Below are 55103 nucleotides of genomic sequence, written 5' to 3' on the forward strand. Positions count from 1 at the left end.
CCGTTTTGCCCTGGGTTTCTGCGACTTTTCCCTCTTGTTCGGATTGTGGGGTTTTTCCGTCCCCGGCCGGGTCACGCCCCCAAAAACGCGGGGGGGGCCCGGGCGGGGGGGCGCCCCGCGCGGCCCCCGACGGTGTGGACGACCCTCAGCGGGTCGACGTCACTTGTTGACGCAGTAGTTGCCGAAGGCCGGGTTCAGCAGCCCGATCACCGAGATCGTGTTGCCGCAGGCGTTCACGGGGACGTGCACGGGCACCTGGATCACGTTGCCGGACGCGACGCCCGGGGAGTGCACGGCGGCACCCTGGGCACCGGAGTCGGCGACGGCCAGGCCCGCGCCCGCGAGAACCAGCCCACCGGTGGCAGCCGCGACGGCGACGACCTTCTTGATCATTATTCCTCCTAGTCGACAAAAGCGATCAAAGCGATCCCAATCAGCGGATCGCATCACCAGTAACGAGGAGGAATTAATGAGGCTACGCGCTTATCGTCGCATTCACTCTTCCCAGTCGGGTCCGCACAGGCGCACGATTAATCGAAACTCGTTTCACCGGGACAATTCAGGACGCGTCGATGAAACGGTCGAGCACGCGCACCCCGAACTGGAGCCCGTCCACCGGCACCCGCTCGTCGACGCCGTGGAACATGCCGGCGAAGTCCAGCTCCGGCGGCAGCTTCAGCGGGGCGAAGCCGAAGCCGCGGATGCCGAGGTCGTCGAAGGACTTGGCGTCCGTCCCGCCGGAGAGCATGTAGGGGATGGCCTTGGCGGTGGGGTCCTCGGCGAGCAGCGCCGACTGCATCGACTCCACCAGCGCCCCGTCGAACGACGTCTCCACGGCCTTGTCGGCGTGCACGTCCTCCCGCCGCACCTTCGGCCCGAGGATCCGGTCGAGGTCGGCGAGGAACTCCTCCTCGTGCCCCGGCAGGAAGCGCCCGTCGACGTGGGCGGTGGCCTCGCCCGGGATGACGTTGACCTTGTAGCCGGCGCCGAGCTGGGTCGGGTTGGCGGTGTTGCTGAGGGTGGCGCCGATCAGCTTGGCGATGCCGCCGAGCCGGGCGAGGGTCGACTCCATGTCCTCCGGGTCCAGTTCGAGGCCGAGCGCGTCCCCGAGCTCGTCGAGGAAGGCCCGGGTGGTCTTGGTGACCCGTACCGGGAACTTGTGGCGGCCCAGCCGCGCGACCGCCTCCGACAGCTCGGTGATCGCGTTGTCCCGGTGGATCATCGAACCGTGCCCGGCGGTGCCGGCGACGGTGAGCTTCATCCAGTGCATGCCCTTCTCGGCCGTCTGGATCAGGTAGAGCCGCCGCTGCTCGCTCACCGTGAAGGAGAACCCGCCCACCTCGCTGATCGCCTCGGTGACGCCCTCGAACAGCTCGGGGTGGTGGTCGACGAGGTAGCGGGCGCCGTACGTGCCGCCCGCCTCCTCGTCGGCGAGGAACGCGAGCACGATGTCGCGCGGGGGCCTGCGCCCGGTGCGCAGCCGGTCGCGGACGACCGCCAGGGTCATCGCGTCCATGTCCTTCATGTCGACGGCGCCCCGCCCCCACACGCACCCGTCGGCGACCTCGCCGGAGAACGGGTCGTGGGTCCAGTCGGCCGCGTTGGCCGGTACGACGTCGAGGTGGCCGTGGATCAGCAGCGCGGGCCGGGACGGGTCCTCGCCCTCGATGCGGGCCACGGTGGAGGCCCGGCCGGGGTGCGACTCGAAGATCTTCGGCTCCAGCCCCACCTCGGCGAGCTTCTCGGCGACGTACTCGGCCGCCGCGCGCTCACCCGGTCCCGAGTGGTCGCCGTAGTTGCTGGTGTCGAACCGGATCAGCTCGCGGCAGAGGTCCACGACCTCGTCCTCGCCGGTGACGCCCCTGGCCGTGTCGTCCGTCGCGCTCACGCTGGTTCCTCCCGCTGTCGCTGCTGTGGGTCACCCTCATCCTCCCCCCGCCCGCCGTCCGCGCCCAAGAGCGGCCCCGGCCCGTCACACCCCGTTCACGTCCGCCGCGGCGCCCGGCGGCCCACCTGTGATCGGGCACCCCGGAAAGCCTGGTAATGTTTACGACGTCACCGCGGGGGAAACCCCGCACGACAGACACCTTGTCCGGGTGGCGGAATGGCAGACGCGCTAGCTTGAGGTGCTAGTGCCCTTTATCGGGCGTGGGGGTTCAAGTCCCCCCTCGGACACACGGAGAGTGAGGGCCGCGACCGTCAGGTCGCGGCCCTCACTCGTGTCCGCGACCGGCTCCCGCCGTCCCGCCGTCCCGCCGTCCCGCACAATGGTGACCATGACCAGCCGTTCCTGCCCGTGCGGGCTGTCCGGGCCGTACGCGCAGTGCTGCGGCCGCTTCCACTCCGGCGCCGCCGCCGCGCCGACCGCCGAGGCGTTGATGCGCTCGCGGTACAGCGCCTTCGTGAAGGGGGACGCCGGCTACCTGCTGCGGACCTGGCATCCGCGGACCCGGCCCGAGCGGCTCGACCTCGATCCGCGGATGCGGTGGACCGGGCTGGAGATCCTCGACACGGTGGACGGGTCCGCCTTCCACCCCACGGGCGTCGTGGAGTTCCGGGCCTCCTACCGGGGCGGCGCCCTGCGCGAGCGGAGCCGGTTCGAGCGGGTCGACGGGGGCTGGGTGTACGTCGACGGGGAGTTCCCGGCGGAGTAGCGGCAGGCCTTCGCCCGCGCGGGCGGCGGCGTGGGTGCGGTGGGGCGGGGCTACGGCGTCACGGCGGTGTGCGGTGTGCGGCGGGGAGGGATGCGGGCTATGTCTACGGCGCCAGGATGTCCAGTTCCTGGAGCGCGCCCGCCGTGATCTCCCGGGTCAGTTTCTCCGCGCGGTCCGCGTCGCCCTCGCGGACCGCCTCCGCGAGCTGGACGTGCAGGGTGACGGCGGCCGGATCGGGGTCCTCGAACATCACCTCGTGGTGGGTGCGGCCGGCCAGGACCTCGGCGACGACATCGCCGAGGCGGGCGAACATCTCGTTGCCGGAGGCCACGAGGATCACCCGGTGGAAGGCCACGTCGTGGAAGAGGTACGCCTCCAGCCGGTGGCCGCGCGAGTTGGCGACCATGCCCAGGGCGCACTCGGTCAGTTCGGCGCACTGCCCCGCCGTGGCGTTGCGCGCCGCAAGAGCGGCGGCCACCGGCTCGATCGCCGAGCGCAGGACGGTGAGCGAGCGCAGCTGGTGGGGGCGGTCGGCGCCCGCCAGACGCCAGCGGATGACCTGCGGGTCGTAGACGTTCCACTCGGCCTTCGGACGCACCGTCACACCCACCCGGCGGCGGGACTCGACGAGGTGCATGGACTCCAGGACGCGGACCGCCTCGCGCATCACCGAGCGGGAGACGTCGAAGCGCTGGGCCAGCTCGTCGGTACGCAGGACGCTGCCCGGAGGGTACTCGCCCGCAGTGATCGCGGGGCCGAGGGTGTCCAGTACTTGGCCGTGCAGACCCCGGCCCGGAGTGGTCATGCACTCAGCGTACGGGGTACGTCACGGGGCCCAAAAGTCAGACTTATTTGTCACAGACTCTTGAATTAGTCGTACCTAATGGGTTTCAGTGTCGTCGACATCAGGTGTCGAGGAAGACAGCGAGGCAGAGATGCGAACCCCCCACGTCGTCGCGGTGATGGGCGTCGCCGGTACGGGCAAGACCACGATCGGTCCGCTGCTCGCCGCCCGGCTGGGCGTCCCGTACGCCGAGGGCGACGACTTCCACCCGCAGGCCAACATCGCGAAGATGTCGGCCGGCACCCCGCTCGACGACGACGACAGGTGGCCCTGGCTCGACGCCATCGGCACCTGGGCGCACGGGCGGGCCGGGCTCGGCGGGGTGGTCAGCTGCTCGGCACTGAAGCGGTCCTACCGGGACCGGCTGCGGACCGCCGCGCCCGACCTGGTCTTCGTCCACCTGGCGGGCGACCGCGCACTCATCGAGGACCGGATGGCGCAGCGGCAGGGGCATTTCATGCCGACCGCGCTGCTCGACTCCCAGTTCGCCACGCTCCAGCCGCTCCAGGAGGACGAGGCCGGGGTCGTCGTGGACGTGTCGGGCAGTCCCGAGGAGATCAGCCGGCGGGCCGTGGAGGCCCTGGCGTCGCTCCCCGAGCCGGCCGCGTAGGCCCGCCGCGCGAGCCCCTTCCTCTCCCTCTCCCCCATCCCCCGTATCAGTAAGGGACCCACGTGACCCCCGTGACCAGACTCAGCGTCGAGATGCTGGCAGCGGACACCGTCGAGCCGATCACCTCGGCCGGCCACGCCCAGCTGGGCATCGCCGTGCTGGCCGGCATCGCCGTCATCGTCCTGCTCATCACCAAGTTCAAGCTCCACGCCTTCCTGGCCCTCACCATCGGCTCGCTCGCGCTGGGCGCGTTCGCCGGGGCGCCGCTCGACAAGGCCATCACCAGCTTCACCGCCGGCCTGGGTTCCACGGTCGCCGGGGTGGGCGTGCTGATCGCGCTGGGCGCGATCCTCGGCAAGCTGCTCGCCGACTCCGGCGGCGCCGACCAGATCGTGGACACGATCCTCGCCAGGGCGAGCGGCCGTTCGATGCCGTGGGCGATGGTGCTGATCGCCTCCGTGATCGGTCTGCCGCTCTTCTTCGAGGTCGGGGTCGTGCTGCTGATCCCGGTCGTGCTCATGGTCGCCAAGCGCGGCAACTTCTCGCTCATGCGGATCGGCATCCCGGCGCTCGCCGGTCTGTCCGTGATGCACGGCCTGGTCCCGCCGCACCCGGGCCCGCTCGTGGCGATCGACGCCGTCCAGGCCAACCTCGGTGTCACACTCGCGCTGGGCGTCCTGATCGCCATCCCGACCGTGATCATCGCCGGTCCGGTGTTCTCCCGGTTCGCCGCCCGCTGGGTGGACGTGCCCGCGCCGGACCGCATGATCCCGCAGCGCCCCTCGGAGGAGCTGGAGCGCCGTCCGGGCTTCGGTGCCACGCTGGGGACCATCATGCTGCCGGTCGTGCTGATGCTGGCCAAGGCGCTGGTCGACATCGTCGTGGACGACCCCGAGCACTCCGTGCAGCGCGTCTTCGACGTCGTCGGCTCCCCGCTGATCGCCCTGCTGGCCGCCGTCATAGTCGGCATGTTCACGCTGGGCCGGCCGGCCGGGTTCTCCAAGGAGCGGCTCTCCCAGCTCGTCGAGAAGGGCCTCGCGCCGATCGCGGGCATCCTGCTGATCGTCGGCGCGGGCGGCGGCTTCAAGCAGACGCTGATCGACTCCGGCGTGGGGCAGATGGTCCTGGAGATCTCCGAGGACTGGTCGATCCCGGCGCTGCTGCTGGCCTGGCTGATCGCGGTGGTGATCCGGCTGGCGACCGGCTCGGCGACGGTGGCGACGGTCTCGGCGGCCGGTCTGGTCGCTCCCCTCGCGGCCGACATGTCGACCACCCACACGGCCCTGCTGGTCCTGGCCATCGGTGCCGGCTCCCTCTTCTTCAGCCATGTCAACGACGCCGGTTTCTGGCTGGTGAAGGAGTACTTCGGGCTGAGCGTCGGCCAGACGGTCAAGACCTGGTCCGTGATGGAGACGATCATCTCGGTCGTGGCCGGCGGCCTGGTCCTGCTCCTGTCACTGATCATCTAGAGGGCGGCGATCATCTAGGGGGTTCCGGCAGCCGCGGGGACCGCTCATGCAAGGGCTCCGCGGCTGCCGGGTGCCGGCCGCTCCGATCGCGTTCCACCGGGCCCGCCCCTCGGGCGCCGCCCGGCCGGGCGGCGCCCCGGCGACCGCCGCCCCCGCCTGCTGCTCCGGCTCCGTCCACCCGCGCCGCTCAGGTCAGGTGCCGGTGCGCCCGCCGCCCGAGTCCCTCATCCGCGCCACAGCGGATGCTCCCGCCCGGCCCACTCCCGGCTCACCGCCCCGGTCCGCATGCCCCGCCGGGCCTCCGGGTCGCCCAGGGCCATGCCGATGTGGCCGGCGAGGACGATGCCGATGGTCAGGGCCAGCCAGTCGTGGACGAAGGTCGCGCTGGTACGCCACATGATCGGGGTGAGGTGGGTGAACCACATGAGCAGTCCCGTACCCAGCATCACCAGCGTGGCGCCCGCGATCCAGGCGGCGTAGATCTTCTGCCCGGCGTTGAACTTGCCGGCCGGCCGGGACTCCCGCCGCCGGTCGCGGCGCAGGGCGGCGCGCAGCCAGCGGCGGTCGTGCGGGCCGAAGCGGTTGAGCCGGCCGAGGTCGGCGCGGAAGGCCCGGGAGGCCAGACCGGCCAGGACGGGTACGGGCAGGGCGAGGCCGGCCCACTCGTGGACGCGGACCACCAGCTCACGGCGGCCGACGAGCCGCGCGAACTCGGGGACGTAGAGGAAGGACGCCGTCACCACGCAGACGCCCATCAGCACGGCCGTCGTCCGGTGCACCCACCGTTCGGCCGGGGTGAAGCGACGGACTTCCGTGGCGGCCGACGCGGTCGGCGCGGTCGGCGCGGTCTCAGCTCGTGGGTTCATCGTCGCGTCCGTTCGAACGGCCCACCCAGGCGTCGACGTCGTAGCCGCGCTCCTCCCAGTAGCCGGGGCGCACCGTCTCGGTGACGGTGATGCCGGAGAGCCACTTGGCGGACTTGTAGAAGTACATGGGCGCCACGTAGAGGCGGACGGGGCCGCCGTGGTCGTGGCCCAGGTCCTCGTCCTGCATGCGCAGGGCGACCAGGACGTCGGCGCGGCGGGCCTGGGCGAGGGTGAGGCTCTCGGTGTAGGCGCCGTCGAAGCAGGTGAAGCGGACCGCGCCGGCCGTCGCGCGCACTCCGGCCGCGTCGAGCAGCACGGACAGCCGTACGCCTTCGAAGGGGGTTTCGGGCACCCGCCAGCCGGTGACGCACTGGACGTCCTTGACCAGACGGGTCTGGGGCAGGCCCTTGAGGTCGGCCAGGGTGTAGGCGGCGGGGCGGTCGACGAGGCCGTCGACGGCGAGGCGGTAGGTCCCGGCGTTCTTGCGGGGGACGGACGACGTCACCGAGTAGTAGCGGAAGCCGCCGCCGTTGGGGAGGAGACCGGTGAGGCCGGTGGGGTCCTTGTCGGCGGCGCCGCCGAGGAAGTCCTCCATGCCGCGCTGGAGGGTGGGAGCGGCGACGACGCCGAGGGCGCCCAGGCCGAGGGTGCCGAGGAAGACGCGGCGGCCGACGGGGGCGCCGCGTTCCTCGGGCTGTTCGGGATGCACGGGTCCATTCGAGCACTCGGGGGCCCGGCCTGGCCAGTGGCCTGGGGGGACGGTCAGGGTTCCGGGGTCGGTTCTCACCTGCTCCTCAGGTGACGGCCTTCCCGGTCCCGGGGCGATTGCCTGGTCCCGGGGCGATTGCCTGGTCCCGGGGCGATTGCCTGGTCCCGGGGCGATGCGGTCCCGTGGCGTCGGAATCGGAAGCGTCCCGGTCCTCGGGAGGGACCGGCCTCCCCGTCCTCGGAACCGAAGCGTCCCGGTCCCCGGGGCAGAGACGCGTCCCGGTCCCGGGCAGAGACGCGTCCCGGTCCCGGGCAGAGAAGCGTCCCGGCGCGCGGTCAGCCGCCGCCGAGCGCGCCGGCCCGGGCCGCGCGGAAGGCGGCGTACGGGTCGCGGTCCGGGTAGGACCAGGGTGCCGGGGTGGCGTGGTCGCCGATGCGGTGGAACAGGGCGGCCGCCTCGGCGGACCGCCCCTCGCAGACCTTGGCGTGGGCGAGGTAGTTCAGGTCGACCAGGCGGCGGGGGTGGCCTTCGTGCTCCCACTCCAGCCACCAGTCGAAGGCGGCCTTCATCACGTCCCCGGCCCGTGGGTCGCGCCAGTGCGCGGCGGTGGCCGGGTCGGCGGGGGCGAAGCCGCGGACGGCCAGGGCACGGTAGCGCTCGGCGTGCGCGACGATCGGGAGGATCGCCAGCGGGGAGTCCGCGGGGGCCTGCTCGGCGGCCCAGGCGGCGAACTCGTAGACCTCGTGCAGCGGGTCCGGACCGGCGGCCGCACGGCGCTCGGCGAGCAGGGCGACCATCAGGTGGTGGGCGTGGTGGTGGTCGCGGTGGCGGGTGCGGATCTCCTCGAAGATCCGCACGGCGTCGGCGGAGCCCTCGCGCTCCAGCATCAGCAGCCCGAGCCACGGGGTGGGGTCGGCGGGCGCGAGCGCGGCGGCGGCACGGCAGGCCGTACGGGCGCCCGCCGGGTCCTCCTCGCCCCGCAGGGCCCGGCGGACCCGGGCCAGGGCGCGCAGGACGGCCGCGTCGGCCGAGCCGGGTTCGGCGAGCAGCCACGCACCGGCCCAGGCGGCCGCGTACGGTTCGAGGGCGAGGACGGCGACGCGGTGGCCGCGGCGGTCCCAGTCGTCGCCGGTGCGGGCGAGCAGCGAGCGGGCGGCCTGCCAGCGGCCCTGCGCCAGGGCGGAGCGGGCCGCGGCGAGGTCGGTGTCGTCGAGCGCCGCGCCTGGATCCGCATCGGGATCCGCGCCAGGAGCCGCGTCGGGAGCCGCGTCGGACGGGCGGGCCGCGCGCTCGCGGTCCGGGTCTCGGTCCAAGTCCAGGTCCAGGTCCAGGTGGTCCAGGTGGTCCAGGTCCAGGTCTCGGTCTCGGGCTCTGTCCAAGTCCAGGTCCAGGTCCGGCTCTCGGCTTCGGTCTCGGTCGAGGGGGAGCGGGGGTGGGGGCACCGCGGGACTTCCTCATCCTCCTCGGTGACGGGCCTGGCAGCGGCCCGCGAGCGGCCGGTCGTCCACAGGAAATCCTCAGCTCGCGCCCATCGTCAAGGGCCGCGGTCACATGACAGGTGTCAACTTCTTCCGGATTCGGGGTACTTGGCCGCGGCCCTGCCTGGTGGGGGCGGGTACGCCCGGGCGCGGTGTGGCGTACGCCATGGCGCCGCCCGTTCCCGTCGCGGAGCATGGCCGTACGGTCGCCCCGCGCCGCCGGGCCCCGCGCCGGTTCCGTCGGGTGCCGCGACCGCGTCAGCCGCCCGGTCCCGGGGCCATCCCGGAAGCCGCTTCCGGGCACCCCCGGGCCTGGAGGGCGCCGGGGGCCTGCAGTCGGCCACAACGCACTCCCGTGGCCCGACCCGGTGATCGAGGTACGCAGCGTGTCGGTTCTGGTTCTGGTTCTCGCCGTGAGCGCCGCCTGCTGCCTGGGCTTCGGTTTCGTCCTCCAGCAGAGCGCGGCACAGCAGGCGCCCCTCGGCGACTTCCTGTCGCCCCGGCTGCTGCTCGACCTGATGCGGGTGCCGCGCTGGCTGGGCGGCATCGGGCTGATGGTGGCCGGCATGGTCCTGGGCGCGATCGCGCTGGGCAAGGGCGAGATCTCCCTCGTGGAGCCCCTGCTGGCGACGAACCTCCTCTTCGCGCTCGCCCTCTCCCGCCACCGGACCAGGCAGCCCGTGGGCCGCCAGGGCTGGGCGGGCCTGGTCCTCCTCGCGGGCGGAGTGAGCGCGTTCCTGCTGGCGGGCGAACCGCGGGGCGGCACCGCCGCCACCGACCCGCTGCGGCACTGGCTGATCATCGGCGCGACGGTCGGGCCGGCTTTGCTCCTCACGGTGTACGCCAAGCGCACCCGGCTGTCCTCGGCCCCGGTGCTGCTCTCCCTCGCGGCCGGGCTCCTGTACGGCGTGCAGGACGCCCTGACCCGGGTCAGCGGGGACCGCTTCGCCGAGGCGGGCCTCGTCGGGATGCTGAGCGGCTGGCAGCCGTACGCCGTGCCGGCCCTCGGGGTGACCGGGCTCGTCCTGGTGCAGAGCGCGTTCGAGACGGCACCGCTGCGCATGTCGCTGCCCGCGCTGACCGCGGCCCAGCCGCTCGCCGGGATCCTCTGCGGGGTCGGCTTCCTCGGGGACCGGCTGCGCACCGACACCGGCGCGCTGGCGTGGGAGGCGGCGGGACTCGCGGCGGTCGTCGCGGGCATCGTGCTGCTCGGGCTGCACCCGGCGCTGCCGCAGGGCACCACCGCCCGCGAGCGGGTGCGCGGCCTCCAGCCGAGCTGAGGCCGGGACGGGGTCCGGCCGGACGACGGGCGCCGTCCGGCGCCTGCTTGGATGGGCGCATGAGCACTGCTGACGAGATCCTCGACATCGTCGACGAGCACGACCGGGTCGTCGGACAGTCCCCCCGGGGTGACGCCTACGCGGCCGGTCTGCGCCACCGTTGCGTCTTCGTCCAGGCGCGGGACGCCGACGGCCGGCTCTTCGTCCACCGCCGCACCCCGACCAAACTGGTCTTCCCCTCCCTGTACGACATGTTCGTCGGCGGGGTGGTCGGCGCGGGCGAGGCGTACGACGACGCGGCCCTGCGGGAGGCCGAGGAGGAACTCGGCGTGAGCGGGCTGCCCCGCCCGGAGTTCCTCTTCAAGTTCCTGTACGACGACGGCGCCGGGCGGACCTGGTGGTCGGCGGTGTACGAGGTGCGCTGCGAGCTGCCCGTACGGCCCCAGGCGGAGGAGGTCGCCTGGTACGGCTTCCTGTCCGAGGAGGAGGTCGAGCGGCGGCTGTCCGAGTGGGAGTGGGTGCCGGACGGGGCGGCGGCGTACGAGCGGCTCAGGGCCCACCGGGCGACGGGCTGAGCGGAGCGGCGCCCGGCGGCCGCTGGTGCCGGACATGCCGCCTGTGCCGCGGGGGGGGCGCCTGTGCCCTGCGGGTCCTTTGTCCCACCAGCACGCTGGCAACGCCTGTTCGACAGGCCCCGGGTAGGGTCCTGAGAGTGATCGACTTCGCGCGGAACGTCCGGTTGTGGTTCGTGCCCGAGAGGGTGCGGCAGGAGGGGGGTACCCCCGACTACCGCTTCTCGCTGGCCAACGAGCGCACCTTCCTGGCGTGGCTGCGGACCGCGCTCGCGCTGGTCGGCGGCGGGTTCGCGGTGGACCAGTTCCTGCCCGACCTGCGGTGGGGCTGGCGGGTCGGGTTCGCGCTGGCGCTGCTGGCGGCGGGCGTGCTGTGCTCGTTGCGCGCGGTGAACCACTGGGTGCGGTGCGAACGGGCGATGCGGCGGGGCGAGGACCTGCCGACGTCCCGGTTCCCCGCGCTGCTCAGTCTCGCCGTCGCGGTGGTGGCCGTCGCGATGGTCGCCGTGGTGCTGCTCGGATGGGACGGGTGAACGGCGGTCGCGACCCCGGGCTCCAGCCCGAGCGGACGCGGCTCGCCTGGCGGCGGACGACGCTGTCGAGCACCGTGGCCGCCGTCCTGGCCGTGAAGACGGCGCTGCACGGCGGGCCGTCGGCCGGCGGGATCGTGGTCTGCGCGCTGTGCTGCGGGCTCTGGCTGGCCTTCCTGCTGCTCGCCCACCGCCGGATCCGCGTCCTCGCGGCGGCGCCCGCGCCACCGGCCCTGGCCCCGGCGCACGCCACGGCGGCCGTCCTGTGCGCGGTGGCGATGGCGGTGTGCGCGGCGGCCCTGGTCGTCGTCTAGGCCGTACCCGCCTCGCGCCCACCCGGCGACCGCGACCGCCGCTGCGGCTACGGCTACGGCTACGGCTACCAGCCCGTCGCCTCCGTCCCCGTCTCCTCCTCCCACTCCACCGTCACCACGATCTTGCCCTGGGTGCGCCCCTCCTGGTTGGCGCGGTGGGCGTCCGCCGCGCGGTCGAGGGGGTAGGTCCGCGAGACGTGGACGGACACCGCGCCCTGTTCCGCCAGTTCGGCCAGTCGGGCGAGGTCCTCGGCGTCGGGGCGGACGAAGCAGTAGCGGCCGCCGTAGTCGACGACGTCCTGGTCGGCGATCGAGACCAGGCGGCCCTCGGGGGCCAGCAGGTTGGCGGAGGTCTTCAGGGTGTCGCCGCCGATGGTGTCGAAGGCCGCGTCGACGCCCTCCGGGGCGAGGCCCCGCACGCGTTCGGCCAGGCCCTCGCCGTAGGTCACGGGTTCGCCGCCGAGGGAGCGGACGAAGTCGTGGTGGGGCTCGCTCGCCGTACCGATGACCCGGGCGCCCAGGTGGTGGGCGAGCTGGACGGCGATCGAGCCGACGCCGCCCGCGGCCGCGTGGATCAGGACGGTCTCGCCGCGCTTCACCTGGAGGGCGCGGGTCAGCACCTGGTAGGCGGTGAGGCCCGCCAGGGGCAGCCCGGCGGCCTCCTCCCAGGTGAGGTTGCGCGGTTTGCGGGCGAGGGCGCGCACCGGGGCGGCGACGTACTCGGCGAAGGTGCCGCGGGAGAGGAAGTCCTCGCGGACGTAGCCGATGACCTCGTCGCCGACCGAGAACTCCGGGACGGACGCGCCGGGCCGGACCACGACGCCCGCGACGTCCCAGCCGGGGATCACGGGGAACGCGGCGTCGAGGATCCCGTCGAGCAGGCCCTCGCGGCACTTCCAGTCGACCGGGTTGACGGCGGCCGCCCGCACCTTGACGAGGACCGAGTCGGGGCCGACCTTCGGGTCGCGCACCTCCCCGTACTCGAGGACCTCGGGACCGCCGTACCGGCTGTAGCTGATGCCCTTCATGCCTTCGACCCTCCGGGGTACTCGAGCGCCACGCAAGCCCGGATGTCCCGATATGTGCCGTTCGCGTGGCAGCCTGGCCGTCGTCCACCCCGTACCCCCGGAGGCGAGCACCATGACCACCCTCCACAAGGAGCACACGGCCCACACCCATCTCCACGGCCCGGACTGCGGGCACCCCGAGGTCCCGCACGGCGACCACGTCGACTACGCCCACGACGGGCACCTGCACCGCGAGCACGGCGGCCACTGGGACGAGTGCGAGCCCGGCGGGCACATGCCCCACGAGGGGCACGAGCACCGGCACGGCGAGGGCTGCGGGCACGCGCGCGTGCTCCACGGCGACCACGTCGACTACCTGCACGACGGCCACCGGCACGCCGAGCACGAGGGGCACTGGGACGACCACTGAGCCGTCCGCCGCGCGCGGTGCGGCGGCGGGCGGCGGAGCCGCGGCGGCTGCCCGGACGGCGTGCGGGAAACCGCCGCCCTCGGGTGGCGCCGATCACGTTGGGCACCGCCTCTGGACGGCATACCGACCGGTCGGCATCATGGGGCAGGTCTCGTTGACCCGTCCGTAGGAGCGACGCATGAGCCCCGACCACCCGCCCGGACTCGACCTCGACCGGCTGCGCACCCTGCTCGACCGCGAGCGGCCCGGTCTGGTCCACGGCCCGCTCGGCGGCCGGCTGATCGAGGGCGGACGGTCGAACCTCACCTACGCGGTCTCCGACGGCGAGGCGAAGTGGGTCGTACGGCGGCCCCCGCTCGGCCACGTCCTGGCCACCGCGCACGACATGCGGCGCGAGCACCGGGTGATCAGCGCCCTGCACCCGACCAGCGTGCCGGTGCCGGCGCCGGTGCTGCTGTGCGAGGACGAGGAGGTGCTCGGCGCGCCGTTCTACGTGATGGAGTTCGTGGAGGGCACGCCCTACCGGACCGCCGAGCAGCTCGCCCCGCTGGGCACGGAGCGCACCCGGGGCGCCGTCCTGTCGCTGGTGGACACGCTCGTGGAGCTGCACGCGGTGGACCCCGCCGAGGTGGGCCTCGGCGACTTCGGCCGCCCCGAGGGCTTCCTCGACCGCCAGCTGCGGCGCTGGGGCAAGCAGCTGGACGCCTCCCGCAACCGGGACCTGGCGGGCATCGACGAGCTGCACGCGGCGCTCGGCCGGGACCTGCCCTCCTCCCCCGCCCCGGCCGTCGTGCACGGCGACTACCGGCTCGACAACGTCCTGATCGGCGAGGACGACACGATCAGGGCGATCCTCGACTGGGAGATGTCGACGCTCGGCGACCCGCTCACCGACCTGGGTCTGCTGGTGATGTACTGCATGCCGCTCGGGACGCCCGACTCGCCCGTCTCCACCACCGCCGAGGCCCCGGGGCACCCGGATCCGGCCGAACTGATCGAACGGTACGCGGCCCGCTCGGGGCGCGACGTCTCGGCCGTCTCCTGGTACACGGCGTTCGCGTGGTTCAAGCTCGCCGTGATCCTGGAGGGCATCCACTACCGCTACACCCTGGGCCAGACGGTCGGCCGCGGCTTCGACCGCATCGGTGACCTCGTGCCCGTCTTCATCGACCACGGACTGACCACCCTCCAGGAAGGCTGACGCCCATGGACTTCGCGTTCGACGCGCGCACCGAGGAACTCCGCGCCAAGCTGCTCGCCTTCATGGACGATTACGTGTACCCGGCCGAGGCGGTCGTCGAGGAGCAGCGGGCCGCGCTCGCCTCGCCGTGGGAGACCCCGGCGGTGGTGGAGGAGCTGAAGGCCGAGGCGCGCCGGCAGGGGCTGTGGAACCTCTTCCTGCCCGACTCCGAGTACGGCGCCGGGCTGACCAACCTCCAGTACGCGCCGCTGGCGGAGATCACCGGCCGCAGCCCGCAGCTCGCGCCCACCGCGCTGAACTGCTCGGCACCCGACACCGGCAACATGGAGGTGCTGGCGCAGTTCGGCGACGAGCGGCAGCGCAAGCAGTGGCTGGAGCCGCTGCTGGCCGGGGAGATCCGCTCGGCGTTCGCGATGACGGAGCCGGAGGTGGCCTCCTCCGACGCCACGAACATCACCACGCGCATCGAGCGGGACGGCGACGAGTACGTCGTCACCGGCCGCAAGTGGTACATCTCCGGGGCGATGGACCCGGACTGCGCGATCTTCATCGTGATGGGCAAGACGGACCCGGACGGGGCGGACATCCGCCGCCAGCAGTCCATGGTGCTCGTGCCGCGCGACACCCCGGGGGTGACCGTGCGGCGCGCGATGAGGGTCTTCGGCTACGAGGACCACTACCACGGCGGCCACGCCGAGGTGGTCTTCGACCACGCGCGCGTGCCGGTGACGAACCTGATCGGCGAGGAGGGCGGCGGCTTCGCCATCGCCCAGGCCCGGCTCGGACCGGGCCGCATCCACCACTGCATGCGCCTGATCGGCATGGCGGAGCGGGCCATCGAGCTGATGTGCCGGCGGGCGGTGTCCCGCACGGCGTTCGGCAAGGCGCTGGCGCAGCAGGGCGTGGTGCACAACTGGATCGCCGACGCGCGGGTGACGGTCGAGCAGTTGCGGCTGCTGGTGCTGAAGACGGCCTGGATGATGGACACGGTCGGCAACCGGGGCGCCCACACGGAGATCCAGGCGATCAAGATCGCCACTCCCCGGGCCGTGGTCGGCATCATCGACCGGGCGATCCAGTTGCACGGCGCGGGCGGGGTGAGCCAGGACTTCCCGCTGGCCGAGCTGTACGCCGGGGCCCGGACCCTGATGCTCGCCGACGGGCCGGACGAGGTGCACCAGCGGTCGCTGGCGCGGCGGGAGCTGAAGAAGTACGCGTGACCGGCCGCAGGGGCGGCCGAGGGTTCCTCGCCCCCGCCGCCCCTGCCCGTCCCGTACCCGGGGGCTCCGCCCCCAGAGCCCCGTTTCGGCCCTGGACGGGCCTCGTCCTCGAACGCCGGACGGGCTGTACGGGCACGCCCTCCGGAGGGCGGGGCGGCTACGGGCGCAGGGCGCGCAGCAGCAGGTCGGCCAGGTGGTCGGCGACCTCCTTGGGGCTCATCGGCCCGTCGGGGCGGTACCAGGTCGACAGGTGGTGGACCGAGCCGAAGTGGTAGTCCACGACCAGGTCGGCGGGGGTCGCCGTGGAGAACACCCCGGCCTCCTGGCCCTCCTCGACCAGGGCGCGGAAGCGCTCGTGGTAGCGGCGGCGCTCGGCCCGGACCTGCTTGTTCTTCTCGGGGCTCAGGTGGTGCATCGAGCGGAAGAAGATCGACGCGTCGTCGAGGTTCTCGATCGTCGTGACGACGACGTCGGCCGCCGCGTCCCTCAGACGCTTCTCGATCGGCTCGTCGGCGCCGGCGAAGGCGTCCAGCCGCTCCTGCTGGACGCGCAGCACGCGCGCGTACACCTCGTGCAGGAGGTCGTCCTTGGAGCCGAAGTAGTGGTAGAGCGCCCCCTTGGTGACGCCGGCCGCCTCGACGATCTCCTGCACGGAGGTGCGGTCGTAGCCCCGCTCGGCGAAGAGCCGGGTGGCGGCGGCCAGCAGCCGCTGCGGCACGGGTGTCCCGTCACCGTCCGTCGTCCTGGGCACTGCCGCCACCTGCCTTTCTCGATGCCTTCTCGGCGTCCGCCTCAACGGCTGTCGTGCGCGCGGGAACGCAGTTCCCGACGGAGGATCTTGCCACTCGCCGTCTTGGGCAGGTCGGGCAGGATCTCCACCTGTCGCGGGTACTTGTAGGCGGCAAGTCTCTCCTTGCAGTACACCGCGAGTTCATCCGGGTCCGTGTCGGCGCCCGGGCGCAGGCTGATGTACGCCTTGACGGTCTCCCCCCGGTAGCCGTCGGGCACCCCGACGACGGCCGCCTCGCGCACCGCCGGGTGGGTGTACAGCACGTCCTCGACCTCGCGCGGCCAGACCTTGAAGCCGGACGCGTTGATCATGTCCTTCTTGCGGTCGACGACGTAGAGCCAGCCCTGTTCGTCCATGAAGCCGATGTCGCCGGTGCGCAGTTCGCCGCCGGGGAAGGTGTCGGCGGTGGCGTCGGGGCGCCGCCAGTAGCCGGGCACGACCTGCGGCCCGCTCACGACGATCTCGCCCTGCTCCCCGAAGGGCACCTCCTCGCCCCGGTCGTCGACGATCCGTACGACCGTGTCGGGGCCGGGCACGCCGACCGCGAGCGTCCCCGACACCGGGTCGACCGGCGCCTCCCGGTGGGGCGGGACGGAGGCGCAGGGGGCGGTGCACTCGGTCAGGCCGTAGCCGTTGCGGATGTACGGGCCGAAGCCCGCCCGGAACTTCTCCACCAGGGCCGGCGGCAGCGGGGCGCCGCCGGAGGAGATGTTCACGAAGGAGGAGAAGTGGTCGCGGGTGACGTCCGGGTGGGCGGCCAGCGCCATGAACGCCGTGGCCGGGCCGACGGTGTAGTGCGGGCGGTGCTCGGCGAACGCCTCCAGGACGACGCCCGCCTCGAACCGGTAGGTCAGCACGAGCGTGCCGACGCTGTTCACGCAGGCGGCGAGCTGGCAGACCATGCCGGTGATGTGGAAGAGGGGCGCGAGCGCGTAGTAGACGGGCGCCTCGGGCAGGCGCAGGCCGGTGCGCTGCCGTTCGGCGTTGTGCATGATGTTGGCGTGGGTGTTGACGGCGCCCTTCGGGGTGCCGCTGGTGCCGGAGGTGTAGCTGATCAGCGCGGCGTCGGAGGCGTCCGGGGCGCGGTCCTCGGGTGCCCGGTGGCCGGCGCGGGCGACGGCGGTGAGGTCGTCGGCGTCCGGCGCCTGCGGGAGCCGTTCGAAGGTGAGCACCCGTGTGTCGCCACGGGTCTGGAAGTCCAGCTCGCAGGCCGTGAGCACGATCCGCACCGGCGAGTCGGCGGCCGTGTCGCGCAGGTACGACTCCCAGGCGCGGTCCGAGCAGACCAGCGCGGCGACCTCGCCGTCCCGCAGGACGTGGGCCACCTCCCCCGCCTTGTACATCGGGTTGACCGGGACGACGGTCGCGCCCGCCTTCCAGGCGCCGAGGACGGCGAGGACGAAGTGCGGGGAGTTCTGGAGCAGGACGGCGACCCGGTCGCCGCGCTCCAGGCCGCGGGCGGCCAGGTGGCCGGCGATCGAGTCGCTCAGCTCGTCGGCCTCGCGGTAGCCGATCCGTCCGCCGAAGTAGGCGAGGAAGGTGCGCTCCGGGGCCTCGGCGGCGGCCCTGCGCAGGGCATGGACCAGGGACGCTTCGGGGTCGACGGGGGCGCGCTGGGCCTCGTCGAGGAGGGCCAGCCAGGGCTGGGCTGCGTAGCGTGACGCGGTCACCGTGCGGTCTCCCACTTCTGCTGGATGTGGTTCATGGTCGTCAGCCAGCGCTCGGGGTCGGCGGCGCGGGCCTGGTAGTACCCGGCGACCTCGGGGTGCGGGAGGATCAGGAAGCGGTCCTCCTCGATGCCCTGGAACAGGGCGTCGGCCACCGCCCGCGGTTCGATCGCGGTCGCCCTGAGCACCAGGTCGCCCGCGCTGCCGGCGGCGTCGAGCATGTCGGTGCGCACTCCTTGCGGACAGATGGCGTGGACCTTGATCCCGCGGTGGCGGTAGGTCAGCGACAGCCACTCGGCGAAGGCGTAGGCGCCGTGCTTGGTGACGCTGTAGGCGGCCGCGCCGATCATGGTGAGCAGTCCGGCGGCGGAGACGGTGGAGACGAAGCGGCCGCCGCCGCGCTCCAGCCAGTCCGGGAGCAGGGCCTGGGCGGCGCGGACGTGGGCCATGACGTTGACGTCCCAGGACACCGTCCAGGCGCGCTCGTCGAGCGGCGCGCCGGCGTCGGCGCCGTCGAAGGCGACGCCCGCGTTGGCGCAGTAGACGTCGACGGTGCCGCCGAGGGCGTCCCGGGCCGCGTCGACGATCGCGGAGGCGTCGCCGGGGAGGGAGATCCCGCCGACCTCGTCGGCGACCGCCTTCGCCCGGTCGGCGTCCAGGTCGTTGACGACGACGCGGGCTCCCTCGGCGGCGAAGCGGCGGGCGAGGGCGGCGCCTATGCCGCCTCCCGCTCCGGTGACGACGACTCCGGCACCCTGCACGGTTTGCACCATCGGTCTCCTTCGACGCGACTGCGACACGGCTACGGCACGGCTGCGGCACCGCTGCTGCACTGCTGCTGCACGGCAGGGCGTACCCGGACGGGCGTACGCGGCGTGGCGTGCGGCGGCTCCGCTGCCGCGTCAGACTAACCGGTCGGTATGTTGCAGGGAAGGGTGGACGCGGGACACATACCTCCATGCGCCTCTCCCGACGAGGTCTCCTCGCCGCCACCGCCGTGGCGTCCCTGCCCGCGCCCGGTGCCGCCGTCGCCGCCGGGCCCGGCGGGCGGCTGAGAACCGGTTTCGAACGGCTCGCCGACGACGGGTACGCCCTGCTCCGCGGAGCGCGCGTCGGTGTGATCACCAACCCCACCGGAGTCACCCGCGACCTCCGGCACGTCGTCGACGTGATGCACACCGACGCCCGTGTCGACGTCACGGCCGTCTTCGGCCCCGAGCACGGCTTCCGGGGCACCGCGCAGGCGGGCGGCTCGGAGGGCCGGTACGACGACGCGGCGACCGGGCTGCCCGTGTACGACACGTACCGCAAGAGCGGCCGGCCGCTCGCGGGCGTCTTCGCCGCGTCCGGCGTCGACACGGTCGTCTTCGACGTCCAGGACGTCGGCGCCCGCTTCTACACGTACATCTGGACGCTCCACGACTGCATGGCGGCGGCGCGCCTGGCGGGGCTGCGGTTCGTGGTGCTGGACCGGCCGAACCCGGTGACCGGGCGGACGGCGCTGGGGCCGGTGCTGCGGCCGGAGTTCGCGAGCTTCGTCGGGCGGCGGCCGATCGCGCAGGCGCACGGCATGACGGTCGCTGAGCTGGCCCGGCTGTTCAACGGGGAGTTCCTGGAGGCGCCGGTGGAGCTGGCCACCGTGCGGATGACCGGGTGGCGGCGGTCGCAGTGGTACGACGCGTCGGGGCTGCCGTGGGTGCCGCCGAGCCCGAACGTGCCGACGCCCGACACGGCCCTCGTGTACGCGGGGACCTGCCTGTTCGAGGGGACGAACCTGTCGGAGGGGCGGGGCACCACCCAGCCGTTCGAACTGCTCGGCGCGGAGGGGATCGACGGGCGGTGGGCGGCCGCCCTGAACGGGCTGGAGCTGCCCGGGGCGCGCTTCAGGGAGGCGTACTTCACGCCGTCCTTCGACAAGTTCCGGGGCCGGACCGTGGGCGGGGTCCAGATCCATGTGCACGACCGGGACGCCTTCGACCCCGTCCGTACCGGCGTCGCCCTGCTGGTGACGGCCAAGCGGGTCTGGAACGGCTTCGCGTGGCGTCCGGACCACTGGATCGACCGGCTGACGGGGTCCGCCCGGGTGCGCACGGCGATCGACGCGGGCGCGGGAGTGGACGAGGTGGTGGCGGGCTGGCAGGAGGAACTGGCCGCTTTCCGGCGGTTGCGGAAGGAGTACCTGCTGTACGGATGAGCGGGCCGGATCCGTACGGACCCGGCCCGCCGTGGGTTCAGCGGTGTGTGGTGAACTCCACGACCTGCTGGTAGGTGGGCCGGTTCTGCCAGCTGACGGCGCCGTGCCCGATGCCGCCGAGGGCGCGCTGGACGATCGAGTCGGCGCACCACTGGTCGCCCGCCGCGCACAGGTCGTCACCGGGGTAGACCTGGGCCGCGGTCCGGCCGGCCGCCGTCTTCAGTGTGCTGATCAGGACGTCCCGGCAGGCGCTGAGGCTGCCGCCGCCGCAGTACGTGCGCGCCAACGGGCCCTGCACCGGCTCGCCGAGCACCGCCCGGATGTCCTTGTCGACATAACTCCACCAGCCGTACTGGAAGGCGCTCCCGGCGTGCGCGCCGGTCGGGCCGTGGGCGGCCGACGGGGTCTCGTCGACGGGCAGGTTGGCGGTGAACGCCGTGTACAGCCCGGCGCCCAGACCCGGTTCGAACTCGGCCCGCACCAGCAGCGGCCACCAGGCGTCCAGGATGCGGATCGCGTCGGCGTCGGCGTACGTCCTCGAACCGGCCGTCGTCTCCGTGCGCCTGCCGCCGGCGGTCAGCCAGGCCTGGAGCCTGCTCACGGCCGACGCGGCGGTCGTGTCGGTGACCGGCGAGCTGTTGATCACTCTCAGCAGGTCGGGCAGGACGTCCTCGGCGCGCAGGTCGGCGAGGGCCGCGTCCGCCATGGCCTTCACCAGGGCGGCACGGGTGACGCCGCCGGCCTGCACCAGCTTCCTCACCCGGGTCTCGAGGAGGTTGCCCCGGTGCACGGACCCGTCGCCCCAGGACGCGCTCGCGTAGTCCTCGGCCTGCTTGTTGTTCCAGGAGATGTAGTAGTCCTGGTCGATGGACCGGGGGTGCGCCGAGGCAGGCGTGTAGTCGGCCGTGCCGGTCGCCGGGTCCCAGTTGCGCCACTCGTACGCGGACCGCGCCCACACCGGGAACTCGGCGTCGACGCCGCTCGCGCGCACCGGGTTGTCACCGCTGTTGTAGTACGCGGTGTGCTCGGAGTCGGCGTAGAACCAGTTGAAGGTGTAGTTGATGTGCTGCACCGCGCTCTGGAAGGTCTGCGGGCTCGTCACGTGTCCGGGGTCGTTGAGCATCTGGAAGCCGATGATGGAGTCGACCTCGTGCCGGAAGGACGAGCGCAGGGTGGTGTAGGCGACCTTCGTGCCGCCGACCGTCGCCCGGTGGGTGACGGGGCCGTACGCGGTGCGCCAGACGCGCATCGTGTACGAGCCGGCCGCGGTGCCGTCGGCCGTGGTCGGCGTCCAGGCGTTCTTCTGTTCGACCTTCTCCATCGCCGTGCAGGTGCCGCGGTACAGGTAGTGGTGGTCGTCCTGGCACAGTTCGACGGCGTAGGTGTCGATGACGTCCTGGCCCGACGTGGTGGCGCTCCACGCGTAGTCCTGGCCGCGGCCGAGCTCGACGTACATGCTCAGGCCCGCGAAGGAGGCGCCGCGGGCGCTGATGCCCGGGCCCTGGAGCTCCTGGAGCAGCAGCAGCTGCGGGGCGAAGTAGCCGGTCTGCGGGCCGAAGACGGCGATCGGGTGGCCGCTCGCGGTGTGGTCGCCGCTGACCACGAGGGCGTTGGACATGCCGCGCCGGGCGGAGGTGAGGGCGGTGGCGGCGGCCGTGGCGGAGGCGGTCGTCGCGGTGGCGGCGGCCGCGCTGCCGGTACGGTCGTACACCAGCGGCTCCTCGACCACCGAGCCGGCGTCGGGCAGCGCCAGGCCCTGCGGGTCGTCGGGCCGGACGGCGTAGGGGAAGCTGCTGCCGTCGTGGAGGGTCATGACGGCCTCGGGGTCGTCGCGTTCGCGGAAGGACTCCCAGACCTCGGTGCCCTCCTCGACGCCGTACCGCTCCTGCGCCGCCAGCAGGGAGATCGCGTTGGCGACCTCGCCGCCGCCGCCGGAGCCGAAGAGGGCGCCGACCACCGAGGCCAGCGCCACCAGGTCGGTGACGGTGAACCGGGCGATGGTCCCGGCGTTGGTGATCGAGTCCTTGTGCCCGGTCAGCACGTATTCACCGGGGAAGTAGCGGCCGCTGTCGGAGGCGTCGATGTAGGCGTTGATGCCGTCGAGGTAGGCCTTGGCGTCGGCCAGGGCCTGCTGTCCGCGGGCGCCGTTGCCGGCCACCGCGTCGTCGATCTGGGCCTGGAGGTCGGCCTCGGTGTAGGGGGCGTTGCGCCAGAACTGCTGCTCCAGGCCCTGGTTGGAGGCGGCGCCGCCCGCGAAGGAGGTGAGCCGGCCGCGGCCGACGTGCCGGAGGACGTCCATGAGCCACAGCCGGTCCTCGGCTGCGGCATAGCCGGCACCGAACTCCGTGCCGTACCTGGTGGTACCGGTGATGTGCGGGACGCCCGTCTTCTTGTCGCGGACGATCGTGACGTCGCCGCGGCCGGCGGGATTCACGGTGGAGGCGATTTGATCGGCGGGGACCCCGAACGACGCGTCGTTGAAGAACGTGTTGATCGTGGCATCGGTGAGGGTGGACTGCCCCTTGGCCAGGGCGGCGTAGGGGCCGAGCTGGTCCTCGGCGTGCGCGGGCTGGGTGCCGAAGGCCTGGTGGAGCAGGATCTGGGCGAGGGTGGCGTTGCCGTTCTGGCCGGGCGGCAGGATGTCGGAACACCGGCCGCCGCAGTGGTCGTTCGCGGCCGCGGCCACGGCCCCGGCCTCGGTGGCCGCGGCGGGGCGGGGTGCCCCGGCGACCGCCGCCGCCGGGGAAAGAGGTGTCAAAAGACCGGCCAACAGGACGCATACGGATGCGGTCTTCAGGAACCCGGGGAATCTGCCGGGAGTTCTCAGTTCGTCGAGGGCGGTGCGTGGGGTTCGCCGTGGCATCGGCAGCTCCTCGCGACGGGGGTGGCCGGAAGGTTACCGCCGGTATCCCCGGGATTGAAGATGAACATGCGTCACTTTTGGGAGTCGCCTCATCCGGCTTGTGGGACGGCACCGGACATCGGATGGAGCCGAGGGGAGCCGAATCGCGTGTCGATACGTCTATTCGACGACGTCGTGCGAAGTCCGTGCGATGAACGCCGAAGTGACCGAAGTGCAGGTGCAGATGTGACGGAGGTGCAAGGCGATGGCGGGTTTCCGGAGTCTGGCGAGACAGGTGCGCGACCCGCGGTGCGATCTGGCGCTGCGGCGGTACTCACTGCGCAAGTGCCTTGAGCGGTTCGCCCCTTACGGGCACAGGGCGACCTGGGACCATCTCTGCTCCCGGGCGGGCTTCGGCCCCGAGGACCGCTCCCCCGACCCGGCGCGGCTCGTGGCCGCGTTGGAGGAACTGGAGGAGGCGCGGGCGGTGTGGCTGGCCTACGAGGTCGAGTTCGCCGAGCGCCGCAGGAAGGAGAAGCACGACGGGCTGCGCAGGCCCGGCAGTGTGGACGACTGGCACCGGCTGACCTGGGGCGGCTTCGGTGTGGCGTGGTGCGACGACCCGCGGGTCCACCCCCGTGAGCCGCTGGCCGAGGTACTGCGCCGGCTGATCGCCGCGCTGGAGCGCGCGCCGGGCTCCGGCTGCCCGGTGTGCGGCGGCGAGCGGCTGGTGTGGAAGTACGGCCTGGACCACGAGCCGTCGGCGGGTCCGGTCTGCACGGACTGCGGGATACTCGTGCCCCGGCCCGTGCTCACGCCCGACGCGCTGGCGTACGCCCGGCGCGGCGGACGACTGCTGGTGTCGGCCTGAGAGGACGACGGGGGTACGGGGGGCGACGGGGGGACGGAGGGCGACGGGGGGACGGAGGGCGACGGGGGTGCGTCGGGGATGCCGCACCCCCTGTGTCACCGCCCCGTGGCCCTCGCCGCCGGCCCCCGCCCGGGGCGGCTGTCGCCATCGGGACATGATGCGGGTCTGTCCGAACGGGGCGCGGGGCGCGGCCGACGGCACGGCGGTACCGCTGACCCCGCGGGCGTCGGCGCGGGCGGCGGCGGAGGCCGTCGCGCCGGGCGCCGGCGAAGTACACGTCCTCCCCAGGCTCCGTGCGGGCGGGACGGTCTGTCGCGCCCCGGATCGGCCTGGAGGGACACCCTGGTCCTGACGGACGGGCGACGGACGCCGCCCAACGCTCAGTTGGTGGCGGCGGCCCTGCACCAGTACGGGTGCGCCCAGCGCTCGTCGTAGGGCAGGGCGAGGAGTTCGGCGCGGGTGGCGAGGTCGGCGAGGGCAGCGGCAAGGGGCGGAGTGGGCATGGGAGTCCGTCCCGTCCGGACTCCGAGCGCGACGGTGTGGCCGTCGGCCGAAGAGGGTGATGCTACCAGCGGCTAATCAGGTCGCTCCCGTGGTTTCTACCAGCGAGAGTTGGGGGCGACGAGATCGAGCCGAGTTCACGAGGGAGTCCGCGATGTCGACGCTGCGCGTCACCGCCGAAGTGCTGACCGTCCATGACCACCCCAACGCCGACGCCCTCGAACTGGCGCAGGTCGGCCTGTACCGGGCCGTCGTCGCCAAGGGCGCCTACCGCACCGGCGATCGGGCGGTCTACATCCCCGAGCAGGCGGTGCTCCCGGCCGGGCTCATCGAGGAGTTGGGGCTGACCGGGCGGCTGGCGGGCGGCAACGCGGACCGGGTCAAGGCCGTACGGCTGCGGGGCGAGCTGTCGCAGGGCATCGTGTGCCGGCCGAAGGCGCTGGCGGACGTCGACCTCGCGCGGGCGGCGGAGGAGGGGACCGACTTCGCCGAGCGGCTCGGGATCACCAAGTGGGTGCCACCGGTCCCGCCGACGATGAACGGCGAGGTCGAGCAGGCACCGGACCTGCTGCCGTGGGTCGACATCGAGAACGTCCAGCGCTACCCCGACGTCTTCCGGCCCGGTGAGCCGGTGGTGGTCACCGAGAAGCTGCACGGGTCGGCGTGTCTGCTGACGTACGTCGCGGACGAGGGGCGGGTGCACGTCTCCTCGAAGGGCTTCGGCGCGCGGTCGCTGGCGCTGAAGGAGGACCCGGGGAACCTGTACTGGCGGGCCGTGCGGCTGCACGGTGTCGCCGAGGCGGCGGCACGGGTCGCCGAGCGGCTCGGCGCCCGGCGGGTCGGCGTCTTCGGCGAGGTGTACGGGGCGGGCGTGCAGGACCTCGCCTACGGTGCCGACGGCCGCCGGGACACCCTCGGGTACGCCGTGTTCGACGTGTCCGCGGAGATCGGGGGCGCGGTGCGGTGGCTGGACACGGCGGAGGTGTCGGCACTGCGGGACGAACTGCCCCTGGTGCCCACGCTGTTCGAGGGCCCGTACGACAGCGCGCGGGTGCTGGAGCTGGCGAGCGGACGGGAGACGGTGTCCGGGCGCGGGCTGCACCTGAGGGAGGGCGTGGTGATACGGCCGGCGGTGGAGCGGTACAGCGCGGTGACCGGGGGGCGGGCGATCGCGAAGGCGGTGAGTGCGGCGTATCTGACGCGGAAGGGCGGTACGGAGTACGAGTAGGGGCGCGCAGCCGGCGCCCCGGTGGCGCGGGCTCGTGCTGTCAGGCGCAGCCGTTCACGGGGGGCGGGGCGGCGTCGGTGGGGGTCTTGTCGCGCTGTCCGGTGTCCGTGGGGCCGGCCAGCAGGCGGGAACCCGACCGGCGTTGGCCGAAGGTGTCGTCGGGGTTGGACAGCACGCAGGTGTCGAGGGAGAGACAGCCGCAGCCGATGCAGTCGGTGAGGTGGTCGCGGAGGCGGTTGAGCCGCTTGATGCGTTCGTCGAGTTCGGCCCGCCAGGCCTCGGAGAGGCGGGCCCAGTCCTCGTGGGTGGGGGTGCGCTCCTCGGGGAGTTCGGCGAGCGCCTCGCGGATCGTGGCGAGGGGGATGCCGACGCGCTGGGCGGCGCGGACGAAGGCGACGCGGCGGAGGGTGTCGCGGGAGTAGCGCCGCTGGTTGCCCGGGGTGCGGCGGCTGCTGATGAGCCCCTTGGACTCGTAGAAGTGCAGGGCGGAGACGGCGGCGCCGCTGCGGGCGGCGAGCTGGCCCACCGTGAGTTCGTGGATCTTCTCTGGGATCTGGGGCACCTCTCGAAGCCTACCGACCCGCCCGGGTGGCACCCCGGTCCGTTGACAGGGCTCCCCCTACCTACCATGCTAAGCAGTCGCTTAGAGGTGACTTCGTGACGCGAGAGAGGCCGCAGACATGGCAGAGCCGAGGATCTTCACGTCCGCCGACGACCTGAGGGCGGCGGTCGGCGAGCGGCTGGGGTACACGGACTGGCTGGAGATCGACCAGAAGCGGATCGATCTCTTCGCGGAGGCCACCGGTGACCACCAGTGGATCCACGTCGACCCGGAGAAGGCCGCCGCGGGGCCCTTCGGCACCACTATCGCGCACGGCTATCTGACCCTCTCCCTGCTGCCGCTGTTCGGACCGCAGCTGATCTCGGTCGAGGGCGTCAAGATGGGCGTCAACTACGGGACGAACAAGGTGCGTTTCCCCTCCCCCGTCCCGGTCGGCTCCCGGCTGCGGGCCACCGCCGCGATCACCGCCGTCGACGACGTCACCGGCGGCGTCCAGGTCGCCGTCGCCTTCACCGTGGAGCGCGAGGGCGGGGACAAGCCGGTGTGCGTGGCGGAGTCGGTGTCCCGCTACTACCTCTGATCCCCACGGGCGGCGGGCGGCCCCGCCGCCCCCACCATCCGCAGCACGAGGTCGGCGTAGAGCGCGCCGACCTCGTCGGGCGTGCGCGGGCCGTCCACGTTGAACCAGCGGGCCACGTCGATGCACAGGGACAGCACGGCGAGGGTCGTGCCGTGCACGTCGAGCACCTCGAACTCGCCCGCCGCGACCCCTTCCTCGATGATCCCGCGCACCTCGGCGTCCACCTGCCGGCGCAGCGCGAGGATCTCGGCGCGGGCCTCCGGGCCCAGGGCCTCCAGCTCGTACTGCACGACCCGCGCGGTGGTGCGCCGCCCGGCGTGCCAGCGGACGAAGGAGCTCACCGCGTCCGCGAGCCGCTGCGTCGCGCTGCCGTCACCGCGCGCCGCGGTGCGCAGGATGTTCAGCGCACGGTCGTGGCCGATGCGGCTGATGCGGTGGAGGAGCTCTTCCTTCGTCTTGTAGTGGATGTAGAGGGCGGCCGGGCTCATGCCCGCGCGCCCCGCGATGTCGCGGGTCGTCGTCGCGTGGTAGCCGCGCTCGGCGAAGGCCTCCACGGCGGCGACGAGCAGTCGCCGGGCCGCGTCGGGAGTGACCTCCTCCCACGGCTCGACCTCGCCGCCGGCCGTCTCCTGAGCCGTACTCATCGCTCGTTCGCCCCTCTCGGTACAGGAGCTCCACCATACCGCCGAAGGTGAGCGGTCGCTTAGTGTGCCCGCGTGCGCCGCGAGGGGCGGGACCGGGGGCGGGACCGGGGTCAGAGCTTCTCGGTGAACGGGTCGTGCTCGGCGAGGAGCTTCTCCAGGCGGGCCTGGTCGACGCGGCTGACGATCCGGCCGGCCTCCTGGCGGTCCCGGATCACCTTCGCCAGGGTGAAGGCGGAGGTCACCAGGTACAGGACCGCGATCGCGAGGAACCCCCGCACCCAGGCGTCCGCGTCCAGCCGGTAGATGCCCATGGCGGTGGCCGCCATGGCGACGGCGAACGAGGCGACGGCCTGGCCGTAGAAGGCGGCCGTGCTCTGCTGCTTGACCGGTGTGTCACTCATGGGGAGAAGCTTCGGCGGACGCGGCCCGCGGCCGCATCCGCCGTCGTACTCAGACGCCGACGACGGCTACTCAGAAGGCCGAGACCCCCGTCAGCGCACGGCCGATCACCAGCTTCTGGATCTGGCTCGTGCCCTCGTAGAGGGTCATCACGCGGGCGTCGCGCAGCAGCTTGCCCGCCGGGTACTCGTCGATGTAGCCGTAGCCGCCGAAGACCTGGAGGGCGTTGTTGGCGGCCCGGACGGCGGCCTCCGAGGCGAAGAGCTTGGCCTTGGAGGACTCGACGGCGAACGGCAGCCCCCGGTCGACCAGGTCCGCGACCCGCCAGGTCAGCAGCCGGGCGGCGTCCACGTCGACCGCGATGTCGCTGATCAGCTCCTGCACGAGCTGGTGCCGGGCGATGGCCTTGCCGAACTGCTCGCGTTCGCCCGCGTACCGCACGGCGGCGTCCAGCGCCGCCTGGGCTATCCCGACGCAGCCCGCCGCGACCGACATACGCCCCTTGGCCAGGGCCGACATGGCGACGGAGAAGCCCTTGCCCTCCTCGCCGAGCAGCGCGGAGGCGGGCACGCGCACGTCCTGGAGGACCAGCTCGGCGGTGGCCTGGCCGCGCAGGCCGAGCTTGCCGTGCAGGGTGCGGCGGGTCAGGCCCGGGGTGTCGGCCGGCACCAGGAAGGCGGAGACGCCCTTGTGGCCGGGGGCGTCGGTGGAGCGGGCGAACAGCAGGACGACGTCGGCCCAGGTGCCGTTCGTGATGAACATCTTGGTGCCGTTCAGGACGTAGTCGGCGCCGTCGCGGACCGCGCGGGTGGTCAGGTTCCCCGCGTCGGAGCCGGTGCCGGGCTCGGTCAGGCCGAAGCAGCCGACGGACTCGCCGGAGGTGAGCCCCGGCAGCCAGCGCCGCTTCTGCTCCTCGTCGCCCCAGGCCGCGATCGTCTTGGCGACCAGCCCCAGGGACACCGAGACGATGCCGCGCACCGACGAGTCGCCACGGCCCAGCTCCTCCGTGACCAGGCAGTACGCGAGGTGGTCGCCGCCACAGCCGCCGTACTCCTCGTCGATCGTCAGCCCCAGGAAGCCGACCTCGCCGAGCTTCTTCACGATGCCCCGGTCGACCTCCTCGGCCCGGTCCCAGGCGACGGCGTGCGGGGCGATCTCGCGCTCCACGAAATCGCGGGCGAGCCGGCGCACGGCCTCCTGCTCCTCGCTGAGCCCCAGGTACACCACGAGACCACCTCACTTGAAAGCCGTACATTTAAATTAGCACTGCTAGTTTCTGATGCGCAGCCCTACTATGTGCGCCATGGCCCGACCGCGCAAGCCCCTCCTGAGCACCGACCGCATCGTCGAGACGGCCCGCGCGCTCGTCGACGCGGAGGGGCTCGCGGCCCTCTCCACGCGGCGGCTCGCCGCCGAGCTGGGGGTGAGCGGTCCCTCGCTCTACAACCACTTCCCGACCAAGGACGAGATCCTGGAGGCCGTCGCCGACTCGGTGAGCGCCCAGGTCGACCTGTCGATGTTCGAGGACGGGAGGGAGTGGCGGACCGCGCTGCACGACTGGGCCGCCTCCTACCGGAGCGCCCTGCGCGACCACCCCAACATCGTCCCGGTCCTCGCGCGCGGCCCCGGCCGCCGCCCGGCCGCGCTGCGGCTCGCCGACGCCGTCTACGGCGCGATGGTCGACGCGGGCTGGCCGCCCGCGCAGGCCACCTCGATCGGCGCGCTGATGCGGTACTTCATCATGGGCTCCGCGCTCGGCTCCTTCGCGGGCGGCTTCGTGGGCGACGCGAGCGCGTACGACCCGGCCGACTACCCCCACCTCGGCCAGGCCCACCTGCTGGCCGAGCAGCAGGAGAAGGTCGACGAACGGGCCTTCGAGGCGGGCCTGACCGCGCTGCTGGACGGGCTGGCCCAGCAGTACGAGCAGGTGCGGCGGACGGCGTAGCCGCGGGGCGCGCCGCCCTCCGGGGACGCCGGGCGCGCCGCCCTCCGGGGACGCCGGGGCGCGCCGCCCTCCGGGGACGGGCGCGCCGGAGGACACGACAGCGGAGAACACGGTGGCCGTGAACACGACGGCGTGAACACAACGGCGGAGAACACGACGGCGGAGAACACGAGAGCGGGGACGCCGCGGCGGAGAACACCGCGGCGGGGACGCTGCGGCGCACGCCGAACCGTCCGTGTCCCATGCTGGGAGCCATGACCACCAGGGACCCCCGGGCACCGCTGCTGGCCCGGCTGGCCGGGCTGATCGCCGACGAGACGCGCGCCGCGTGCCTGCTCGCGCTGCTCGACGGCCGGGCCTGGACCGCGGGCGAACTGGCCCGGCACGCGGGCGTAGCCGCGTCGACGCTGAGCGAGCACCTCGGCAAGCTCGTCGGAGGCGGCGTGCTCACCGAGGAGCGGCAGGGGCGGCACCGGTACGTACGGCTGGCCGACGCACGGATCGCCCAGCTGGTGGAGGACCTGGCCGCGCAGGTCGCCCCCGGCGACGTCGCGGGGCCCCGGAGCCTGCGCGCGTCGAGCGCCGGGTCGGCGATGGCCCGCGGCCGAACCTGCTACGACCATCTGGCCGGACGGCTCGGCATCACGGTCACCGACGCCCTCACCGCGCGCGGGCTGCTGCTCCGGGACACCGGGTTCGCGCTGACGGACGCGGGGCTGCGGTGGTTCGAGGTGGCCGGCATCGCCCTCGACCGCGGGGGCCGCCGCCCGCTGGTCCGGGCCTGCCTGGACTGGACCGAGCGCCGGCCGCACCTCGCCGGCACCGCGGGCGCGGCCCTGTGCCGGCACGCCCTCGACACGGGCTGGTGCGAGCGCATCGGCTCCGAGCGGGCGGTGCGGGTGACTCCGGCGGGCGAGCGTGCGCTGGCCGACCTGCTGGGCATCGACTCGCGGACACTGCGCTGACGGCAGCGCGTCCCGACCCCACCGACCACTCCGACCGGACCCCCGGCGCCCCCGGCCCGACCCCACCGACCACTCCAGCCCAGCGCCCCGACACCCCCGGCCCGACCCCACCGACCACTCCGGCCCAGCGCACCGGCGCCCCGGCCGACCGCACCGGCCACTCCGGCCCGACCCCGTCGGCGGCTCTGGCACGATCCACCGGGAGGACCGCACCGAGCGGCCCGGCCGGGTGCCGGACCGCCCGTCCGTCCCCGCCCGCCGGCTGCCCCTCCCCCGGCTTCCTCACCTCAGGAGCGTGATGAACACCCCTCGTCGTCCGGAACTGCTCGCCGCCGGCGCGGCCACGGTCACCGTCGTGCTGTGGGCGTCGGCCTTCGTCTCGGTCCGCAGCGCGGGGCACGTGTACTCCCCGGGCGCCCTGGCGCTCGGCCGGCTGCTGGCCGGGGCGCTGACGCTGGGGGTGATCTGTCTCGTACGGCGGGAGGGGTGGCCGCCGCGGGCGGCGTGGCGCGGGATCGGCGTGTCGGGCGTGCTGTGGTTCGGCCTCTACATGGTGGCCCTGAACTGGGGTGAGCGGGAGGTGGACGCGGGGACCGCCGCCCTGGTGGTGAACGTCGGGCCGCTGCTCATCGCCCTGCTCGGAGCACGGCTGCTGGGCGACCGGCTGCCGCCGAGACTGCTGGCCGGCATGGCGGTGTCGTTCGCGGGCGCGGTGACGGTGGGGCTGTCGATGTCGGGCGGGGGCGGTTCCTCGCTGCTGGGGGTGGCGCTGTGCCTGCTGGCCGCCGTCGCGTACGCCTGCGGGGTCGTGGCGCAGAAGCCCGCGCTGGGCTCGGCGAGCGCGTTGCAGGTGACGACGTTCGGGTGCCTGGTGGGAGCGGTCGTGTGCCTGCCGTTCGCCGGGCAGCTGGTGCGGGAGGCCGCCGGCGCTCCGGTACCGGCCACGCTGAACATGGTCTACCTGGGCGTCTTCCCGACCGCGCTCGCCTTCACCACCTGGGCCTACGCCCTGGCCCGGACGACGGCGGGCCGTATGGGCGCGACCACCTACGCCGTGCCGGCCCTGGTGGTGCTGATGTCGTGGCTGGCTCTGGGCGAGGTGCCCGGGCCGCTGACGCTGGCGGGCGGGGCGCTGTGCCTGGCGGGGGTGGCGGTGTCCCGTTCGCGCACGCGGGGGCGGGCACGGGCGGGGAAGGCCGCGGCGCGGAGGCCGCGGCCCTCCGAGGAGTCCGACGTGGCGCCGTGAGCGCTGAGAGCGCCTCGCAGGCGCGGGACCGGCGGGGATGCGCGGGACCGGTCCCGGGCGGCGGTCAGAACACGACCAGCGCCCGGCCCCCCTTCCCCGCCAGCATGTTCTCGAACGCCGCCGGGATGCCCTCCAGGGCGATCCGTTCCGTCACCAGCGAACCCAGGTCCAGCCGGCCCGCCCGGACGTGGTCGGCCAGGACCGGCAGGTCGCGCACGGGGTCGCAGTTGCCGTAGACGCAGCCGGAGAGTGTGCGGCCCCAGTGGAAGAGCTCCAGGGCGTGGAAGGTGACCTGCTGGTCCTTGCCGCCGATGCCGACGACCGTGGTGCGGCCGCCGCGGCGGGTCGACTCCCAGGCGGTGCGGATGGTGACCGCGCGGCCCACGCACTCGACGGCCACGTCCACGCCCTGCTTGCCGGTGAGGGCCCGGATCTCGCGGGCGGTGGTCCCGGAGGCGACGAGGTAGTCGGTGGCGCCCGCCGCGCGGGCCAGGTGCTCCTTCTCGGGGGAGACGTCGACGGCGACGATCGTGGACGCGCCGGCGATCCGGGCCGCCTGGAGGGTCGCCAGGCCCACCCCGCCGACGCCGAACACGGCCACCGTCTCGCCGGGCCGGACCTTGGCCGAGTGGTGGACGGCGCCGTAGCCGGTGAGGACGGCGCAGCCGAGGAGGGCCGCGTCCGTGAGGGGGATGCCGTCCGGCAGGGGCAGGGCGCAGGAGACGGGGACGACGGTCTCCTCGGCGAACGCGCCGACGTTCAGCCCGGGGTGCAGCACGGTGCCGTCGTGGGTGCGGGCGTGCACGGCGGCGGACCCGCTGAGGGCGTCGGCGCACAGCCACACCTCGCCCAGCCCGCAGGCGTGGCAGGCGCCGCAGGACGGCGCCCAGTTGAGGATGACGCCGTCGCCGGGCGCGAGGTGGGTGACGTCCTCGCCGACGGACACGACCGTGCCGGCGCCCTCGTGGCCGAGGACGGCGGGGACGGGCAGGCGCATGGTGCCGTCGGACAGGGACAGGTCGGAGTGGCACACCCCGGCGGCGGCGAGCCGGACGCGGACCTGTCCGGGCCCGGGGTCGGGGAGGTCGATCCCGGTGATCTCCAGGGGAGCGCCCACGGCGGGAAGGACGGCGGCTCGAACCACGGAACGCTCCTCAGAACTGGAGGGACTTGGTCTGGAGGTACTCGGTGAGGCCGTGCGCGCCGAGTTCACGGCCGACGCCCGACTGCTTGTAACCGCCGAAGGGCGCCAGGGGGTTGAAGCGGCCGCCGTTGATGTCGACCTGCCCGGTGTCCATACGGCGCGCGAAGGCCACCGCCTCCGCCTCCTCGCCCGCCCAGACGGCCCCGGCCAGGCCGTAGACCGTGCCGTTGGCGATGCGCAGGGCGTCGTCCTCGTCGTCGTAGCGCAGGACGGACAGGACGGGGCCGAAGATCTCCTCCTGGGCGATGGTCATCTCGGGGGTGACGTCGGCGAAGACCGTCGGGCTGACGAACCAGCCGCGCTCGCGGGGGGCGTCGGGGCCGCCCGCGACCAGGCGGGCGCCCTCGGCGACGCCCTTCTCGATGTAACCCCGCACCCGCGCCTGCTGCCGGGCGCTGACGACGGGCCCGATGCGGTCGCCGTACTTCGCGGCGGCGGCCGCGGCCAGTGCGACGGCCTCGTCGTACTGGTCGCGGTGGACCAGCATCCGGGTCCACGCGCTGCACGTCTGGCCGGAGTTGGACATCACGTTGGCGACGCCGACGTTGACGGCCCGGGCGAGGTCGGCGCTCGGGAGGATGACGTTGGCGGACTTGCCGCCGAGTTCGAGGGCCACCTTCTTGATCGCGGCGCCGGCCGTGGCGGCGATCCGCCGGCCGACGGCCGTGGAGCCGGTGAACGAGACCAGGTCGACACCGGGGTGTTCGACGAGGGCCTGCCCGGCGACCGTGCCGAGGCCGGTGACGAGGTTGAAGACACCGGCCGGGACGTCCGCCTCGTGCACCGCCTCCGCGAAGAGCTGGGCGGACAGCGGGGTGTTCTCGGCGGGCTTGAGCACGACGGTGCAGCCCGCGGCGAGGGCCGGGGCGACCTTGGCGACGATCTGGTGGAGCGGGTAGTTCCAGGGCGTGATGGCGCCGACCACACCGATCGGCTCCTGGTACACGGTCGAGTTGCCGACCTTCTCCTCGAAGGGGTGCGTCGCGGCCAGCTCGGCGTAGGAGCCGGCGACCGCGATCGGGACGGCCGCGTGGACCGCCTGGGAGAAGGGCAGCGGCGAGCCGAGCTCGGCGGTGACCGTCTCGGCGATCTCGTCCTTGCGGGCCGCCAGCACGTCCCGCAGGGCGGCCAGGCGCGCGGCCCGCTCGGCCGGCGGGGTCGCGGCCCAGGCCGGAAGGGCGGCGCGGGCCGCCCGTACGGCGGCGTCCACGTCCTCTGCGCCGCCGGCCGGGACGCGGCCGACGACCTGTTCGTCCACCGGGTTGACGACCTCGATCACGTCCTGGCCGGCGGCGGGGCGCCAGGCGCCGTCGAGGTAGATGCCGTCGTGTGCCTTCATCGTGTTCCCTCCGGGCGGTCGTCGTCGTCCGCGCCCTAAACTAGCGCCGATAGTTTTTGGGCACCAGGGGTGCCCTCCGTGCGACGCCTCACGGTGGCACCGGGGGTGCCGCGGTGTCACTCACCGGGAGGGCGGGCGGACGGAGGTGTCACTCCCAGGGGTGGCGCTTGCGGTCGGCAGGCGGCCGGACCGGGACGCCGGGTCCGAACGGCCTCACCCGTCCAGGTCCGGCAGGAGGACGGACCGGGACGCCGGGTCCGAACGGCCTCACCCGTCCAGGTCCGGCAGGAGGACGGACCGGGACACCGGGTCCGAACGGCCTCACCCGTCCAGGTCCGGCAGCCGGGACGGCGCCGGGCAGATCCGTTCGCCGTGGCGGTCGAAGACCAACAGGCGGGCGAGGTCGACGAGGAGGGGGACCTGGACGCCGTGCCGCAGGTCGAAGTCGGGGGTGGTGCGGACCACGAGGTCGCCGGGCAGCCGCCCCTCCGGGGAGGCGACCGCGGGGTCCGGCGGCGCGGGCGGCGCGTCGAGTGCCGCGGCCGGACCGGTCCGCGGTCCGCCCGCCCGCCCCGCCCTGGTCCGCAGCCGGTCGAGGACCCCGCTCTCCCGGCGCCGGCGCCGGGCCGGCCGGGGCTGCGGGCGGGGCGCCTCCAGCTCCGGTACGACGGCGGGGCGCGAACCGGTGGCGAAGTGGACGAGCGCCTCGTGGCCCTGGAACTCCACGTGCTCCACCAGCCCGGTGATGAGGGACTCCCCGGGGCGCGCGTCGGCGGACCGGCCGACGCGGACGGCCTCCGACCGCAGCCCGACGATCACGTCCCGGCCCTGCTGCACGCGCAGCAGCTTGTGGTCCGGGGACAGGGGTTCGGGCAGCCGCAGCGCCTGCTTGCCGAGGCTGATCGTCATCGCCCCGTCCAACGGGGCGCGGACCGTGCCGCGCAGGAGGTTGATGCGCGGGGTGCCGATGAAGGCGGCGACGAAGACGTTGCGGGGCAACGCGTACACCGTGCGGGGGCTGTCGAGCTGCTGGAGCACTCCGCCGCGCAGGACGGCGACCCGGTCGCCGAGCGACATGGCCTCGGACTGGTCGTGGGTGACGTACACCGTGGTGACGCCCAGCTCGCGGGTCAGGCCGGCGATCTCGGCGCGCAGCCGGTTGCGGAGCTTGGCGTCCAGGTTGGACAGCGGCTCGTCCATCAGGAACGCCGAGGGGTGGCGGGAGATGGCCCGGCCCATGGCGACGCGCTGGCGTTCCCCGCCGGAGAGCTGGCCGGGGAAGCGGTCGAGGAGGTCCTCGATGCCCAGCATCCGGGCGGTGGCGTCCACCCGCGGGCGCGGGTCGGCGCCGGGGTTCTCCAGGCGCAGCGGGAAGCCGATGTTGTCACGGCCGGTCATGGTCGGGTAGAGGGCGAAGTTCTGGAAGACCATCGCGATGTCCCGCCCGGCCGGCGGCAGGTCGTTGGCGTACTCGCCGTCGAGCCGCAGTTCCCCCTCGGTGATCCGCTCCAGGCCGGCGATCATGCGGAGCACGGTGGACTTGCCGCAGCCGGACGGCCCGAGCAGCACCAGGAACTCGCCGGGCTCGATGTCCAGCGACAGCCGGTCCACCACCCGGACGCCCTTGTCGAAGACCTTGCTCACGTCGTGCAGGGAGATGGCGCGTGTCATGGGCGGTGTCCCCGGGGGCTCGCTCGGGCGCTGGTGCTCCGCGGTCGGGAGCCCCGCAGGGGGTCGTACGGGGCTGTGGGTCAGGGAAGTTAACGGACCGTGCGCACCGGGGGGAAGACACGGGACGGAATCGGACACGCCGGTCCGCTCAGCGCGGAAACGGACGCGGGGGTTCGGTGGGGACTCGGCGGGCGCCGGGGCCCGGGCCGTGCGGCCGGGTCAGCGGGTGGCGGTCAGGTGGGCGAAGACGACCACGTTGCTGGTGTAGCCGGTCCTGCGGTGGAAGTAGCCGCCGCAGGTCAGCAACCGGAGCTCGGGACGCTCGCGGGCGCCGTACACCTCCTTGTCGGGGAAGCGGTCCTTGTCGAAGACCTCGACCCGGTCGACGGTGTAGACGGCGGTGCGGCCGTCGGCGCGGCGGGCCTCGATCCGGCTGCCGGGGGGCACGCGTTCCAGGCCGGCGAAGACCGCGGGGCCGGTCCGGGTGTCGCGGTGGCCGACGGCGACGGCCGTGCCCGGTTCGCCGGGGGTGGGGCCGCCCTCGTACCAGCCGACGAGCCTGGGCCTGTCCAGCGGTGGGGTGTCGAGCTCCCGGTCGGGGCCCAGCCGCAGTGCGACGATCGGCGCGTCGATCCCCAGGGACGGTACGCGCAGGGTGGTGGCCCGGGAGCGGGGCAGCGGACGCGGCGGGTGTTCCGGGGCCGCGCGGCCGGCCCGGCGGGGCTCGGCCTCGCCGCCGGCGGCCGGGCCGGCCGGCCCGTCGTTCCCCCCGCCGCACTGGGCGCCGACCGTCACCAGGACGGCCACCAGCGCGGCCGTCCTGGTGAGCCGGTAGGCCCGCGTCCGGTACCAGGGCCTGCGTCCGCGCCTACGCGGCACCATGCGAACGTCGGCGGATCAACCGGACGTAGGCCGCGCCGCCGACGACCACCAGCCCCACGGCGGCGGCCGCGCTCAGCGGGGTGAAGGCCCGCGCGGTGTCGACGAGACCGCCGCCGCCGGCGTGGACGCCGCCCTTCGGGGCCTCCCCGCGTCCGCTGGAGCTCTGCCCGTCCTGGCGGTCCTCGATCGGACGGCTCGGGTCGTCCCCCCTGCCGCCGGTGCCGTTCTGCTGCTGGCTCCCGGGGCCCTGCCCCTGGCCCTGGGCGGGGCTCCCGCCCTGGCCCTCGGAGCCCGGGCGGTGGTCGCTGCAGTCGACGCGGAAGACCTTCTCCCTGGGTCCGGTGCCCCCCGCGACCGTCCACACGAGCCGGTACTGGCCGTCGGCCAGCCCCAGCGTGTCGGTGTGCCCGGCGCCTCCGGCGAGGGTGATGGTGCCGCTCACGGTGGCGGCGGTGGGCAGCGGGGGCTGGGCCTGGATGGTGTACGCGACGCTCGTCACCTCGCCGAAGTTGGCGGCGTCGAGGTAGAACCGGCAGACCACGGGGTCGTCCTTCGACACCCCGTAGGGCACGCGCTCATTGTGGACCCTGATGTCGGCGCCGTCCCCGGGAGCGGCCGTGGCGGCCGGTGCCGCGAGCCAGGTGGCCCCGGCCGCGGTGAGGGCCGTGAGGGCGGCGACGCCGAGGCGGCTGCCGGCGGCGTGCGGAAGCATCAACGTGGGCATGGACGTTCCTCCGAGTCAGACGATTTTCATACAAATCGCGCTTTCATCTGACTCTCTTTCACATCCGGCCCGCGCCGCGCCGGAGCACGGCCCGACGCGCCGTCAGACGTCCCCCGTCCGGCCCACGCCGGTCCCGGACCGGCGCGGCCGCGGGACGGCCCGGGGCTCCGGACCGCCCCGCGCGGCGCCCGGCGAGCGCAGCGCGACCCCCGACGACAGCAGCAGCAGCGCCCCGAGCATCACGAAGGGCGCGGCCACGCCCGCGACGCCGGCGACCAGGCCGGCCGCGGCGGGCGCGGCGACCTGGCCGAGCCGGTTGCCGGTCAGCCGCAGCGCCAGGGCGGTGGAACGGGCCCCGTCGGGGGCGGCCTGGACGACCGTCGTCATCGACAGCGGCTGCCCCACCCCGAGACAGAAGCCGAGGGCGACGAGCAGCACCGCGAGCCCCCACACCGGTACCGGCACCGCGATCCCGGCGCACAGCAGCGCCGCCAGCAGACAGGTCACGGTGAGCAGGGCCCTGCGCCCGAGCAGCCGCAGCAGGGACGTGAGCACCAGGCGGCAGGCGATGGTGGCCGCCGCCCGCAGACTGAGCAGGACACCGACGACGGCGGGCGCGATGCCCCGGTGTTCGCCGACCACCGGCAGGTAGGCGGTGAGGATGTCGCTGGCGGACAGCACGGCGAGGCTGACCAGGATGCCGGCGGGCACGCCCCGGGCGCGCAGGATGCGCGCGACGGGCACCCGGTCGCCCGGCCCGGTACGGGACCCGGGTGCCGTGGCGCGGTGTTCCAGGCGCCACAGCGAGGTGAACGCGAACGCGGCGACCGCGCCCGCGCCGAGCAGGGCGAGGGCGCTGCTGCCGGCCATGTCCGGGCCGCCGACGACGAGACCCGCCGCGATCGGGCCGACCAGCTGGCCGAGGGAGGCGCCGATGGTGAAGTGGCCGAAGTTGCGGTCCTGCTCGTGGGGGGCGGACCGGCGGGCCACCAGCGACTGGGCGCCGATGACGAAGCAGAGGTGGCCGAGGCCCATGACCCCGCTCCACAGGGCCATCGTCCACAAGGAGCCGGCCGCGCCGCTGAGCGCGCAGCCGCCGGATATGAGCACCACTCCGACGGACAGCAGGGGCGCGCACCGGCCGTGGTCGGTACGGCGGCCCAGCGGGACCGCGGCGAACAGGGGCAGCAGCGCGTACACGCCCGCGATGACGCCGACCGCCCGTTCGTCGGCGCCCAGGGCGAGGGCCCGGTAGGAGACGGCGGGCCGGGCCATCGACACCGCCCCCTGCGCGAAGACGAAGGCGATGACGAGGCGGAGCAGCCAGCCGCGGTGCGCGCCGGGCCTCATGAGACGTCCTCCATGGGTCGATCAGATGGTGCCGAAGAGGAACGCCGCACCGAGCACCACCGACGAGGTCAGCGCCGCCCACTTGACCACGAACCGGGTGTGGTCGCCGAACTCGACCTTCGCCATGCCCACGAGCACGTACACGGCCGGGACCAGCGGGCTCGACATGTGCAGCGGCTGGCCGACGATCGAGGCGCGGGCGATCTCCAGGGACGATACGCCATGGGCCTGACCCCGCCTCGGCGAGGACCGGGAGGATGCCGAAGTAGAAGCCGTCGTTGGACATGAAGTACGTGAACGGGATGCTCAGGACGCCGGTCACCAGCGCCATGTGCGGGCCCATGCCGTCGGGGATGTTGCCCACGACCCACTCGGCCATGTGGTCCACCGTGCCGGTGCCCTGGAGGACGCCGGTGAAGACGGCGGCGGCGAAGACCATGCCGGAGACGTTGAGGACGTTCTCGGCGTGGGCGCCGAGCCGGGCCTTCTGGTCCGGCATGTGCGGGTAGTTGACGGTGAGCGCGAGCGCGGCGCCGAGGAGGAACAGCACCGGGATCGGCAGCCACTCCATGATCATGGCGGTGAGCAGGGCCACGGTGAGCAGCGCGTTGAACCAGTACAGCCTGGGGCGCAGGGTGGGCCGGTCCGGGTCGAGGACCCGCGCGCCGCCCCCGGGCTCCTCGTCCGCCGCGCCGGTGCCGGGCTTCTCGTCCGCCCCACCGGGCTCCTCGTCCGCCGCGCCGGTGCCGGGCTTCTCATCCGCCCCGCCGGGCTCCTCGTCCGCCGCGCCGATGCCGGTGCCGGGGCCGGTGTCCGGGTCGGCGGCGGGCGTGCCGGCCCCGCCGGAACCGTGGCGGGAGGTGTGCGCCGCGCCCGTGCCGGAGGCGGCGCCCACGAGGACCGTCCCGGTCTCCTGCTCCTCCACCAGCACCTCGTCGAGCGTCAGCACGCCGAGCCGCCGGCGCTCGCGCAGGCCGAGCGCGTACGCCAGGGCGAGCACGAAGACCACGGCTTTGCTCAGGTCAGCGGCTCGGGTTCTTCGGCCACCGGGACGAGTTCGACGGGCACCCCGTTGAGGACCGCGTTGCCCGACAGCGGGTCGAGCAGAGTGCCGTCGAGGAGCTGGTTGACGTTGACGCCGGGGTCGGCGGCGGCATGGCCCATCCGGGTGCCGGGCCGGTCGTGGCCCCAGCCGTGCGGCAGGCTGACGACGCCCCTGCGCACACCGTCGGTGACCTCGGCCGGGGCGGTCACCTCTCCCCCGGCGCCCCTCACGCGCACCGCGGAGCCGTCCCGGACGCCCAGCCGCTCGGCGTCCTCGGGGTGGATGTGCAGGGTGCAGCGGTTGGTGCCGCCGGTGAGGGCGGGCACGTTGTGCATCCAGCTGTTGTTGGACCGCAGGTGGCGGCGCCCGACGAGGACGGGCCCGGCGGGCGGTGTCCCGAGCGCCCGCCGCAGCCGGGGCAGGTCGTCGGCGATCGGCCCGGGCAGCAGCTCGATCCGTCCGCTGCGCGTCCTCAGCGGCTGCGGCAGCCGCGGGCGCAGCGGTCCGAGGTCGATGCCGTGCGGGTGCTCCAGCAGCCGGGCGAGGCTCAGCCCGTCGGGGCGCGCGCCGAAGCCGTCGCCGTAGGGGCCGAGGCGCAGCATCAGGTCCAGCCGGCGCTCGGGGCCGTTCTCCCCGGTGAGCCGGGCGGCCAGCTCCCGGGGGTCGCGGCCGTGCACGGGTGAGTGCGGCTCCTGGACCGCCTTGCCGAGAAGCTGGCCGATGGCCAGGTCGTCGACGGCGGACGGGTCGGCGCCGTGCATGCCGGTCACGGCGAGGATCAGCCGGGCGTGGATCTCGCTCTCGGCCGGCCGGCCGGGTTCGAGGGGGACGGCGGGCCGGGTGTAGCGCACCTGGTGGCGCACGGCGAGGGTGTTGAGCGCGAAGTCGTGGTGCGGGCTCTGCGAGGACGGGGGCGGCGGCAGGACGACGTGGGCGTGGCGCGTGGTCTCGTTGAGGTACGGGTCGACGGCCACCGTGAAGTCGAGGGAGCCGAGCGCCTTGTCGAGCCGGTCGCCGTCGGGCGCGGACAGCACGGGGTTGGCGGCCACGGCGATCAGGGCGCGGACCGGTTCGCCGGCCCCGGTGACGGTGTCGATCTCCTCGGCGAGCGCGGAGAGCGGCAGCTCGCCCTTGGCCTCGGGGTGCCGGCTCACCCGGGAGTGCCAGCGCCCGAGCGCGAAGCCGCGGCCCGGGCCCGCCGGCCGGGGGGTGCGGTCGGTGGCGGCCTGCGGGAAGAGGGCGCCGCCGGGGCGGTCGAGGTTGCCGGTGAGGACGTTGAGGACGTCGACGAGCCAGCTGGCGAGGGTGCCGTGGGGGACGGTACAGCTGCCGATGCGGCCGTAGACGGCGGCGGTGGGGGCGGCGGCGAGCTCACGGGCGAGGGCACGGGTCACCCCGGCGTCCACGTCGCAGGCCTCGGCGACGGCCTCGGGCGTGAAGTCCGCGAGGGCGGCGCGGAGCTCTTCGACGCCCTGGACGTGCGGCGTCAGCTCCCCGAGGTCCACGAGCCCTTCCTCGAACAGGGTGTGGGCCGTCGCCGCGAGCAGCAGGGCGTCCGCGCCGGGCCGGATCGCGACGTGCCGGTCGGCGAGCCGGGCGGTGCGGGTGCGGCGCGGGTCGATCACCGTGAGGGTGCCGCCGCGGGCCTTGAGCGCCTTGAGCCTGCCGGGGAAGTCGGGCGCGGTGCACAGACTGCCGTTGGACTCCAGGGGGTTGGCGCCGATGAGGAGGAGGTGGTCGGTGCGGTCGAGGTCCGGGACCGGGATGGCGTTCGCGTCCCCGAAGAGCAGGCCGCTGGAGACGTGCTTGGGCATCTGGTCGACCGTGGAGGCGGTGAACAGGCTGCGGGTGCCGAGTCCGGCGAGGAGCAGCGGCGGATAGAGCGCGCCGGCCACGGTGTGCACGTTGGGGTTGCCCAGGACGACCCCGACGGCGTTCGGCCCGTACCGCTCGACGACCGGCCGGACACCGGCGGCGACCCCGTCGAAGGCCTCCTCCCACGTGGCCTCGCGCAGTTCCCCGTCCCGGCGCACCAGGGGCGCGCGCAGCCGGTCGGGATCGCCGTCGACGGCCCCGAAGGCGGCGCCCTTGGGGCAGATGAACCCCTTGCTGAACACGTCGTCCCGGTCGCCGCGCGCGCCGGTGACCCGGGTTCCGTCGAGGGTGAGGGTCAGCCCGCAGGTGGCCTCGCACAGGGGGCAGATTCGCAGGGCGGTGCGGGACACGGGTCCTCCCGGAAGGCGGCGGCTGTGGCGCTCTCTGCCGGGAGCATACCGACCGGTACGCATGTCGGGGAGGGGCCAGGACCGACCCGACCGACGGACGGCCGTCAGTCCAGGGACCGGGCGAGATAGGCCCGCAGCAGTTCCCTGGTCTCGCCGATCACCTTCGGGTCCCCCTCCGGGTCCATCCGGAAGGCCAGGTGGACGAGGGTGTCCGCGGTCTCCACGGCGATCAGGAAGGTGCGGCGCAGGTCCTCGTCCGGTTCGCGGCCGAGGTAGCCGGAGAGCAGGTCGATGAGGCGGTCGGCGACCCGGTGGTTGGGTTCGGCGCGGGCGCCGACCGGGATCTGGTTGCCGAAGTCGACGAGGGAGAAGCCGGGCGCGGTGCGCTTCATGGCCAGGTACTCGTCGAGCACGGCGTCCATGGCGGCCCGCCAGTCCCCCCGGCGCCCGGCCTCACCCGGGCGGGAGCCGCCCTCGCCGCGGGAGTCGGCCTCGCCGGCCTCGCCGCTCCCCGTGCGGGTGGCGGCGCGGGCGCCGTTCAGCCGCTCGGTGACGCGCTCGGCGTAGCGTTCGAGGTTGCGTTGGGCCAGCGCGTCGGCCATCTGTCTCTTGTTGCCGAAGAAGCGGTACACGGAGCCGATGGGGACGCCGGCGCGCTGGGCGACCGCGCGGGTGCTCAGGGCGTCGTAGCCGACCTCGTCCAGGAGGTCGGCGCAGGCGTCGAGGATTCTGGTCAGCCGTTCGGCACTGCGCCGCTGCACGGGCGCACGGCGTAGCGATGTCGCATGGGGCACGGGGCTCATGATGCCTTTCCGCCGCGTTCGGGTGAACCTCGCCCCTCGGTACGGAGACAGGTGCCCGGTGCACTCAGTGCGGGAAGGAACGCCGGGGAGACGCCTGCACCCGGTCCGGGGGACGCGCCGCCCGCCTCCGGGGACGTACCGGCCGACCCTGGAAAAGCGCTGGTCAGGCCTGCGGACGCGCCGGTCGGGCCCGGGGTCGCGCCGGTCGAACCTGCGGACGCGCCGGTCGGGCCCGAGGACGCGCCGGTCAGGCCTGCGGACGTGCCGGTCAGGCCCGAGGACGCGTCGGTCGAACCTGCGGACGCGCCGGTCGGGCCCGAGGACGCGCCGGTCAGGCCTGCGGACGTGCCGGTCAGGCCCGAGGACGCACCGGTCGAACCTGCGGACGCGCCGGTCGGACCCGGGGACGCGTCGTCCGGTTCCGATGCCGTGATGTCCGCCGTGCTCTCCACCGGCTCGCCGTCGACCGCCCACACCGTCCCGTCGTCCGCGTACAGGCGTGCGGTGACCTGGTGGGTGCCGTGCGGGAGGTAGCCGGCGGGGATGTCGTGCGAGGGGCCGCGCAGGTCGGCGACGGCGCGGTCGTCCACGAAGAGCCGGGCGATGCCACGCCCGGCGACCGCCCGCGCCGCCGTCCCGGCCGGCGAGAACCGGAAGTTGCGCACCTCGAGCCGCACGTCCCAGCCGCCGCGGGCGTCGGGCTCGACCTCGACCCGTACGTCCGGCGCGTCCTTCTCCCCGACCTCCCGGTAGTGCCGCCCGTCGCCGTCGGTGTCCTCCAGCACCTCGCCCACCGGCTCCGGCGAGACCGCGGCCGTCCCGGCCGCCCCGCCCCCCTCGGCGGCGTCACCGGAGCCGCAGCCCGCGGATCCGGTCAGCAGCAGGACACAGACCGCGAGCGCGGATAGGGAGCCACGCGTCCACGACATGCCGGGGAGCGTAGAACACCGGTACGACACACGGGCCCCACCAGGGTCTGGTTCTCGCCACCGCGCGATCACCCCCGTACGGAGGAGCCGGTTCCCCTTGCGCCCCCGGAACCGCAATCCTACGGTGCTGCATAGGAATAGGCGGCCGACAGGGGAGCACGCATGGGCAGCGGGGACGCACGCAAGACGGCCGAAGAGCTGGTCCAGCTCTCCGGGCTCTCCGGCTTCGGCAACGAGCACGCCTCCGAGGCCGTGCCCGGCGCCCTGCCCCAGGGCCGCAACTCGCCGCAGCGCGGCCCCCTCGGCCTGTACGCGGAGCAGCTCAGCGGCTCGGCCTTCACCGAACCGCGCGCCCACAACCGCCGCTCCTGGCTCTACCGGATCCGTCCGTCGGCCGCCCACCCGGAGTTCACCCGCACCGGCAACGGCACGCTGGGCACGGCGCCCTTCACGCAGACGGTCCCCGACCCCAACCGGCTGCGCTGGAACCCCCTGCCGGAGCCCGCGCCGGGGACGGACTTCGTGGCGGGCCTGTGGACCCTCGGCGGCAACGGCGACGCCGGTCAGCGCACCGGCATGGCCGTGCACCTGTACCACGCCAACGCCTCCATGGACCGTGTGTTCAGCGACGCGGACGGCGAGCTGCTGATCGTCCCCGAGCGCGGCGGCCTGCTGCTGCGCACGGAGTTCGGGCTGCTGCGCGCCGAGCCGGGCCATGTCGCCCTCGTCCCGCGCGGCATCCGCTTCCGCGTGGAGCTGCTGGAGGACACGGCCCGCGGCTACGTCTGCGAGAACTACGGCGCCCCCTTCCGCCTCCCCGACCTCGGCCCGATCGGCGCCAACGGGCTCGCCAACCCGCGGGACTTCCTCGCCCCGGTCGCCGCGTACGAGGACGTCGAGGGCCCGGTGGAGGTGGTCAACAAGTTCTGCGGCAACCTGTGGAGCGCGACGTACGACCACTCCCCGCTGGACGTCGTCGCCTGGCACGGCAACCACGTCCCGTACGTCTACGACCTGCGCCGCTTCAATGTGATCGGCACGGTCTCCTACGACCACCCCGACCCGTCGGTCTTCACGGTGCTGACCGCGCCGTCCGACACCCCGGGCCTGGCCGGCGTGGACTTCGTCGTCTTCGCGCCGCGCTGGCTGGTGGGCGAGGACACCTTCCGGCCGCCGTACTTCCACCGGAACGTGATGAGCGAGTACATGGGCCTGATCGAGGGCGCCTACGACGCCAAGGCGGCCGGAGAGGGGGGCTTCGTGCCGGGCGGCGGCTCGCTGCACAACATGATGTCGGCGCACGGCCCGGACCGGGAGACGTTCGACCGGGCGAGCGCCGCCGAGCTGACGCCGCAGAAGCTCGACGACGGGCTGGCGTTCATGTTCGAGACGCGCTGGCCGGTCGTCCTCACCCCGCACGCGGCCCGCGCCGACCACCGGCAGCAGCGCTACGACGACGTCTGGGCGGGGCTGGAGCGCCACTTCCGCCCTTTGCCCTGAACGCGCCACTTCCGCCCCGCGCGCTGAACGCCGCTTCCGCCCCTTGCCCTGAACGCGCCACTTCCGGCCCGCGCGCTGAACGCCACTTCCGCCCCTTGCACCGAGTGTGCCCTCCCGGTACGGATGGCCCCGTGACCTCCTTCGCCCCGGACTCGATCGTCCTCAACCGCAAGCTGCCGCTCTGGTACCAGGTGTCGCAGTCGCTGCGCGCCTCGATACTCGGCCGCTCGCCCCGGGACCCGCTGCGCCTGCCCACCGAGGAGCAGCTGGCCGGGCACTACGGGGTGAGCGTGCTGACCATGCGGCAGGCGCTGAAGGAGCTGGAGGACGAGGGGCTGATCAGCCGGCACCGCCGGCGCGGCACGTTCATCGAGCCGGCCGCCCGGCGGGGCACGCCGGTGCGGCTGCTGGGCTCGGTGGACGCGATCGTGGCGCAGCAGTCCGGCATGGCGACGCGGCTGCTCGACCGGGGCACGGCGGCGACCCCGGCGGAACTCGCCGAGTACTTCCCGGACCTGGCGGAGGTGGCGACGTACCACCGGCTGCGCAGCGACGAGAAGACCGGTGAGCCGACCAACCACGCCCGCAACTACGTGCGTCCCGAACTCGCCGCCCTGATCGACCCGGACGATCTGGGGCGCCGGCCGATGACCAAGGTGCTGCGGGACGTCGTGGGCGCGGACATCGGCCGCATCACCGACACGGTCGAGGCGCGCCTGGCGGACCCGGAGACGGCCCGGCTGCTGGGGGTCCCGCTGCTGAGCCCGATCCTGCACTACACCGGCGTCACCTACGACACCGGCGGCCGCCCGCTCGACGTGGCCGTCATCCACTACCGCGGCGACCGCTTCTCCTTCACGGTGACCCTCGACGCCACCTGACCGCGCGCGGAGAGTGCGTCGTACGATGCTCGGCGTGACGCCCGACGACGCTCCGCCGCTCGCGGACCTCATGCCGTGGTCCGTCGCACCCGTCCGGCTCGGCCGGTGGTGGCCGCTGGCTCCCGACCCGGCCGTCCTGAAGGACCGCTGGGCCGCGCTGGTCACGGCGGAAGGGCCGGACCGCGAGGCGCTGTTCGAGCCGACGCGCGCCCGCACCCTGCACACGGCGGTGGGGCAGCTGCCCGGCCGGAGCGCCGGCACGGGCAGGCTGATCCGCGCCACGGGCCCCTGCCCCGAACCGGTCCGCGTCCTCGCCGCGCCCTTCGACGAGCAGTGGCTCATTCCCGACCACCGTCTCATCGACGCGGCCCGCCCCGAGCTGTGGCGGGTGGCGGACGAGCACCAGGTCTTCGTCGTGGAGGCCCCGGACCTGCCGTTCCCGACGGCCACCTCGCTGGTGCCGCTGGTGCGCGCGGGCCGTGTCCGCCCCCTGTTCCGCCGCCCGGGCGGCAGGGAACCGAACCTGGCGCCGGGGCTGCTGGACCACCTGGGCCACTCCGCCGACCCGCTGGACTTCCTGGCCTGGATCCTCGCCACCGTCCGCCCCGACGGCACGGTCCCCCTCACCCGGGACCCCGGGCTCTGGTCGCGGGGAGTGGAACTGGGCCACCGTCTGCTGTGGCTCCTGCGCCGCGACGGCGAACGCCCCCGGCTCCCCGGCGGCCGGCGCCCCTACGTCCGCGCGCCCCTGCCCTCCCTCCCCCGGCCCCGCCCGGACGGCGGAACCCCTCTCCTCGCCGTGCGCTACGACCGCGAGGAGGAGACCCTCCACCTCGGCGAGGGCCGCGTCTCGCCGGTCCCGCCGGAGGCGTGGGACTTCGAGGTGGGCGGGGTCCGGGTCCTGGAGCAGTGGTGCGCGGCCCGGACGGCCGCGCCCGAGCCGGGCACCCTGGCGGCGATCCGCCCGGCCGCGTGGCCGCAGAGCTGGACGTCCGAGCTCCTCGAACTGATCACGGTGTCGGCCCTGCTGGCCCACGTGCTGCCGCGGCGGGAGGAGTTGGGGACCGCGGACCCGGCCACGACGGCGGACCCGGTCACGGCGGCCGACCTGCGCGAGGCGGGCGTCCTGCCGGTCCCGGACCGCTCCCGCCGCCCGGCGTCGATCCTGGACCACGCGGAGGAGGGCCCGGAGGGCCAGCTCGCCCTGCTCTGACGCCGCGTCCGGCCGCCGGGACGCCGGCCCGGTGCGCGCAGCCGGCCGGGAGCCGGTACGCACGCCTGCGCGCATGACAAACCCACGGGACGGGGGCCATGATCCACCCCATGGACCAGCTCCCCCTGCCCCTGGAGGGCATCACGGTCGTCGCCGTCGAGCAGGCGGTCGCGGCCCCGTTCGCCACCCGGCAGCTCGCCGACCTGGGCGCCCGGGTGATCAAGGTCGAGCGGGTCGACGGCGGCGACTTCGCGCGCGGCTACGACACCGCGGCCGGCGGCCTCGCCTCGCACTTCGTGTGGTGCAACCGCGGCAAGGAGTCCGTCGCGCTGGACCTGAAGGACCCGCGCGGCCTGGACGCCGTCCGGCGGCTGGTCGCCGGCGCGGACGTGTTCGTGCAGAACCTGGCGCAGGGCGCGGCGGCCCGTCTCGGCCTGGACGCGGCGACCCTGTGCGCGGCGCACCCGCGCCTGGTGGCGGTGGACATCTCGGGGTACGGGGCGTCGGGGCCGTACGCGGGCAAGCGGGCGTACGACATGCTCGTGCAGTGCGAGGCGGGGCTGGTGTCGGTGACGGGGACGCCGGAGCAACCGGTGAAGGCGGGGATCCCGGCGGCCGACATCGCGGCGGGCATGTACGCCTTCTCGGGTGTACTGGCGGCGCTGCTGCGCCGCGGGGCGACCGGGCGGGGCGGACCGGTTCAGGTGTCGATGCTGGACGCTCTCGCCGAGTGGATGGGGCATCCGCTGCATCACGCGATGCACGGGGGGACCGCCCCGGCCCGCACGGGTCTCGCGCACGCGGTGATCGCGCCCTACGACGCGTACGCCACCGCCGACGGCGGACGGGTGCTGCTGTCGGTGCAGAACGACCGGGAGTGGCGCCGACTGGCCGAACAGGTGCTCGGACGACCGGAGTTGGGGACGGATCCGCAGTACGCGACGAACGCGGCGCGGGTCGCGCGCCGGGAGGCCACGGACGCGTGGGTGGCGAGGGCGCTGGGCGCGCTGGACACCGGCGAGGCGCTGGCGCGGCTGGAGGGCGCGGGCATCGCCTGCGCGCGCCTGAGGGATGTGCGCGAGCTGGCGGAGCATCCGCAGCTGGCGGCCCGGGAGCGGTGGCGGGAGGTGGACTCGCCGGTCGGGCCACTGCGGGCGTTGCTGCCTCCGATCACACTGCCGGGTGGGGCGGAGGCACGGATGGGGGCCGTGCCCGCGCTCGGGGAGCACACCGGGGCTGTGCTGCGTGCCGTGGGGATGACGGACGACGAGATCGCAGCGTTGCGCCGGGACGGTGTGGCCGCCTGAGCGCGGGCCTCAGTGCTTGTTGCCGCCGAACAGTGAACGGCGGAGTCGGCGCAGCGGCGCGAAGAGCGAGACCCGGCTCACTCGGGCGCCCCTGGCGCTGCGGCGGTGGGCGGGCTCACGCGCCGTCAGTTCCCGCATCAGCGTGGTCGCCTCGACCGTCTCCCGCTGCGGTATGGCGGGGCCCGCCAGCACCGAGAGATGGCGGTCGAGACGCGAACTGGTCGCGCTGCTCCCGCAGGTGATCGCAGGGACCCTCGCCCTGCTGCGCACTGTTATCTGTTCCATGTCACTCCCCACCCGTACGAGTCCACCCGGCCCGGGCAGGGTAACCCTATCGCCCCGCCGCAGCACCCGTGTATCGCGGTCCCAGGATTCACCTTCCCCATAAGGAGGTTGACGATGCCCGTTCGGTCACTCTCCGAATCCGACCGATTTCAGGGTGAGTTGGACAACCGGTCGGGTGGTGGGCTGCGGTGACCCTCCGTCGGGTTCGACCGTCACGGCGAGTGACGTCGATGTCGGATCGAGCCCGGACGCGACCAAGGGCGTGTCGCGGTCGAAGAGCCCGAGGGAGCGCGGTTGCGCGTCGGGGCGCATGACCCACAGCTGGTGCACCTGTCCGCCGGGCGGGTCGCCGTATCCGCTCAGCGTGACGACCGCTTCGCCCGCCGAGGCGGAGGCGATCACCGCGATCGTGCGTCCCCGGACGTCCCTGCCGGTGCTCGCCCTGGCGTCCGGGGCGGCGAGAACGTGGGCGATCTCACGTGCCCGGTCGCGCTCGGCGGCCAGTTGGTCCCGGGTGCGCTCGGCCTGGACCGCAAAAAGCGCGGCGACGACGAGGGCGGCGGCGGCCGTCGCCGTGGCGAACGGCACGAACAGCGGACGGCGCGCACGGGTGCGCGGCGGCGGCTGCTTGCCCCAGACGTGCGGCGGCAACCGCGGCTCGTGCCGGCGCACCGGCGCCGCCGCGGGCTCCTGCGGAGTCGTCCGTACGGCGGCCAGGACCCGGTCGCGCAGCGCGGCCGGCGGCGGGGCGGCCGTCGACCAGGCGAGCCGGACGGCGTCCTCGAACAGCGCCCGCACGTCCGCGGCGCACCGGTCGCAGCTCCTCAGGTGCTTGTCGAAGCGCCGGCGTTCGTCGGGGTCGAGGGCGTCGAGCGCGTACGGCGCGGCCAGCGAGTGGAGGTCCTCGCGGCGGAACAGGGCCAGGATGCTCATGCGGCACCTCCCAGGCAGTCGCGCAGCCGCGTGAGTCCGTCACGCATCCGGGTCTTGACCGTGCCCAGCGGCAGGGAGAGCCGCTCGGCCACCTCACGGTAGGTGTAGCCGTCGTAGTAGGCGAGGGTGACGGACTGGCGTTGCAGGGCGGTCAGCCGGTCCAGGCAGCGGCGCACCCATTCGCGCTCCAGTCCCGCCTCGACCTCCTCGGACACCTGGTCGAAGGCGGGGTGGTGGGCGCGCCGGGCCTCGCGCTGCTCGCGTTCGCCGGCCGCGCGGGCGCTGCGCACCCGGTCCACGGCGCGGCGGTGGGCGAGGGTGAGGATCCACGACAGGGCGCTGCCGCGGCGGGGGTCGAAGCGGCCCGCGGAGCGCCACAGTTCGAGCAGCACCTCCTGGGAGACCTCCTCCGACTGCGCGGGGTCCCGCACCACCCGCCGCACCAGGCCGAACACGGGTCCGGAGACCAGCGTGTAGAGCTGTTCGAACGCCTTCTGATCGCCCCCCGCCACAAGGAGCAGAAGCTCGTCCGCCTCCATCCGGTCCCCCTCCCTGCGGCCGCACCCGGGCCGTCCCGTCATACCAGGCATTCGCAACGCACACACCTCCGGAGGAGGTACGGATCGCGCGGCCCGGAACGCGGGTGAGCAGGGAGGGAAAAGTTTTCGGGTTCCCACCAATCCGACCCCGCACCCCGCTCCGTATCACTGTCCGTCAGGCAAGTCGGCACCAAGGACGGACGGCATGACAGCTATCTCCAGGAGCGGATCCGGCGGATCCGGACGCAGGGGCGTGGCCGCCCTCGTATGCGGTGCGCTGGCCGCCGGGGGGCTCGCGGCCGCCGGCGTCGCCGCGCTCGGACCCGTGGAGGCCGCCGCCTCCAGCCACCGGGAGGCCCCGCTCATCTCGGGAACCCCGCAGTACGACAACACCGACGTGTACGCGTTCGTGAGCCCGGACGAACCGGACTCGACGACCCTCATCGCGAACTGGACACCGTTCGAGGAGCCCGCGGGCGGCCCGAACTTCTTCCCGTTCGCCGAGGACGCCCAGTACGACCTGCACATCGACAACGACGGTGACGCGCAGGGCGACCTGCTCTTCCGCTACACCTTCACGACCCACACGAAGAACGAGAAGACGTTCCTCTACAACACCGGTCCCGTCGAGAGCCTGGACGACCCCGACCTGAACGTGACGCAGACGTACGACCTCGAGCTGATCAAGCTGAGGAAGCAGAAGGCCGTCCACCGGACGAAGCTCGCGGACGACGTGCCCGTGGCGCCGTCGAACGTCGGCAAGGCGTCGATGCCGGACTACGCGGCGCTGCGCGACCAGGCGGTCCACAAGCTCTCCAACGGCGCGCAGACCTTCGCCGGGCAGGCCGACGACCCGTTCTTCCTCGACCTGCGCGTCTTCGACCTGCTGTACGGCGGGAACCTCTCCGAGGTCGGCAACGACACCCTCAAGGGCTACAACGTCAACTCGATCGCCCTCCAGGTGCCGACCGACCTGATCACGCAGTCCTCGCACCAGCCGGTCGTGGGCATCTGGTCGACCACCCAGCGCAAGAACGCGCAGGGCCACTTCACCCAGGTGTCGCGCCTGGGCAACCCGCTGGTGAACGAGGTCGTCAACCCCATCGGGGACAAGGACGAGTTCAACGCGTCCGCGCCGTGGGACGACGCCCGGTTCCTGAAGAACGTCACCCACCCCGAACTGCCGAAGCTCATCGAGGCGATCTACAAGATCGAGGCGCCCGACGAGCCGCGCGACGACCTCGTCGACGTGTTCCTGAAGGGCGTCGAGGGCCTCAACCAGCCGCCGCACGTGACGCCGTCGGAGCAACTGCGGCTGAACACCTCGATCGAGCCGGCCGCCGAACCCAAGCGGCTGGGCGTGCTCGACGGCGACACCGCCGGCTTCCCGAACGGGCGCCGGCTCACCGACGACGTGATCGACGCCTCGCTCCAGGTCGTCGAGGGAGAACTGCTCGGCGCCAAGAACGACCTGGGCGACGCGGTGGACGAGAACGACAAGGACTTCGAGAAGGCGTTCCCGTACGTCGCCCTGCCCACCGAGGGGTCGCGCGGCCCGCTCGCCGAGGGCACCGGCGGCGGCAACGACGTCCGCAACCAGCTCGGCGACGCCCTCCAGCCCGCCTCGTCCTGGACCGACGGCGACACCGGTCTGATCGCCGCCTCCGCGGGCGCCGGCGCGGCCGGGATCCTGCTCATCGGCGGCGGCCTGATGTGGTGGCGCCGGATGCGGGGCCGGGCGTACTAGGCCCTGTCGTCGGGGCCCACCAGGCCCCGGCGCGGACCGGGGACCCTGCGACCCCGGCCCGCGCCACCCCCGACCGGCGCGGCCCGCGTACCCGTTCCCCCACGGCGCGGGCCGCGCCTCCCCCACCCGCAGGACGGACCACCCCAGGCGACCGAGGAGAGGGCATGCCCCCGCGTACGAACGACGGCGAACCGGAGCGCGAGCAGCGGTCCTGCGGACCGGGCCCCGGCCACCCCGCCGAGCAGGACGGCCGGCCGGAGAGCCGGGCCGGCGCGGGCTCGTCACGGCCCACCGGAACCGGTGACGCCCCCACCCCGGGCGACGCCGGGGACCGCGCCACCGTCGAGGAACCCCGGGTCACGACGGCCCCCCGGGACGCCGAGGCCTGCGGGGGCACCCGCGAGGACGCGGGCACCGAGGCCCGTGGGGCTGACGCGGCCGCCGGTTCCGGCGAGGTCGACGTGCGGGTCGCCGCCGTGCGCCGGGTGGGAGCCGCGGGCCGCCGGTGGCGGGCCGTCCACCTGGGGGCCTGTGCGGCCATGCTGGCCGTCGCCCTCACCGCGGGGGCGGTCGCGTTCGGCGCGGTGCGCGACGGCGGCGGGCCCCCGGTCGTCGCGGCCGCCGCGGTCTCCCCGGGGCTGCTGTCCAGGGCCGGCCTCGACGCGCAGATCGCCTCGCTCCAGGCCCATTTGCGCGCCCAGCCGCGCGACGCCGACGGGTGGGCCTCGCTCGGGCTCGCCTACGTCGAGCAGGCCAGGACCAAGGGCGACCCCTCCCGCTATCCGCAGGCCGAGCGGGCCCTGAAGCGCTCGCTGGAGCTGCGGCCCGACAACGACCGGGCCCTGTCCGGCCGGGCCGCCCTCGCCGCCGCCCGCCACGACTTCGACGGCGCGCTGAGGTACGCCGACCGCGCCCTGGAGCGGAACCCCTACAGCGAACGCGCCCTGTGCTCCCGTATCGACGCGCTCGTCGAGCTCGGCCGGTACGAGGAGGCCACGCGGGCCGCGCGGACCGCCGACGAACGGCGTCCGGGCGTCCCGGTGTTCACGCGGTACGCGTACGTCCACGAACTGCGCGGCGACACCGCCACCGCCCGCCGGGTGCTGGAGCAGGCCCTCGCCGCCTCGGTCACGCCCGGCGACATCGCCTACGTCGCCACCCAGCTCGGCCTGCTCTCCTGGAGCCAGGGCGACCCCACCACCGCCCTCGCCCACTACGCCCGCGCCCTCGCCGCCGACGAGACGTACCTCCCGGCGCTGGAGGGCCGCGCCCGCGCGCAGGCGGCCGAGGGCAGGACGGCCGAGGCGATCGAGGGGCTGGAGGACGTCGTGGCCCGCTTCCCGCTGCCCGGCCCGCTCGTCGGACTGGGCGAACTGTACGAGGCCCGGGGCGGGCGGGGCGACGCGGTGAAGGCGCGGGAGCAGTACGCGCTCGTCGACGCCTGGACGTCCCTCGCCCGCGCCAACGGCGTCGACGCCGACCTCGACACCGCGCTCGCCGCCGCCGACCACGGCGACCGGGCGGCGGCCCTGCGCGCGGCCCGCGCGGAGTGGGCCCGCCGCCACACCGTGCACACCGCGGACGCCCTCGCCTGGGCCCTGCACGTCAACGGCAGGGACGAGGAAGCCCTCCCCTACGCCCGCCGGGCCACGGCCACCGGCTACCGCAACGCGGTCTTCCTCCACCACCTCGGCATGATCGAACGCGCCACCGGCCGCACCGCCGACGCCCGCGCCCACCTCACGGCGGCCCTCGGCCTCAACCCCGGCTTCTCCCCGCTGGGCGCCCGCGAGGCCCGTGCCGCGCTGAAGACGCCGGAGGGTGCCCGGTGACCCCCCGTCGTGCGTTCGCCTCCTGCGCGGCCGTCCTGACAGCGGGGTGCGCACTCGCCCTGGGCCCGTCCACCGCCGCGAGCGCGCATCCGCTGGGCAACTTCACCGTCAACCGCTACGACGGTCTGATCGCCGCCCCCGGCCGGCTCCGCGTCGACCACGTCGAGGACCTCGCCGAGATCCCGGCGACCCAGGCGAAGCCGGACGTCGAACGGCTCGGCCTCACCGAGTGGGCCCGGCGGCGCTGCGCCACGGCCGCCGCCGACAGCGCGCTGACCGTGGACGGCCGCCCGGTCACCCTCACGTCCACCGCCGCCGAGGCGGCCGTACGGCCGGGGCAGGCCGGGCTGGACACCCTGCGTGTGGAGTGCCGGCTGACGGCACCGCTGCCCGGGGACAGGACGGTCTCCGTCGGCTTCCGGGGCGCGGGCGGGTCCGCCGGACCGGGCTGGCGGGAGATCACCGCGCGGGGCGACCGTACGACGCTCACCGCCTCGGACGTACCGGCCGAGTCCGTGTCCGGTGAACTCACCGACTACCCGCAGGAGTTGCTCTCCTCCCCGGCCGGCACCGCGACCGCGTCCCTGCGGGTGCGCCCGGGCGGCGCGGCCCTCGTCGAGGGGGAGCGCGAGGCGCCCGCCGCGTCCGTCCTGCCGCGCGGCGCCGACCGCTGGACACGGGCCCTGGACCGCCTGGTCGCCCGGCAGGACCTCACCGTCGGTTTCGCCGCCCTCGCGCTGCTCCTCGCGGTCGGGCTCGGCGCGCTGCACGCGGTCGCCCCCGGGCACGGCAAGACCCTGATGGCCGCGACGGCGGCCGCCCGGGGCGGCCGGGCCCGGATGAAGGACGTCCTGCCGCTGGCGGCGTCGGTCACGGTCACCCACACCCTGGGCGTGGTCGCCCTGGGGCTGCTGGTCACCGCGGGTTCGGCCGCGGCCCCGTCGGTGATCTCCTGGCTGGGCGTGGCGAGCGGCGCCCTCGTCCTCGGCGCGGGCGCCGTCCTGGTCCGCCGGGCCCGGCACGACCGGCGGCACGCACCCACCGCGCCTCACCGCACTCCCCCCGCCCACGAGCAC

At 74.1% G+C, this 55103-nt stretch carries 52 protein-coding genes, 1 tRNA gene and 1 pseudogene (1 of these 54 only partly in view); 25 read left to right on the top strand and 29 right to left on the bottom strand.

The genetic code is table 11. From position 1 onward, the window contains the following. Nucleotides 1-159: 159 nt before the first annotated feature. Both chpH and ACFV9M_RS08435 read right to left on the bottom strand, forming a co-directional pair. A complete protein-coding gene (gene chpH, locus ACFV9M_RS08430; RefSeq protein WP_385066921.1) occupies nucleotides 160-393 on the bottom strand; it encodes a chaplin ChpH in 234 nt (77 codons plus the stop codon). A gap of 166 nt (nucleotides 394-559) precedes the next feature. Next, complete coding sequence (locus ACFV9M_RS08435; protein ID WP_385066918.1) at nucleotides 560-1888, bottom strand: M20/M25/M40 family metallo-hydrolase; 1329 nt, start codon at nucleotides 1886-1888, stop codon at nucleotides 560-562. A gap of 202 nt (nucleotides 1889-2090) precedes the next feature. Between ACFV9M_RS08435 and ACFV9M_RS08440 the strand changes: the two genes are divergently transcribed. Continuing rightward, nucleotides 2091-2175 (top strand) — tRNA-Leu (locus ACFV9M_RS08440). A gap of 92 nt (nucleotides 2176-2267) precedes the next feature. After that, on the top strand, nucleotides 2268-2654 hold the full coding sequence (locus tag ACFV9M_RS08445) for a YchJ family protein (protein ID WP_385066916.1): 387 nt from the start codon (nucleotides 2268-2270) through the stop codon (nucleotides 2652-2654). Between the two features lie 103 nt (nucleotides 2655-2757). Here the strand turns inward: ACFV9M_RS08445 and ACFV9M_RS08450 are convergent, their stop codons facing one another. Continuing rightward, on the bottom strand, nucleotides 2758-3459 hold the full coding sequence (locus tag ACFV9M_RS08450) for a FadR/GntR family transcriptional regulator (RefSeq protein WP_385066914.1): 702 nt from the start codon (nucleotides 3457-3459) through the stop codon (nucleotides 2758-2760). Nucleotides 3460-3589: 130 nt separating this feature from the next. Between ACFV9M_RS08450 and ACFV9M_RS08455 the strand changes: the two genes are divergently transcribed. Together ACFV9M_RS08455 and ACFV9M_RS08460 are read left to right on the top strand one after the other, a co-directional pair. Then, a complete protein-coding gene (locus ACFV9M_RS08455; RefSeq protein WP_385066912.1) occupies nucleotides 3590-4108 on the top strand; it encodes a gluconokinase in 519 nt (172 codons plus the stop codon). 71 nt (nucleotides 4109-4179) lie between these two features. Next, nucleotides 4180-5577: a gluconate:H+ symporter gene (locus ACFV9M_RS08460; protein ID WP_385066910.1), complete on the top strand. Its 1398-nt coding sequence runs from the start codon at nucleotides 4180-4182 to the stop codon at nucleotides 5575-5577. A gap of 224 nt (nucleotides 5578-5801) precedes the next feature. Here the strand turns inward: ACFV9M_RS08460 and ACFV9M_RS08465 are convergent, their stop codons facing one another. The 3 genes from ACFV9M_RS08465 to ACFV9M_RS08475 form a co-directional block, all read right to left on the bottom strand. Further along, nucleotides 5802-6443, bottom strand: a complete 642-nt coding sequence (locus ACFV9M_RS08465; RefSeq protein ID WP_385066907.1) for a cytochrome b/b6 domain-containing protein — start codon at nucleotides 6441-6443, stop codon at nucleotides 5802-5804. After that, complete coding sequence (locus ACFV9M_RS08470) at nucleotides 6427-7152, bottom strand: molybdopterin-dependent oxidoreductase (RefSeq protein ID WP_385066905.1); 726 nt, start codon at nucleotides 7150-7152, stop codon at nucleotides 6427-6429. The genes ACFV9M_RS08465 and ACFV9M_RS08470 overlap by 17 nt, the downstream gene beginning before the upstream one ends. Nucleotides 7153-7487: 335 nt before the next feature. Further along, complete coding sequence (locus tag ACFV9M_RS08475) at nucleotides 7488-8531, bottom strand: hypothetical protein (protein ID WP_385066902.1); 1044 nt, start codon at nucleotides 8529-8531, stop codon at nucleotides 7488-7490. Nucleotides 8532-9016: 485 nt separating this feature from the next. Here ACFV9M_RS08475 and ACFV9M_RS08480 point away from each other — a divergent pair, with 485 nt between their 5' ends. The 4 genes from ACFV9M_RS08480 (at nucleotide 9017) to ACFV9M_RS08495 (ending at nucleotide 11326) form a co-directional block, all read left to right on the top strand. Continuing rightward, nucleotides 9017-9910 carry a DMT family transporter gene (locus tag ACFV9M_RS08480; RefSeq protein ID WP_385066899.1) on the top strand — a complete coding sequence of 298 codons (894 nt, stop codon included), beginning with the start codon at nucleotides 9017-9019 and terminating at the stop codon, nucleotides 9908-9910. A 59-nt stretch (nucleotides 9911-9969) separates the two neighbouring features. Beyond that, the gene (locus ACFV9M_RS08485) at nucleotides 9970-10485 is read left to right on the top strand and encodes an NUDIX hydrolase (protein WP_385066896.1); all 516 of its coding nucleotides are present in this window, start codon (nucleotides 9970-9972) and stop codon (nucleotides 10483-10485) included. 137 nt (nucleotides 10486-10622) lie between these two features. Beyond that, nucleotides 10623-11015, top strand: coding sequence for a YidH family protein (locus ACFV9M_RS08490; protein ID WP_385066894.1), 393 nt, complete (start codon nucleotides 10623-10625; stop codon nucleotides 11013-11015). Next, the gene (locus ACFV9M_RS08495; protein ID WP_385066891.1) at nucleotides 11003-11326 is read left to right on the top strand and encodes a DUF202 domain-containing protein; all 324 of its coding nucleotides are present in this window, start codon (nucleotides 11003-11005) and stop codon (nucleotides 11324-11326) included. Before ACFV9M_RS08490 ends, ACFV9M_RS08495 begins: the two co-directional genes overlap by 13 nt. 65 nt (nucleotides 11327-11391) lie before the next feature. Here the strand turns inward: ACFV9M_RS08495 and ACFV9M_RS08500 are convergent, their stop codons facing one another. Then, a complete protein-coding gene (locus ACFV9M_RS08500) occupies nucleotides 11392-12354 on the bottom strand; it encodes an NADP-dependent oxidoreductase (RefSeq protein ID WP_385066890.1) in 963 nt (320 codons plus the stop codon). 112 nt (nucleotides 12355-12466) lie between these two features. On the opposite strand from ACFV9M_RS08500, the gene ACFV9M_RS08505 reads away from it, so the two are divergent. The 3 genes from ACFV9M_RS08505 to ACFV9M_RS08515 all read left to right on the top strand — a co-directional run bounded on the left by ACFV9M_RS08505 (nucleotide 12467) and on the right by ACFV9M_RS08515 (nucleotide 15184). Next, on the top strand, nucleotides 12467-12763 hold the full coding sequence (locus ACFV9M_RS08505) for a hypothetical protein (protein WP_385066887.1): 297 nt from the start codon (nucleotides 12467-12469) through the stop codon (nucleotides 12761-12763). A gap of 178 nt (nucleotides 12764-12941) precedes the next feature. Next, a complete protein-coding gene (locus tag ACFV9M_RS08510; RefSeq protein WP_385066884.1) occupies nucleotides 12942-13964 on the top strand; it encodes a phosphotransferase family protein in 1023 nt (340 codons plus the stop codon). A gap of 5 nt (nucleotides 13965-13969) precedes the next feature. After that, the gene (locus ACFV9M_RS08515; protein WP_385066882.1) at nucleotides 13970-15184 is read left to right on the top strand and encodes an acyl-CoA dehydrogenase family protein; all 1215 of its coding nucleotides are present in this window, start codon (nucleotides 13970-13972) and stop codon (nucleotides 15182-15184) included. A gap of 157 nt (nucleotides 15185-15341) precedes the next feature. Here the strand turns inward: ACFV9M_RS08515 and ACFV9M_RS08520 are convergent, their stop codons facing one another. Genes ACFV9M_RS08520 through ACFV9M_RS08530 form a run of 3 tightly spaced genes read right to left on the bottom strand, consistent with a single transcriptional unit; the run spans nucleotide 15342 to nucleotide 18414 of the window. Next, the gene (locus tag ACFV9M_RS08520) at nucleotides 15342-15935 is read right to left on the bottom strand and encodes a TetR/AcrR family transcriptional regulator (RefSeq protein ID WP_385066881.1); all 594 of its coding nucleotides are present in this window, start codon (nucleotides 15933-15935) and stop codon (nucleotides 15342-15344) included. Between the two features lie 41 nt (nucleotides 15936-15976). Beyond that, complete coding sequence (locus ACFV9M_RS08525; RefSeq protein ID WP_385066878.1) at nucleotides 15977-17644, bottom strand: class I adenylate-forming enzyme family protein; 1668 nt, start codon at nucleotides 17642-17644, stop codon at nucleotides 15977-15979. Then, complete coding sequence (locus tag ACFV9M_RS08530; protein ID WP_385066876.1) at nucleotides 17641-18414, bottom strand: SDR family oxidoreductase; 774 nt, start codon at nucleotides 18412-18414, stop codon at nucleotides 17641-17643. Before ACFV9M_RS08530 ends, ACFV9M_RS08525 begins: the two co-directional genes overlap by 4 nt. A 185-nt stretch (nucleotides 18415-18599) precedes the next feature. Between ACFV9M_RS08530 and ACFV9M_RS08535 the strand changes: the two genes are divergently transcribed. Next, a complete protein-coding gene (locus ACFV9M_RS08535; RefSeq protein WP_385066873.1) occupies nucleotides 18600-19835 on the top strand; it encodes an exo-beta-N-acetylmuramidase NamZ domain-containing protein in 1236 nt (411 codons plus the stop codon). Nucleotides 19836-19872: 37 nt separating this feature from the next. Here the strand turns inward: ACFV9M_RS08535 and ACFV9M_RS08540 are convergent, their stop codons facing one another. Next, on the bottom strand, nucleotides 19873-22698 hold the full coding sequence (locus ACFV9M_RS08540; protein WP_385066871.1) for a penicillin acylase family protein: 2826 nt from the start codon (nucleotides 22696-22698) through the stop codon (nucleotides 19873-19875). 244 nt (nucleotides 22699-22942) lie between these two features. Here ACFV9M_RS08540 and ACFV9M_RS08545 point away from each other — a divergent pair, with 244 nt between their 5' ends. Then, on the top strand, nucleotides 22943-23548 hold the full coding sequence (locus ACFV9M_RS08545) for a hypothetical protein (RefSeq protein WP_385066868.1): 606 nt from the start codon (nucleotides 22943-22945) through the stop codon (nucleotides 23546-23548). Between the two features lie 380 nt (nucleotides 23549-23928). On the opposite strand, the gene ACFV9M_RS08550 is transcribed toward ACFV9M_RS08545, so the two are convergent. Beyond that, the gene (locus ACFV9M_RS08550; RefSeq protein ID WP_385066867.1) at nucleotides 23929-24051 is read right to left on the bottom strand and encodes a hypothetical protein; all 123 of its coding nucleotides are present in this window, start codon (nucleotides 24049-24051) and stop codon (nucleotides 23929-23931) included. A gap of 152 nt (nucleotides 24052-24203) precedes the next feature. On the opposite strand from ACFV9M_RS08550, the gene ACFV9M_RS08555 reads away from it, so the two are divergent. Continuing rightward, nucleotides 24204-25277, top strand: a complete 1074-nt coding sequence (locus tag ACFV9M_RS08555) for an RNA ligase (ATP) (RefSeq protein WP_385066866.1) — start codon at nucleotides 24204-24206, stop codon at nucleotides 25275-25277. Between the two features lie 40 nt (nucleotides 25278-25317). Here ACFV9M_RS08555 and soxR read toward each other — a convergent pair whose 3' ends face one another. Continuing rightward, on the bottom strand, nucleotides 25318-25839 hold the full coding sequence (gene soxR, locus ACFV9M_RS08560; protein ID WP_385066865.1) for a redox-sensitive transcriptional activator SoxR: 522 nt from the start codon (nucleotides 25837-25839) through the stop codon (nucleotides 25318-25320). Between the two features lie 118 nt (nucleotides 25840-25957). Here soxR and ACFV9M_RS08565 point away from each other — a divergent pair, with 118 nt between their 5' ends. Further along, nucleotides 25958-26419, top strand: coding sequence for a MaoC family dehydratase (locus ACFV9M_RS08565; protein ID WP_385066863.1), 462 nt, complete (start codon nucleotides 25958-25960; stop codon nucleotides 26417-26419). Here ACFV9M_RS08565 and ACFV9M_RS08570 read toward each other — a convergent pair. From ACFV9M_RS08570 to ACFV9M_RS08580, 3 genes are all read right to left on the bottom strand, one after another. Next, nucleotides 26410-27063, bottom strand: a complete 654-nt coding sequence (locus tag ACFV9M_RS08570) for a TetR/AcrR family transcriptional regulator (protein WP_385066861.1) — start codon at nucleotides 27061-27063, stop codon at nucleotides 26410-26412. The genes ACFV9M_RS08565 and ACFV9M_RS08570 overlap by 10 nt on opposite strands. A gap of 110 nt (nucleotides 27064-27173) precedes the next feature. Beyond that, nucleotides 27174-27464, bottom strand: a complete 291-nt coding sequence (locus ACFV9M_RS08575) for a YiaA/YiaB family inner membrane protein (RefSeq protein WP_385066859.1) — start codon at nucleotides 27462-27464, stop codon at nucleotides 27174-27176. A 70-nt stretch (nucleotides 27465-27534) separates the two neighbouring features. Then, nucleotides 27535-28686: an acyl-CoA dehydrogenase family protein gene (locus ACFV9M_RS08580; protein ID WP_385067046.1), complete on the bottom strand. Its 1152-nt coding sequence runs from the start codon at nucleotides 28684-28686 to the stop codon at nucleotides 27535-27537. Nucleotides 28687-28765: 79 nt separating this feature from the next. On the opposite strand from ACFV9M_RS08580, the gene ACFV9M_RS08585 reads away from it, so the two are divergent. The 3 genes from ACFV9M_RS08585 to ACFV9M_RS08595 all read left to right on the top strand — a co-directional run bounded on the left by ACFV9M_RS08585 (nucleotide 28766) and on the right by ACFV9M_RS08595 (nucleotide 31618). Continuing rightward, a complete protein-coding gene (locus ACFV9M_RS08585) occupies nucleotides 28766-29407 on the top strand; it encodes a TetR/AcrR family transcriptional regulator (RefSeq protein ID WP_385066856.1) in 642 nt (213 codons plus the stop codon). A 254-nt stretch (nucleotides 29408-29661) separates the two neighbouring features. Next, nucleotides 29662-30372, top strand: coding sequence for an ArsR/SmtB family transcription factor (locus ACFV9M_RS08590; protein WP_385066853.1), 711 nt, complete (start codon nucleotides 29662-29664; stop codon nucleotides 30370-30372). Nucleotides 30373-30670: 298 nt separating this feature from the next. Next, nucleotides 30671-31618: a DMT family transporter gene (locus ACFV9M_RS08595; protein WP_385066851.1), complete on the top strand. Its 948-nt coding sequence runs from the start codon at nucleotides 30671-30673 to the stop codon at nucleotides 31616-31618. 64 nt (nucleotides 31619-31682) lie between these two features. On the opposite strand, the gene ACFV9M_RS08600 is transcribed toward ACFV9M_RS08595, so the two are convergent. The 10 genes and pseudogenes from ACFV9M_RS08600 to ACFV9M_RS08645 form a co-directional block, all read right to left on the bottom strand. Beyond that, nucleotides 31683-32762 (bottom strand): Zn-dependent alcohol dehydrogenase, encoded by a 1080-nt coding sequence (locus ACFV9M_RS08600; protein ID WP_385066848.1) that lies wholly within the window; start codon nucleotides 32760-32762, stop codon nucleotides 31683-31685. A 10-nt stretch (nucleotides 32763-32772) separates the two neighbouring features. Continuing rightward, nucleotides 32773-34161 carry an aldehyde dehydrogenase family protein gene (locus tag ACFV9M_RS08605; RefSeq protein ID WP_385066845.1) on the bottom strand — a complete coding sequence of 463 codons (1389 nt, stop codon included), beginning with the start codon at nucleotides 34159-34161 and terminating at the stop codon, nucleotides 32773-32775. 321 nt (nucleotides 34162-34482) lie between these two features. Then, nucleotides 34483-35832, bottom strand: a complete 1350-nt coding sequence (locus tag ACFV9M_RS08610) for an ABC transporter ATP-binding protein (protein ID WP_385066843.1) — start codon at nucleotides 35830-35832, stop codon at nucleotides 34483-34485. A gap of 219 nt (nucleotides 35833-36051) precedes the next feature. Then, a complete protein-coding gene (locus ACFV9M_RS08615; RefSeq protein ID WP_385066840.1) occupies nucleotides 36052-36714 on the bottom strand; it encodes a class F sortase in 663 nt (220 codons plus the stop codon). Then, on the bottom strand, nucleotides 36701-37438 hold the full coding sequence (locus tag ACFV9M_RS08620) for a hypothetical protein (protein WP_385066837.1): 738 nt from the start codon (nucleotides 37436-37438) through the stop codon (nucleotides 36701-36703). Before ACFV9M_RS08620 ends, ACFV9M_RS08615 begins: the two co-directional genes overlap by 14 nt. A 102-nt stretch (nucleotides 37439-37540) precedes the next feature. Further along, nucleotides 37541-38788, bottom strand: coding sequence for an MFS transporter (locus ACFV9M_RS08625; protein WP_385066835.1), 1248 nt, complete (start codon nucleotides 38786-38788; stop codon nucleotides 37541-37543). Nucleotides 38789-38809: 21 nt separating this feature from the next. Further along, nucleotides 38810-39809 (bottom strand): annotated as a pseudogene (locus ACFV9M_RS08630) (SLC13 family permease); the annotation flags it as partial. After that, on the bottom strand, nucleotides 39806-42058 hold the full coding sequence (locus ACFV9M_RS08635) for a molybdopterin oxidoreductase family protein (protein WP_385066833.1): 2253 nt from the start codon (nucleotides 42056-42058) through the stop codon (nucleotides 39806-39808). The pseudogene ACFV9M_RS08630 and the gene ACFV9M_RS08635, both read right to left, overlap by 4 nt. Nucleotides 42059-42162: 104 nt before the next feature. Beyond that, nucleotides 42163-42861 (bottom strand): TetR family transcriptional regulator, encoded by a 699-nt coding sequence (locus ACFV9M_RS08640; RefSeq protein WP_385066830.1) that lies wholly within the window; start codon nucleotides 42859-42861, stop codon nucleotides 42163-42165. Then, nucleotides 42858-43790 (bottom strand): hypothetical protein, encoded by a 933-nt coding sequence (locus tag ACFV9M_RS08645; RefSeq protein ID WP_385066828.1) that lies wholly within the window; start codon nucleotides 43788-43790, stop codon nucleotides 42858-42860. Before ACFV9M_RS08645 ends, ACFV9M_RS08640 begins: the two co-directional genes overlap by 4 nt. A gap of 162 nt (nucleotides 43791-43952) precedes the next feature. Here ACFV9M_RS08645 and hmgA point away from each other — a divergent pair, with 162 nt between their 5' ends. The 4 genes from hmgA (at nucleotide 43953) to ACFV9M_RS08665 (ending at nucleotide 48691) form a co-directional block, all read left to right on the top strand. After that, the gene (gene hmgA / locus ACFV9M_RS08650; RefSeq protein WP_385066825.1) at nucleotides 43953-45290 is read left to right on the top strand and encodes a homogentisate 1,2-dioxygenase; all 1338 of its coding nucleotides are present in this window, start codon (nucleotides 43953-43955) and stop codon (nucleotides 45288-45290) included. Between the two features lie 131 nt (nucleotides 45291-45421). After that, nucleotides 45422-46171 (top strand): GntR family transcriptional regulator, encoded by a 750-nt coding sequence (locus ACFV9M_RS08655; protein ID WP_385066822.1) that lies wholly within the window; start codon nucleotides 45422-45424, stop codon nucleotides 46169-46171. Nucleotides 46172-46196: 25 nt separating this feature from the next. Next, entirely contained in the window at nucleotides 46197-47384 is a 1188-nt protein-coding gene (locus ACFV9M_RS08660; protein ID WP_385066819.1) for a type ISP restriction/modification enzyme, read from the top strand. Between the two features lie 110 nt (nucleotides 47385-47494). Then, the gene (locus ACFV9M_RS08665) at nucleotides 47495-48691 is read left to right on the top strand and encodes a CaiB/BaiF CoA transferase family protein (RefSeq protein WP_385066816.1); all 1197 of its coding nucleotides are present in this window, start codon (nucleotides 47495-47497) and stop codon (nucleotides 48689-48691) included. A gap of 9 nt (nucleotides 48692-48700) precedes the next feature. Here ACFV9M_RS08665 and ACFV9M_RS08670 read toward each other — a convergent pair whose 3' ends face one another. The 3 genes from ACFV9M_RS08670 to ACFV9M_RS08680 all read right to left on the bottom strand — a co-directional run bounded on the left by ACFV9M_RS08670 (nucleotide 48701) and on the right by ACFV9M_RS08680 (nucleotide 50448). Further along, nucleotides 48701-48976, bottom strand: coding sequence for a hypothetical protein (locus ACFV9M_RS08670; RefSeq protein ID WP_385066813.1), 276 nt, complete (start codon nucleotides 48974-48976; stop codon nucleotides 48701-48703). 126 nt (nucleotides 48977-49102) lie between these two features. Beyond that, nucleotides 49103-49909, bottom strand: coding sequence for an anti-sigma factor domain-containing protein (locus ACFV9M_RS08675; RefSeq protein WP_385066810.1), 807 nt, complete (start codon nucleotides 49907-49909; stop codon nucleotides 49103-49105). Continuing rightward, complete coding sequence (locus ACFV9M_RS08680; protein ID WP_385066807.1) at nucleotides 49906-50448, bottom strand: sigma-70 family RNA polymerase sigma factor; 543 nt, start codon at nucleotides 50446-50448, stop codon at nucleotides 49906-49908. The genes ACFV9M_RS08675 and ACFV9M_RS08680 overlap by 4 nt, the downstream gene beginning before the upstream one ends. 205 nt (nucleotides 50449-50653) lie before the next feature. Here ACFV9M_RS08680 and ACFV9M_RS08685 point away from each other — a divergent pair, with 205 nt between their 5' ends. The 3 genes from ACFV9M_RS08685 to ACFV9M_RS08695 form a co-directional block, all read left to right on the top strand. Further along, nucleotides 50654-52195, top strand: a complete 1542-nt coding sequence (locus ACFV9M_RS08685; RefSeq protein WP_385066805.1) for a DUF4331 domain-containing protein — start codon at nucleotides 50654-50656, stop codon at nucleotides 52193-52195. Between the two features lie 164 nt (nucleotides 52196-52359). Beyond that, nucleotides 52360-54027, top strand: a complete 1668-nt coding sequence (locus ACFV9M_RS08690) for a tetratricopeptide repeat protein (RefSeq protein ID WP_385071062.1) — start codon at nucleotides 52360-52362, stop codon at nucleotides 54025-54027. After that, on the top strand, nucleotides 54024-55103 hold the 5' portion of the coding sequence (locus ACFV9M_RS08695) for a nickel transporter (RefSeq protein ID WP_385071060.1). It continues 591 nt past the right edge of the window; the window shows 1080 of its 1671 coding nt (coding positions 1-1080); the start codon lies at nucleotides 54024-54026; the stop codon falls past the right edge of the window. The genes ACFV9M_RS08690 and ACFV9M_RS08695 overlap by 4 nt, the downstream gene beginning before the upstream one ends.

The sequence above is a fragment of the Streptomyces sp. NPDC059895 genome (assembly GCF_042731035.1).
Taxonomy (GTDB): domain Bacteria; phylum Actinomycetota; class Actinomycetes; order Streptomycetales; family Streptomycetaceae; genus Streptomyces.

Excerpts from the sequence above, each read along its gene's own strand:
- chpH (WP_385066921.1), bottom strand. The coding sequence starts at position 393 with ATGATCAAGAAGGTCGTCGCCGTCGCGGCTGCCACCGGTGGGCTGGTT.
- ACFV9M_RS08445 (WP_385066916.1), top strand. The coding sequence starts at position 2,268 with ATGGTGACCATGACCAGCCGTTCCTGCCCGTGCGGGCTGTCCGGGCCG.
- ACFV9M_RS08450 (WP_385066914.1), bottom strand. The coding sequence starts at position 3,459 with ATGACCACTCCGGGCCGGGGTCTGCACGGCCAAGTACTGGACACCCTC.
- ACFV9M_RS08455 (WP_385066912.1), top strand. The coding sequence starts at position 3,590 with ATGCGAACCCCCCACGTCGTCGCGGTGATGGGCGTCGCCGGTACGGGC.
- ACFV9M_RS08465 (WP_385066907.1), bottom strand. The coding sequence starts at position 6,443 with ATGAACCCACGAGCTGAGACCGCGCCGACCGCGCCGACCGCGTCGGCC.
- ACFV9M_RS08485 (WP_385066896.1), top strand. The coding sequence starts at position 9,970 with ATGAGCACTGCTGACGAGATCCTCGACATCGTCGACGAGCACGACCGG.
- ACFV9M_RS08495 (WP_385066891.1), top strand. The coding sequence starts at position 11,003 with ATGGGACGGGTGAACGGCGGTCGCGACCCCGGGCTCCAGCCCGAGCGG.
- ACFV9M_RS08500 (WP_385066890.1), bottom strand. The coding sequence starts at position 12,354 with ATGAAGGGCATCAGCTACAGCCGGTACGGCGGTCCCGAGGTCCTCGAG.
- ACFV9M_RS08505 (WP_385066887.1), top strand. The coding sequence starts at position 12,467 with ATGACCACCCTCCACAAGGAGCACACGGCCCACACCCATCTCCACGGC.
- ACFV9M_RS08510 (WP_385066884.1), top strand. The coding sequence starts at position 12,942 with ATGAGCCCCGACCACCCGCCCGGACTCGACCTCGACCGGCTGCGCACC.
- ACFV9M_RS08515 (WP_385066882.1), top strand. The coding sequence starts at position 13,970 with ATGGACTTCGCGTTCGACGCGCGCACCGAGGAACTCCGCGCCAAGCTG.
- ACFV9M_RS08530 (WP_385066876.1), bottom strand. The coding sequence starts at position 18,414 with ATGGTGCAAACCGTGCAGGGTGCCGGAGTCGTCGTCACCGGAGCGGGA.
- ACFV9M_RS08535 (WP_385066873.1), top strand. The coding sequence starts at position 18,600 with ATGCGCCTCTCCCGACGAGGTCTCCTCGCCGCCACCGCCGTGGCGTCC.
- ACFV9M_RS08540 (WP_385066871.1), bottom strand. The coding sequence starts at position 22,698 with ATGCCACGGCGAACCCCACGCACCGCCCTCGACGAACTGAGAACTCCC.
- ACFV9M_RS08545 (WP_385066868.1), top strand. The coding sequence starts at position 22,943 with ATGGCGGGTTTCCGGAGTCTGGCGAGACAGGTGCGCGACCCGCGGTGC.
- ACFV9M_RS08550 (WP_385066867.1), bottom strand. The coding sequence starts at position 24,051 with ATGCCCACTCCGCCCCTTGCCGCTGCCCTCGCCGACCTCGCCACCCGC.
- ACFV9M_RS08555 (WP_385066866.1), top strand. The coding sequence starts at position 24,204 with ATGTCGACGCTGCGCGTCACCGCCGAAGTGCTGACCGTCCATGACCAC.
- ACFV9M_RS08565 (WP_385066863.1), top strand. The coding sequence starts at position 25,958 with ATGGCAGAGCCGAGGATCTTCACGTCCGCCGACGACCTGAGGGCGGCG.
- ACFV9M_RS08570 (WP_385066861.1), bottom strand. The coding sequence starts at position 27,063 with ATGAGTACGGCTCAGGAGACGGCCGGCGGCGAGGTCGAGCCGTGGGAG.
- ACFV9M_RS08575 (WP_385066859.1), bottom strand. The coding sequence starts at position 27,464 with ATGAGTGACACACCGGTCAAGCAGCAGAGCACGGCCGCCTTCTACGGC.
- ACFV9M_RS08585 (WP_385066856.1), top strand. The coding sequence starts at position 28,766 with ATGGCCCGACCGCGCAAGCCCCTCCTGAGCACCGACCGCATCGTCGAG.
- ACFV9M_RS08590 (WP_385066853.1), top strand. The coding sequence starts at position 29,662 with ATGACCACCAGGGACCCCCGGGCACCGCTGCTGGCCCGGCTGGCCGGG.
- ACFV9M_RS08595 (WP_385066851.1), top strand. The coding sequence starts at position 30,671 with ATGAACACCCCTCGTCGTCCGGAACTGCTCGCCGCCGGCGCGGCCACG.
- ACFV9M_RS08605 (WP_385066845.1), bottom strand. The coding sequence starts at position 34,161 with ATGAAGGCACACGACGGCATCTACCTCGACGGCGCCTGGCGCCCCGCC.
- ACFV9M_RS08610 (WP_385066843.1), bottom strand. The coding sequence starts at position 35,832 with ATGACACGCGCCATCTCCCTGCACGACGTGAGCAAGGTCTTCGACAAG.
- ACFV9M_RS08615 (WP_385066840.1), bottom strand. The coding sequence starts at position 36,714 with ATGGTGCCGCGTAGGCGCGGACGCAGGCCCTGGTACCGGACGCGGGCC.
- ACFV9M_RS08620 (WP_385066837.1), bottom strand. The coding sequence starts at position 37,438 with ATGCCCACGTTGATGCTTCCGCACGCCGCCGGCAGCCGCCTCGGCGTC.
- ACFV9M_RS08625 (WP_385066835.1), bottom strand. The coding sequence starts at position 38,788 with ATGAGGCCCGGCGCGCACCGCGGCTGGCTGCTCCGCCTCGTCATCGCC.
- ACFV9M_RS08640 (WP_385066830.1), bottom strand. The coding sequence starts at position 42,861 with ATGAGCCCCGTGCCCCATGCGACATCGCTACGCCGTGCGCCCGTGCAG.
- ACFV9M_RS08645 (WP_385066828.1), bottom strand. The coding sequence starts at position 43,790 with ATGTCGTGGACGCGTGGCTCCCTATCCGCGCTCGCGGTCTGTGTCCTG.
- hmgA (WP_385066825.1), top strand. The coding sequence starts at position 43,953 with ATGGGCAGCGGGGACGCACGCAAGACGGCCGAAGAGCTGGTCCAGCTC.
- ACFV9M_RS08660 (WP_385066819.1), top strand. The coding sequence starts at position 46,197 with ATGCTCGGCGTGACGCCCGACGACGCTCCGCCGCTCGCGGACCTCATG.
- ACFV9M_RS08665 (WP_385066816.1), top strand. The coding sequence starts at position 47,495 with ATGGACCAGCTCCCCCTGCCCCTGGAGGGCATCACGGTCGTCGCCGTC.
- ACFV9M_RS08670 (WP_385066813.1), bottom strand. The coding sequence starts at position 48,976 with ATGGAACAGATAACAGTGCGCAGCAGGGCGAGGGTCCCTGCGATCACC.
- ACFV9M_RS08675 (WP_385066810.1), bottom strand. The coding sequence starts at position 49,909 with ATGAGCATCCTGGCCCTGTTCCGCCGCGAGGACCTCCACTCGCTGGCC.
- ACFV9M_RS08680 (WP_385066807.1), bottom strand. The coding sequence starts at position 50,448 with ATGGAGGCGGACGAGCTTCTGCTCCTTGTGGCGGGGGGCGATCAGAAG.
- ACFV9M_RS08685 (WP_385066805.1), top strand. The coding sequence starts at position 50,654 with ATGACAGCTATCTCCAGGAGCGGATCCGGCGGATCCGGACGCAGGGGC.
- ACFV9M_RS08690 (WP_385071062.1), top strand. The coding sequence starts at position 52,360 with ATGCCCCCGCGTACGAACGACGGCGAACCGGAGCGCGAGCAGCGGTCC.